Annotated in this window: 55 protein-coding genes and 1 rRNA gene (1 of these 56 running past the window's edge); 30 read left to right on the top strand and 26 right to left on the bottom strand. The window is 44.5% G+C overall.

The window, feature by feature from the left end:
* The 3 genes from CLV31_RS11995 to CLV31_RS11985 all read right to left on the bottom strand — a co-directional run.
* Positions 1-98 carry the start of a lytic transglycosylase domain-containing protein gene (locus CLV31_RS11995; RefSeq protein ID WP_111393136.1) on the bottom strand. The gene continues 1495 nt to the left of window position 1, outside the view, so the window shows 98 of its 1593 coding nt (coding positions 1-98); its start codon is at positions 96-98; the stop codon falls past the left edge of the window.
* Positions 99-159: 61 nt separating this feature from the next.
* Positions 160-804, bottom strand: a complete 645-nt coding sequence (locus CLV31_RS11990; RefSeq protein WP_111393135.1) for an O-methyltransferase — start codon at positions 802-804, stop codon at positions 160-162.
* A 1-nt stretch (position 805) separates the two neighbouring features.
* Complete coding sequence (locus tag CLV31_RS11985; protein WP_111393134.1) at positions 806-2035, bottom strand: M16 family metallopeptidase; 1230 nt, start codon at positions 2033-2035, stop codon at positions 806-808.
* A gap of 111 nt (positions 2036-2146) precedes the next feature.
* On the opposite strand from CLV31_RS11985, the gene CLV31_RS11980 reads away from it, so the two are divergent.
* Positions 2147-3436 carry an aminopeptidase P family protein gene (locus CLV31_RS11980; protein WP_111393282.1) on the top strand — a complete coding sequence of 430 codons (1290 nt, stop codon included), beginning with the start codon at positions 2147-2149 and terminating at the stop codon, positions 3434-3436.
* Between the two features lie 150 nt (positions 3437-3586).
* On the opposite strand, the gene tsf is transcribed toward CLV31_RS11980, so the two are convergent.
* The 5 genes from tsf to CLV31_RS11955 all read right to left on the bottom strand — a co-directional run bounded on the left by tsf (position 3587) and on the right by CLV31_RS11955 (position 7142).
* Positions 3587-4417, bottom strand: a complete 831-nt coding sequence (gene tsf / locus CLV31_RS11975; protein ID WP_111393133.1) for a translation elongation factor Ts — start codon at positions 4415-4417, stop codon at positions 3587-3589.
* 197 nt (positions 4418-4614) lie between these two features.
* Positions 4615-5376, bottom strand: coding sequence for a 30S ribosomal protein S2 (gene rpsB / locus CLV31_RS11970; RefSeq protein WP_111393132.1), 762 nt, complete (start codon positions 5374-5376; stop codon positions 4615-4617).
* 38 nt (positions 5377-5414) lie between these two features.
* Entirely contained in the window at positions 5415-5801 is a 387-nt protein-coding gene (gene rpsI, locus CLV31_RS11965; RefSeq protein ID WP_111393131.1) for a 30S ribosomal protein S9, read from the bottom strand.
* A gap of 10 nt (positions 5802-5811) precedes the next feature.
* Positions 5812-6255: a 50S ribosomal protein L13 gene (gene rplM, locus CLV31_RS11960; protein WP_111393130.1), complete on the bottom strand. Its 444-nt coding sequence runs from the start codon at positions 6253-6255 to the stop codon at positions 5812-5814.
* Between the two features lie 176 nt (positions 6256-6431).
* The gene (locus CLV31_RS11955) at positions 6432-7142 is read right to left on the bottom strand and encodes an RluA family pseudouridine synthase (RefSeq protein ID WP_111393129.1); all 711 of its coding nucleotides are present in this window, start codon (positions 7140-7142) and stop codon (positions 6432-6434) included.
* Between the two features lie 181 nt (positions 7143-7323).
* Here CLV31_RS11955 and CLV31_RS11950 point away from each other — a divergent pair, with 181 nt between their 5' ends.
* Complete coding sequence (locus CLV31_RS11950; RefSeq protein WP_111393128.1) at positions 7324-8109, top strand: HipA family kinase; 786 nt, start codon at positions 7324-7326, stop codon at positions 8107-8109.
* Positions 8087-8470: a DUF3037 domain-containing protein gene (locus CLV31_RS11945; protein WP_111393127.1), complete on the top strand. Its 384-nt coding sequence runs from the start codon at positions 8087-8089 to the stop codon at positions 8468-8470. Before CLV31_RS11950 ends, CLV31_RS11945 begins: the two co-directional genes overlap by 23 nt.
* 208 nt (positions 8471-8678) lie before the next feature.
* Here the strand turns inward: CLV31_RS11945 and CLV31_RS11940 are convergent, their stop codons facing one another.
* The 3 genes from CLV31_RS11940 to CLV31_RS11930 form a co-directional block, all read right to left on the bottom strand.
* Complete coding sequence (locus CLV31_RS11940; protein WP_111393126.1) at positions 8679-9758, bottom strand: sensor histidine kinase; 1080 nt, start codon at positions 9756-9758, stop codon at positions 8679-8681.
* Between the two features lie 2 nt (positions 9759-9760).
* The gene (locus tag CLV31_RS11935; RefSeq protein WP_111393125.1) at positions 9761-10450 is read right to left on the bottom strand and encodes a response regulator transcription factor; all 690 of its coding nucleotides are present in this window, start codon (positions 10448-10450) and stop codon (positions 9761-9763) included.
* A gap of 152 nt (positions 10451-10602) precedes the next feature.
* Positions 10603-11391: a DUF3108 domain-containing protein gene (locus CLV31_RS11930; RefSeq protein WP_245943391.1), complete on the bottom strand. Its 789-nt coding sequence runs from the start codon at positions 11389-11391 to the stop codon at positions 10603-10605.
* Between the two features lie 179 nt (positions 11392-11570).
* Here CLV31_RS11930 and recA point away from each other — a divergent pair, with 179 nt between their 5' ends.
* Positions 11571-12599, top strand: coding sequence for a recombinase RecA (gene recA / locus CLV31_RS11925; protein ID WP_111393123.1), 1029 nt, complete (start codon positions 11571-11573; stop codon positions 12597-12599).
* Between the two features lie 65 nt (positions 12600-12664).
* On the opposite strand, the gene CLV31_RS11920 is transcribed toward recA, so the two are convergent.
* Positions 12665-13912 carry an ABC transporter permease gene (locus CLV31_RS11920; RefSeq protein WP_111393122.1) on the bottom strand — a complete coding sequence of 416 codons (1248 nt, stop codon included), beginning with the start codon at positions 13910-13912 and terminating at the stop codon, positions 12665-12667.
* 131 nt (positions 13913-14043) lie between these two features.
* On the opposite strand from CLV31_RS11920, the gene queA reads away from it, so the two are divergent.
* The 5 genes from queA (at position 14044) to CLV31_RS11895 (ending at position 18652) form a co-directional block, all read left to right on the top strand.
* Positions 14044-15093 carry a tRNA preQ1(34) S-adenosylmethionine ribosyltransferase-isomerase QueA gene (queA, locus tag CLV31_RS11915; RefSeq protein WP_111393121.1) on the top strand — a complete coding sequence of 350 codons (1050 nt, stop codon included), beginning with the start codon at positions 14044-14046 and terminating at the stop codon, positions 15091-15093.
* Positions 15094-15196: 103 nt separating this feature from the next.
* A complete protein-coding gene (locus tag CLV31_RS11910; protein ID WP_111393120.1) occupies positions 15197-15880 on the top strand; it encodes a 2-C-methyl-D-erythritol 4-phosphate cytidylyltransferase in 684 nt (227 codons plus the stop codon).
* A 127-nt stretch (positions 15881-16007) separates the two neighbouring features.
* Positions 16008-16847, top strand: a complete 840-nt coding sequence (locus CLV31_RS11905; RefSeq protein WP_111393119.1) for a LiaF transmembrane domain-containing protein — start codon at positions 16008-16010, stop codon at positions 16845-16847.
* Positions 16848-16880: 33 nt separating this feature from the next.
* Positions 16881-17921 (top strand): sensor histidine kinase, encoded by a 1041-nt coding sequence (locus tag CLV31_RS11900; RefSeq protein ID WP_245943390.1) that lies wholly within the window; start codon positions 16881-16883, stop codon positions 17919-17921.
* Positions 17918-18652, top strand: a complete 735-nt coding sequence (locus tag CLV31_RS11895; protein ID WP_111393118.1) for a LytR/AlgR family response regulator transcription factor — start codon at positions 17918-17920, stop codon at positions 18650-18652. The genes CLV31_RS11900 and CLV31_RS11895 overlap by 4 nt, the downstream gene beginning before the upstream one ends.
* Positions 18653-18719: 67 nt before the next feature.
* On the opposite strand, the gene CLV31_RS11890 is transcribed toward CLV31_RS11895, so the two are convergent.
* Together CLV31_RS11890 and CLV31_RS11885 are read right to left on the bottom strand one after the other, a co-directional pair.
* A complete protein-coding gene (locus CLV31_RS11890; protein WP_026952747.1) occupies positions 18720-18941 on the bottom strand; it encodes a DUF2795 domain-containing protein in 222 nt (73 codons plus the stop codon).
* Between the two features lie 75 nt (positions 18942-19016).
* Positions 19017-20267 carry a DUF349 domain-containing protein gene (locus tag CLV31_RS11885; RefSeq protein ID WP_111393117.1) on the bottom strand — a complete coding sequence of 417 codons (1251 nt, stop codon included), beginning with the start codon at positions 20265-20267 and terminating at the stop codon, positions 19017-19019.
* Between the two features lie 131 nt (positions 20268-20398).
* Here CLV31_RS11885 and ettA point away from each other — a divergent pair, with 131 nt between their 5' ends.
* Positions 20399-22078: an energy-dependent translational throttle protein EttA gene (ettA, locus tag CLV31_RS11880; RefSeq protein WP_111393116.1), complete on the top strand. Its 1680-nt coding sequence runs from the start codon at positions 20399-20401 to the stop codon at positions 22076-22078.
* 531 nt (positions 22079-22609) lie between these two features.
* Here the strand turns inward: ettA and CLV31_RS11870 are convergent.
* Positions 22610-23656, bottom strand: coding sequence for a metallophosphoesterase (locus CLV31_RS11870; RefSeq protein ID WP_245943389.1), 1047 nt, complete (start codon positions 23654-23656; stop codon positions 22610-22612).
* 392 nt (positions 23657-24048) lie between these two features.
* On the opposite strand from CLV31_RS11870, the gene CLV31_RS11865 reads away from it, so the two are divergent.
* Positions 24049-25353: a pyridoxal phosphate-dependent aminotransferase gene (locus CLV31_RS11865; protein WP_111393114.1), complete on the top strand. Its 1305-nt coding sequence runs from the start codon at positions 24049-24051 to the stop codon at positions 25351-25353.
* Between the two features lie 3 nt (positions 25354-25356).
* Here CLV31_RS11865 and CLV31_RS11860 read toward each other — a convergent pair whose 3' ends face one another.
* The gene (locus tag CLV31_RS11860) at positions 25357-26304 is read right to left on the bottom strand and encodes a zinc dependent phospholipase C family protein (protein ID WP_245943388.1); all 948 of its coding nucleotides are present in this window, start codon (positions 26302-26304) and stop codon (positions 25357-25359) included.
* A gap of 205 nt (positions 26305-26509) precedes the next feature.
* Here CLV31_RS11860 and rpsT point away from each other — a divergent pair, with 205 nt between their 5' ends.
* The 9 genes from rpsT to CLV31_RS11815 all read left to right on the top strand — a co-directional run bounded on the left by rpsT (position 26510) and on the right by CLV31_RS11815 (position 34822).
* Positions 26510-26764: a 30S ribosomal protein S20 gene (gene rpsT / locus CLV31_RS11855; RefSeq protein ID WP_111393113.1), complete on the top strand. Its 255-nt coding sequence runs from the start codon at positions 26510-26512 to the stop codon at positions 26762-26764.
* A gap of 96 nt (positions 26765-26860) precedes the next feature.
* Complete coding sequence (gene radC, locus CLV31_RS11850) at positions 26861-27556, top strand: RadC family protein (protein ID WP_111393112.1); 696 nt, start codon at positions 26861-26863, stop codon at positions 27554-27556.
* Positions 27557-27636: 80 nt separating this feature from the next.
* Positions 27637-28254, top strand: coding sequence for a DUF1684 domain-containing protein (locus CLV31_RS11845; protein ID WP_111393111.1), 618 nt, complete (start codon positions 27637-27639; stop codon positions 28252-28254).
* A 100-nt stretch (positions 28255-28354) separates the two neighbouring features.
* On the top strand, positions 28355-30769 hold the full coding sequence (pheT, locus tag CLV31_RS11840; RefSeq protein WP_111393110.1) for a phenylalanine--tRNA ligase subunit beta: 2415 nt from the start codon (positions 28355-28357) through the stop codon (positions 30767-30769).
* Positions 30770-30772: 3 nt separating this feature from the next.
* Entirely contained in the window at positions 30773-31057 is a 285-nt protein-coding gene (locus CLV31_RS11835) for a hypothetical protein (protein WP_111393109.1), read from the top strand.
* A gap of 1 nt (position 31058) precedes the next feature.
* The gene (locus CLV31_RS11830) at positions 31059-31343 is read left to right on the top strand and encodes a cell division protein ZapA (protein WP_111393108.1); all 285 of its coding nucleotides are present in this window, start codon (positions 31059-31061) and stop codon (positions 31341-31343) included.
* Positions 31344-31407: 64 nt separating this feature from the next.
* Positions 31408-32973 carry a ribonuclease Y gene (gene rny, locus CLV31_RS11825; RefSeq protein WP_111393107.1) on the top strand — a complete coding sequence of 522 codons (1566 nt, stop codon included), beginning with the start codon at positions 31408-31410 and terminating at the stop codon, positions 32971-32973.
* A 23-nt stretch (positions 32974-32996) separates the two neighbouring features.
* The gene (locus CLV31_RS11820) at positions 32997-33782 is read left to right on the top strand and encodes a zinc-dependent peptidase (RefSeq protein WP_317048782.1); all 786 of its coding nucleotides are present in this window, start codon (positions 32997-32999) and stop codon (positions 33780-33782) included.
* Positions 33783-33784: 2 nt separating this feature from the next.
* Positions 33785-34822, top strand: coding sequence for a Gfo/Idh/MocA family protein (locus CLV31_RS11815; protein ID WP_111393105.1), 1038 nt, complete (start codon positions 33785-33787; stop codon positions 34820-34822).
* Positions 34823-34938: 116 nt separating this feature from the next.
* Here CLV31_RS11815 and CLV31_RS11810 read toward each other — a convergent pair whose 3' ends face one another.
* Positions 34939-36573, bottom strand: coding sequence for an ABC-F family ATP-binding cassette domain-containing protein (locus CLV31_RS11810; RefSeq protein WP_111393104.1), 1635 nt, complete (start codon positions 36571-36573; stop codon positions 34939-34941).
* Between the two features lie 99 nt (positions 36574-36672).
* Here CLV31_RS11810 and gndA point away from each other — a divergent pair, with 99 nt between their 5' ends.
* From gndA to CLV31_RS11795, 3 genes are all read left to right on the top strand, one after another.
* Positions 36673-38571 carry an NADP-dependent phosphogluconate dehydrogenase gene (gene gndA / locus CLV31_RS11805; RefSeq protein WP_111393103.1) on the top strand — a complete coding sequence of 633 codons (1899 nt, stop codon included), beginning with the start codon at positions 36673-36675 and terminating at the stop codon, positions 38569-38571.
* Positions 38572-38792: 221 nt separating this feature from the next.
* The gene (locus CLV31_RS11800; RefSeq protein WP_111393278.1) at positions 38793-40160 is read left to right on the top strand and encodes an amidohydrolase family protein; all 1368 of its coding nucleotides are present in this window, start codon (positions 38793-38795) and stop codon (positions 40158-40160) included.
* Between the two features lie 149 nt (positions 40161-40309).
* Entirely contained in the window at positions 40310-41446 is a 1137-nt protein-coding gene (locus CLV31_RS11795) for an aldose epimerase family protein (RefSeq protein WP_245943387.1), read from the top strand.
* 27 nt (positions 41447-41473) lie between these two features.
* On the opposite strand, the gene CLV31_RS11790 is transcribed toward CLV31_RS11795, so the two are convergent.
* The 9 genes from CLV31_RS11790 to CLV31_RS11750 all read right to left on the bottom strand — a co-directional run bounded on the left by CLV31_RS11790 (position 41474) and on the right by CLV31_RS11750 (position 50547).
* Positions 41474-42973, bottom strand: a complete 1500-nt coding sequence (locus CLV31_RS11790) for a glycoside hydrolase family 3 protein (RefSeq protein WP_111393102.1) — start codon at positions 42971-42973, stop codon at positions 41474-41476.
* Between the two features lie 228 nt (positions 42974-43201).
* Complete coding sequence (locus CLV31_RS11785) at positions 43202-44467, bottom strand: MFS transporter (protein WP_111393101.1); 1266 nt, start codon at positions 44465-44467, stop codon at positions 43202-43204.
* Positions 44464-44943, bottom strand: coding sequence for a GNAT family N-acetyltransferase (locus CLV31_RS11780; protein ID WP_111393100.1), 480 nt, complete (start codon positions 44941-44943; stop codon positions 44464-44466). The genes CLV31_RS11785 and CLV31_RS11780 overlap by 4 nt, the downstream gene beginning before the upstream one ends.
* The gene (locus CLV31_RS11775) at positions 44940-46580 is read right to left on the bottom strand and encodes a glycoside hydrolase family 10 protein (RefSeq protein ID WP_181452621.1); all 1641 of its coding nucleotides are present in this window, start codon (positions 46578-46580) and stop codon (positions 44940-44942) included. Before CLV31_RS11775 ends, CLV31_RS11780 begins: the two co-directional genes overlap by 4 nt.
* A 98-nt stretch (positions 46581-46678) precedes the next feature.
* A complete protein-coding gene (locus CLV31_RS11770) occupies positions 46679-47347 on the bottom strand; it encodes an N-acetylmuramoyl-L-alanine amidase (protein ID WP_111393099.1) in 669 nt (222 codons plus the stop codon).
* 76 nt (positions 47348-47423) lie between these two features.
* A complete protein-coding gene (locus CLV31_RS11765; RefSeq protein WP_111393098.1) occupies positions 47424-47882 on the bottom strand; it encodes a nucleotidyltransferase in 459 nt (152 codons plus the stop codon).
* The gene (locus CLV31_RS11760) at positions 47882-48097 is read right to left on the bottom strand and encodes a hypothetical protein (protein WP_111393097.1); all 216 of its coding nucleotides are present in this window, start codon (positions 48095-48097) and stop codon (positions 47882-47884) included. Before CLV31_RS11760 ends, CLV31_RS11765 begins: the two co-directional genes overlap by 1 nt.
* A gap of 60 nt (positions 48098-48157) precedes the next feature.
* Entirely contained in the window at positions 48158-49231 is a 1074-nt protein-coding gene (locus CLV31_RS11755) for an Ldh family oxidoreductase (protein WP_111393096.1), read from the bottom strand.
* Positions 49232-49605: 374 nt separating this feature from the next.
* Positions 49606-50547 (bottom strand): Ppx/GppA phosphatase family protein, encoded by a 942-nt coding sequence (locus tag CLV31_RS11750; protein ID WP_111393275.1) that lies wholly within the window; start codon positions 50545-50547, stop codon positions 49606-49608.
* Positions 50548-50742: 195 nt separating this feature from the next.
* Here CLV31_RS11750 and CLV31_RS11745 point away from each other — a divergent pair, with 195 nt between their 5' ends.
* From CLV31_RS11745 to CLV31_RS11715, 7 genes are all read left to right on the top strand, one after another.
* A complete protein-coding gene (locus CLV31_RS11745) occupies positions 50743-52326 on the top strand; it encodes an acyl-CoA carboxylase subunit beta (RefSeq protein ID WP_111393095.1) in 1584 nt (527 codons plus the stop codon).
* 38 nt (positions 52327-52364) lie between these two features.
* Positions 52365-53429 carry a M42 family metallopeptidase gene (locus CLV31_RS11740; RefSeq protein ID WP_111393274.1) on the top strand — a complete coding sequence of 355 codons (1065 nt, stop codon included), beginning with the start codon at positions 52365-52367 and terminating at the stop codon, positions 53427-53429.
* Between the two features lie 79 nt (positions 53430-53508).
* Positions 53509-54267: an ABC transporter substrate-binding protein gene (locus tag CLV31_RS11735; RefSeq protein WP_111393094.1), complete on the top strand. Its 759-nt coding sequence runs from the start codon at positions 53509-53511 to the stop codon at positions 54265-54267.
* A 114-nt stretch (positions 54268-54381) separates the two neighbouring features.
* Positions 54382-55734 carry a Gfo/Idh/MocA family protein gene (locus CLV31_RS11730; RefSeq protein WP_111393093.1) on the top strand — a complete coding sequence of 451 codons (1353 nt, stop codon included), beginning with the start codon at positions 54382-54384 and terminating at the stop codon, positions 55732-55734.
* 5 nt (positions 55735-55739) lie between these two features.
* Complete coding sequence (locus tag CLV31_RS11725; RefSeq protein ID WP_111393092.1) at positions 55740-56504, top strand: 3-keto-disaccharide hydrolase; 765 nt, start codon at positions 55740-55742, stop codon at positions 56502-56504.
* Positions 56501-57097 (top strand): 3-keto-disaccharide hydrolase, encoded by a 597-nt coding sequence (locus CLV31_RS11720; RefSeq protein WP_111393091.1) that lies wholly within the window; start codon positions 56501-56503, stop codon positions 57095-57097. The genes CLV31_RS11725 and CLV31_RS11720 overlap by 4 nt, the downstream gene beginning before the upstream one ends.
* A 502-nt stretch (positions 57098-57599) precedes the next feature.
* Positions 57600-57671: ribosomal RNA gene (locus tag CLV31_RS11715) — 16S ribosomal RNA — on the top strand; the annotation flags it as partial.

Here is a 57671-nt window from a genome sequence, read left to right as displayed (position 1 = left end):
TCTATCTGGCTGGGGACTTGTGGGATTTGGGCTTGAACCCACTGTTGGGCAAAGACAAAAAGGGGAATAAACAGAAGGGTAATCAGTCGGGATTTCATCGAAAATTGCTTTCGTTTTGCTCTGGCCACGAAAAGCAAAAATGATTCCCTTTTTCTTAAATCAGAGTTTTCTGGCCATTAAAACTCCATCTCTGATGGGAAGCAGGATATTTTCCACTCTTGGATCCTGATGAACCAGTTTGTTGAAGTCCAAAATTTTCTGGGTGTCTTTGTCAATTTTTTGACCTTCCTCGACAAGGATTTTGCCCGACCAAAGCACATTGTCGGCCAGGATGATTCCTCCCGGTCTAACTTTGTCGATGACTAATTCAAAATAATCCCCATAGTAAAACTTATCCGCGTCGATAAACACCAGGTCAAACGGCCCATCCAAAGTTGGGATGATGTCTCTTGCATTCCCCAACCGGTAATCGATTTGATTAGCCAGTCCGCTTTCTTCGAAAAATCCCCTGACCATGGCTTCCAGTTCATCGTTGATGTCCAGGGTAGTCAGTTTACCTCCGTGTTTCAGTCCTCTGGCCAGGCAGATTCCCGAGTATCCCGTGTAGGTTCCGATTTCCAAAATCGATTCGGCATTCATCATTTTTGTGAAAAGCTCCAGCATTTTTCCCTGCAGGTGCCCGGAAATCATTCTTGGCATCAGGACTTTGGCTTGGGTCTCGCGCGTGATTTTTTTGAGAAGAGCATCTTCGGGACTGGTATGCGCTTCGCAATAGGCCAATAAAGCCGGGTCGATAAATTCCATTTCAATTAGGGGTGTAAATCAGGTAACTCAGCTGATCGGGATGAAAGATGTCTTGCGCAATTTCCAAAAGCTGCTCTGAGGTGGTGGCTCGGATTTGCTCGAAAATACGGTCCAAGGAGTCGATTTTGTTGTGATCGATGAGGCTTTTACCATAGACCAACATCAAGGCAGCATAGTTTTCTTCTGCCATAGCCATCTGTCCAATGGCTTGCTCTTTGGCAGAATGCAGCTGATTGCTGCCCAATTTTTTGCTTCTGAGTTTTTCCATCTCTCGCTGCACGATGGCCTGAGATTTTTTCAGGGTCTTTTCTTCTGTGCCAAAATAGATCCCAAAAAACCCCGTATCCGAAAACGGTTGATAGCTTGACTCGATGCTGTACACATAGCCGTAATTTTCCCGCAGGGAAAGATTCAGTCGGCTGTTCATGCTGGGGCCGCCTAAAATATTATTCAGTAGGTATAGTTTGAAACGATTGGGATCGTGGAGTGAATAAGCAGGCCTACCGATGGCACAAAGGGATTGGGTAACATCCCGCTGGACCGTTTTGAATTTGGGTTGGTAGTCATGAAAACCACTTCTGACATACAGCGTCCTTTTGTTTGGGATTTCTCTGAGTGGACCTTCGATGATTTTTAAGGCTTTTTCAAAGGAAATATTACCCACCACCGAAAACACGAGTTGGGAAGTGTCCAATCGAGTAGAGATAAAATCAAAGAAATCCTCCTGCTGGAATCTACCCACCGTTTCCTCTGTGCCTAAAATATTTCTTCCCAATGCATGATGCTCAAAAACCAAAGCATCCAAATCGTCCTGAATGGAATCATCCGGAGAATCCCGATACATGGCCATTTCTTCCAAGATGACCTGACGTTCTTTCTCAATTTGCTTTTCAGGGAAAGTGGAATTGAAGGTAATGTCATACAGGAGTTCGGCTGCTTTGGGGTAGTGATCTCGTAGCACCGAAGCGTAAAAGCAGACTTTTTCTTTGGTGGTATACGCATTGAGTTCTCCACCCAGGGATTCCAGTCTGTTGATGATGTGAAATGTTTTTCGCTTATGGGTTCCTTTGAAAGCCATGTGCTCCCAAAAATGGGCCAATCCTTCCTGCTCCTTGTCCTCATCCCGGCTACCGATATTCAGAATAAATCCGCAGTGTACGAGGCGGGTATAGGTTACTTCCTGATGTACAATTCGGATTCCGTTGGGTAGCTCTTTTATATTCAAATGCATACTGCGCTGTTCCTTTTTGGAAAGTACAAATTTAAGTTGAAACCCACTATCTCGGAATTTGATTCACTGGATTGGCATGATTTATTAACTTGCTCTGGTAATTATCTAGCTATGAAATATTCTCCCTTACCCAAAGAACTATACATCCGTAACCGAGCAAAGCTTGCCTCAAAGCTGGCTAAGAATTCTGTGGCGATTTTTAATGCCAATGACATCCTGCCGACGAATGCAGACGGGACGATGAAGTTTCGCCAAAACAATGATTTGTTTTATCTCAGCGGGATTGATCAGGAGGAGACCATTTTGCTGATCGCGCCGGATTGTCCCAATCTAGCCTGGAGAGAAGTACTTTTCATGAGAGAGACCAACGAGCATATCGCCGTGTGGGAAGGCCACAAATACACCAAAGAAGAAGCAAAGGCAGCTTCAGGGATTGAAAATATCCAGTGGCTTTCGGCTTTCGAGAATATTTTCAACTGGGTGGCCAATCTCTCAGAAAAGATCTACCTGAATACTAATGAGCACTTAAGAGCTGGTGTGGTAGTCGAAACTCGCGATGCCCGTTTTATCAAAAGCTGCAAGGAACGGTATCCGCTTCATCATCTCGAGCGCGTAGCTCCGATCATGCATGAGTTGCGCGGGGTGAAAGAACAGGAAGAAATCGATCAGCTGCAAATTGCCTGCGACATTACCGAGAAGGGCTTCCGAAGAATCCTTTCTTTCGTGAAACCCGGAGTGACTGAGTACGAAATCGAAGCGGAGTTTATTCATGAATTTATTCGCAATCGAAGTAAAGGTTTCGCCTACGAACCCATCATTGCCTCCGGTTCATCAGCTTGTGTGCTTCACTACATTGAAAATAACAAAGCCTGTAAGGACGGGGAATTACTTCTGCTTGACGTGGGAGCAGAATACGGCAATTACAATGCAGACATGACCCGGACCATTCCGGTAAATGGAAAATTCACGACTAGACAGCGCGCGGTTTATGATGCTGTTTTGAGAGTGCATCGGGAAGCGGCTGCTATCCTAAGACCTGGAGTGAACATTCAGGATTACCACAAAGAAGTGGGGTTGATTATGCAATCGGAGCTTGTAGGTCTCGGATTGATCGATCAAACCGATATCAAAAATCAGGATCCGAATTGGCCTGCTTATAAAAAGTACTTCATGCACGGCACCTCTCACCATTTGGGATTGGATGTGCATGATGTGGGTACCATGCACTATCCGATTACCACGGGAATGGTTTTTACCGTTGAGCCGGGCATTTATATCCCTGCAGAAGGGTTTGGTGTTCGTTTGGAAAACAATATTGTAATTCGGGAAAACGGCTACTTCGATCTGATGAGGAATATTCCGATCGAGGCCGAGGAGATTGAGAGTTTGATGAATTCCTAAATGGAAAAAAGGTCTGTGGTGAACAGGTCTTGGGGCAAGTGGGATAACTTTTCCAAAGTTTGGAACTTTGGAAAAGTACCTGACCTATAAAAACGAAAAACCCTCTCAGATCGCTCCGAGAGGGTTTTTTATTATTAAGGGATCGGGAAATTATCCGATAGAAATTCTCTTGAACGCGTTTACAGTCAAGCCTTTGCTAACGTTGTTCAGGTATTGTGCGATAGACAAAGAGTTGTCTTTCACAAACTGCTGGCTCAACAAGGTGCTCTCTTTGTAGAACTTCTGAAGCTTACCCATTGCGATTTTTTCAAGCATTTCTTCCGGCTTACCTTCAGCTCTGGCTTGCTCTTTACCGATTTCGATTTCACGCTCGATCATAGAAGCATCTACACCGTCTTTGTCCACAGCTACAGGATTCATTGCTGCAATTTGCATCGCTACGTCTTTTCCTGCCTCTTCTACGTCAGCACCGGAAGTATTCACCATACCTACCAATACACCCAATTTACCATTGGAGTGGATATAGGTTACTACCTTCTCAGCGTTGATGACTTCGTAATGAGAGATCTCGATTTTCTCACCGATTTTACCGGTCATTTCGATGATTTTCTCAGCTACGGTGATGCTGTCGAAAGGCAAAGCAAGGATTTGCTCGGTAGCAGTACATCCGTTGTTCACAGCCAAATCGATCAAGGTATTTGCGAACGCACCAAACTCTTCGTTTTTAGCCACGAAGTCAGTCTCGCAAGTCAAGGAAAGAAGGATACCTTTTGCTCCGCCATCCGCTACGCGGGTTACTACTACGCCCTCTTTGGTTTCGCGGTCAGCTCTGGAAGCAGATACTTTTTGACCTTTTTTTCTGAGGATGTCCACTGCTTTTTCAAAGTCGCCTTCCGCTTCTGTCAAAGCTTTTTTGCAGTCCATCATACCGGCACCGGTCATTTGTCTCAGTTTGTTTACGTCTTGTGCAGTAATTGCCATTGTGTGATCAGTTTATTTATCAACAGATTATAGAATTCATTTGGGAGTGTCGGAGGCCAAAATTAGATGTAAAAAAGTCCTCGCAACGTGATGTTTTTGTTAACTGAAGCCTTTGGCCTCAAGTCAGGCAAAAACAAAAAATTGAACATCGACCTAAGCCAGATGTTCAATTTTTGAGTATTCAAATCGATTGTGGATTATTCTTGTGTTTCAGCGTCCACAGCTCTTTTAGCCTCTTCCTCTTCAGAAAGTTTAGCATCGTCCTTGTCTCTCTTACGCTCAGAAAGACCTTCTTCGATAGCTGCGCCAAATGCTTTTACCAAAAGAGACACTGACTTGAATGCGTCGTCGTTTGCTGGGATTGGGAAATCCACCTCATTTGGGTTAGAGTTGGTATCTACCAAAGCAAACACTGGAATGCCCAATTTTTGAGCTTCTGCAATCGCGATGTGTTCTCTTTTAATGTCCACTACGAAAAGAGCCGCTGGAAGTCTGCTCAAGTCGGCGATACCGCCAAGCACGCTTTCCATTTTTTCTTTCTGACGGCTTACCATCAGACGCTCTTTCTTAGCCAAGTTTTTGTAAGCGTCCTCTTTCATCAGTTTTTCAAGACCTGACATTTTCTTGAGGGACTTACGGATCGTAGCGAAGTTGGTCAACATACCACCCAACCATCTTTCGGTCACGTAAGGCATATTCAGACGCTGAGCCTCTGCTGCTACTAGGTCCTTGGCTTGTTTTTTCGTGGCGACAAACATTACTTTTTTGCCGGAACGTACGATTTGCTTGATTGCGTTGGATGCTTCTTCGAGGCAAGCAAGCGTTTTGTTGAGGTCGATAATGTGGATACCGTTCTTCTCCATAAAGATATATGGAGCCATTCTTGGATCCCACTTTCTCGTCAAGTGTCCGAAGTGAACACCAGCATCCAGTAAGTCTTTGTATTCGATTTTTGACATGAATGAAATTGTTTTCTATTGAATGAAGATCGTTCCGATTAACGCTTAGAGAACTGGAATCTTCTTCTTGCTTTTCTACGTCCTGGCTTCTTACGCTCGACCATTCTAGGATCACGGGTAAGGAACCCTTCTTTCTTCAAAGGACCTCTGTGCTCAGCATCAAATTCGCATAGCGCTCTGGAGATTGCCATACGAGCCGCTTCTGCCTGTCCTTTGATACCACCACCGTCTACATTGATGTTGACGTCAAAGTTACCTTCTACACCCACGAGGGCAAGAGGCTGCTTTACGACAATCTGATGTAGGTCAAATGGGAAGTACACTTCAATTGCCTTGTTGTTTACGGTGATTTTTCCATTTCCCGGAGTCATGTAGATACGGGCTACGGAGGTCTTTCTTCTACCGATTGTGTTGATCATTTCCATGATTTAGCGATTAAAGGGTGATGGCTTTTGGCTGCTGTGCGGCATGCGGATGCTCGGATCCTTCATACACGTACAGGTTGCCGTACAACTTGCTTCCCAATCTGTTTTTAGGCAACATGCCTCTTACAGCCTTCTCAATCAAAATAGTTGAAGACTTCTGCTTCAACAATTTAGGAGTTGAGATTCGCTGTCCACCTGGGTAACCGGTGTGGCGCACATATACTTTTGCGTCCCACTTATCACCTGTCAGTCTTACCTTGTCAGCGTTGATTACGATCACATTGTCGCCGCAATCTACGTTAGGAGTGAAGCTAGGCTTCGTCTTTCCTCTCAGGATTTTCGCAACCTCACTCGCCAAGCGTCCAAGAATAGCAGACTGGGCATCCACAATCACCCATTGCTTTTCTACGGTGGAGCTGTTGGCTGAGATGGTCTTATAGCTCAGAGTATCCACTTTGTAACTGTTTAATTTTTAGCTTATTAATTAATTATCGACCCCAAAAAGGGACACAAAGATAGAAGCATTTATTTTTCTATGCAAACTATTTACAATCCTAAGCGCTAATTTTCATGGGCTTAGGTGTTTGCCTCCAATGAAGATTTGGTTTTGCTAGGCTGAAATCGGCTTGATCAGGCGTTTTTTTCTAATTGCTGGACCAAAACCTGGAAATCTTTTGGATAGGGTGCATGGACTGAAATTTCTTTGCCATCCAAACCTGCAAACCGAATCGAATACGCATGCAGGGAAACCCGCTGCATGATTGGGAGCTCTTCGGTGTCTTTTTTGAGATTGAAGCGGCGCTTGAGTGAAGAAAGGTACAAGGGATTGCCTCCATATAAGGTATCTCCGCAGATGGGAGACTTGAGGTAGGCTAAGTGAACCCGTATCTGATGCAGGCGACCGGTGATGGGCTTGCACTCAACTAAGGTATGCGCATAATAGGTCTTCAAGGTGTTGAAGACGGTCTGTGCGGGCTTTCCTTCTTTACTTACTTTGGCAATTCCTTTGTTGTTGGCCAAGAGATTACGGTCTACCAGCTCATCGCTGAATTCCTTAATCCCTTCGACTACGGCGTGGTAGACTTTCTCCACCTCCCTGTTTTCAAACTGAATGGCCAAGTGCCTGTAGGCCTCTGGATGCTTGGCAATCACCAGACATCCCGAGGTTTCCTTGTCCAGTCGGTGACATAGCTGGGCATCTGCTGTGTGCGCCTTGGCAAGGTCAAGGATGTTCTGCGCCTCGTGCCTGTCGTCTAAGCTCGAAAGGTAAGGCGGCTTGTTGATCACCAGGTAATCCTCGTTTTCAAACAGTATAAGGTTCTGAAAATCTATTTTCTTCATGGATCTCCTGCCTCTTCAAAGAGGGTGCAAAAGTAGCTAATCCTCAAGGGCAATAAAAAATATTCTCAAAATTAAGTTTGTATCAAGTTCAGCTGATTAAATGACTATGACTTGATACTTATTTATAATGTGATAGTAACTTGCCGTTAAGTTTTAAACTAAGAGAAGGTTAATTGACCAAATGCACCAATTGAGAACGGTAAATGTTACCCGCTACCTGATGCCCCTCCGAGAGGGAGGGTCTCTGCCGGCATTGGCTGAGGCAGATGATGGCTTTAATTATGTGCTCAAATTCCGTGGCGCAGGTCAGCGGGAAAAAGCCCTTATCGCAGAATTGATCGGAGGAGAATTGGCACGCCGGCTCGGACTCAAAGTGCCTGAGATCGTTTTCGCCCAACTTGATGCCGCTTTTGGCAACTCGGAGGGAGATGAGGAGATTCAAGATTTGCTCAAAGGTTCTCAGGGGCTAAATCTCGCGCTGCATTTTTTGTCCAAAGCCATGACCTTTGATCCGGGAGCAAGTCAGGTAGATGAAGAATTGGCATCGAAGATTGTCTGGTTTGACAGCTGGATTACCAATGTGGACAGGACGTTCCGAAATACGAATTTGCTGATTTGGAATCGTGAGCTGTGGCTAATCGACCATGGAGCTTCTTTTCTGTTTCACCATACTTGGGAAAATTGGGAAGGTCAGGCACTCAGTCCCTTTGCCATGATCAAGGATCACGTACTATTGCCTAAGGCAAGCCTATTGGCGAAAGTGGATCAGGAAATGAAGTCATTGATCACGATGTCCATGATTCAGGAAGTTGTCTCAGAGGTTCCCGATGAGTGGCTGTTGGCATCAAGAGATGTGGAGACCGCCGAGGAAGCGCGGTCAGTGTATGTAGCCTTTTTGACCAAGAGGCTTGAAAATTCTCAGGTATTCTTAAATCAGGCCGAAGATGCAAGGAAAGCACTTGTTTGAGTATGCGGTGATTCGGCTAGTTCCTCGGGTAGAGCGGGAGGAATTTGTCAATGTGGGTGTGGTGATTTGCTGCAAGCGTCAAAACTTCATTGCCTGCAAAATCCATCTTCCAAAGGAGAAATTATTGGCCTTGGATCCACTGTCAGATTTTTCTGTTTTTGAATGCTATCTTGAATCGTTTGAAAAAATCTGCCAAGGCGATCCCAACGGCAATCCCATAGGCAAGCAGGATGCGGCTTCCAGATTTCGATGGCTGACTGCAATGAGGAGCTCGATGCTTCAGACCTCCCGTCCGCACTCGGGATTTACGGAGCATTTACAGGAGACTTTGGAAAAGCTTTTTGAGGAATATGTTGCTTGAGGGGCTCATTACTGAGAGGTTAGTATGCTGCTTTTCCTAAAGCAGCACTAAGCATGTCTCGCAAAGCCGCGGAAGACGCCAAGGTTTTGGTTTCCAGTTAGCTGTTATCCTTCTTTTCCGAAAGCAGGATTTTCCCTCAAATCCATTAATTCTTAAGATAATTATGTCCATCTTCTGGTGAAGCAGGGAAGCTATGTCTTGTCAAAAATCAGGCTTTGGCCTCTGTAGGTTCTTTTTCCTGCACCTTCTTTTCCTTTTCGAGAGGCAGTTGGAAGCTGAAAATGGATCCTTTTCCTACTGTAGAGCTGACTGAGATTTTGCTTTTGTGGCCTTCCAGAATATGCTTGACAATCGCGAGGCCAAGTCCGGTTCCTCCTTTTTCTTTGGATCGGCTTTTTTCCACTCGATAGAACCGTTCAAAAATCCGTTTCAGATCCTCCGGAGGGATTCCTTGACCATCATCTTTGACATCTACTTGAATCTGATTTTTACTTGATTTGATGCCGACAATGACTTCCCCTCCGTTATGATTGTATTTGACAGCATTGAATATCAGATTTTGGCAGACTCTGTAGATTTTTTGGCGATCAGCCAGGGTGGTATAATTTTTCCCGGGTTCCGCTTCGAGTTTGATGGTCACTTCTCTTTTGGATGCCTTGTGCTCCAGCTCTTCGATGACTTCCTGAATAAGATCTTTCAAGTCAAATTCGGTAAATGAGAACTTGATCACTCCGCTTTCCATCTGGTTGAGCGTCAGGAGGTCCTGTACCAGGTGATCAAGGGAATCCAGACTTTTTGCAGCCTTTTTCAGGAATTTCATCCTGACCTGCTTGTCGTCAATAGCTCCATCGAGCAGGGTGTGGATATATCCTTGGGTGGCAAAAATCGGCGTTTTCAGTTCATGTGAAATATCAGCAATAAACTCTCTTCTGAATTCTGCATTTTTTTGCAGCGTTTCGATTTCTCGCTGACGGGCTAGTGCATAGGAGTTGATGACAGTATTGATTTTTCTAAGAGGGGAAAGGGAAGAGCGCAAGGATTTGTCCTGGATTTCGGAAAGGTCCTTTTTTTGGATTTTTTCCAAAAGATTATAAATGTTGCCAATCTCCCGATAGACCAAAAACTCCAGAGTAATGCTGATCAACAAATAAGAAATAGAGAAAGACAAGATCAAGGTCCCCCAAAGGGCAGCTGAGGTAGAGCTGGGAATCAAAGACAAAAATGCCATTACCAAAACGGCAATGGCAATCGCTAATATCAAAGATATCCCTCTGGAACCTGTCAGCATTGCTATCCTAAGTCGAACTTGTATCCTACTCCCTTGACAGTAGTGATGTAATCTTCTCCGATTTTTTCCCGGACTTTTCGAATGTGTACGTCCACCGTGCGGGCGAGTACAAATACGTCTGATCCCCAAATATTGTGGAGCAGTTCATCCCGACTGAAAACCATATTAGGGTTTTTGGCAAGGAAATACAACAGTTCGAATTCTTTTTTGGGTAGGGTGATGGTCTTGCCGGATTTGTCGATGGTGTAGCTGCCTCTGTCAATGATCAGATCCCTGATTTTGATCTGTGCTTGTTCTTGTTCTTTTTTGGACTCCCTTCGGAAAAGTGCGGCGATTCTACTCATCAATGCCCGAGGCTTGATTGGTTTGGTGATGTAATCATCTGCTCCCACATCAAATGCCGCCACTTCCGAATATTCCTCCATTCGGGCGGTGAGGAAAATGATAAAAGCATGCTTCAACTCGGGAATCTGACGGATCTGTAGGCATGTCTCGACACCATCTTGATTGGGCATCATGATATCGAGCAAAATCACATCAGGCTGAAACTTGGTCGCTGTCTTCACTGCTTTGATGCCGTCTTCTGCAGTGGCGACATCATAGCCTTCTTTCTGGAGATTGTACTTGAGGATTTCGACGATGTCCGGTTCGTCGTCGACTACCAAAACCTTGATTTTTTGTTTTTCTGCCATGAAAGGATTTCTTAATAATCAGGATAAAATTAAGGAATATTACAGGATAAGAACCAAACAATCGTTGGTCATAGGCAGAAAGTGGAGGGGTAAATCTCGAAAGTCTTTGGATTTCTTTCGGCATTGTTAACTCTGAGTTAATAAATTATTACTCAATTGTTTCTCAGTCCATTGGCAGATGCAATGTCCAAATTCAAGGAGCCGATGAATAAATTTGCTTTAATCTTAACCGGGATTTTATTCTGGTCTTTAGTGACCCAGACTTTTACAGGAAACTCACCTCGGAAAAGCTTGTTTTTCGGCATTTGAGGTGAAAAAACGTAGGTTTCTTTGGTCCCAAGATTAGTTTGAATCTTTTCAGTTCCCTCGTATATTAATTTTAGGTTATATATTTCTTTATCAAAAAAACCGGTGATCAATATCTCCTGGCCTTTTTTGAGATTGTTCAGGTCCATAGTTCGAAGCAAATAGAATCCGCTTACCAAATCCTGTACTTGGCCGGGGAGTTTATATTCTTTTTTTTCTTTCAGGTTTTTGTTTTCCCGGTCATATAGTTCTACGGTTGCTTTTTTATTTGCTTGGTCAAAATAGACTTTTTCGTTTTTCCGATACCTGCCTTCTTCGATGTACCGATAGGAAAGACTGGGAAGCAGCGTGCCCGTATCCAAGTGAGTTCCCCAATTGTCGTTTACTTTTCCGAAAAGTGTTGCCGCACCTTTGGTATTACCGTAGGCATCAATTTTATAATGAGGGCGAGAGCCTTCGGTGATCACCGAATTTCCCACCTTTAATTTCGCCTCGGCAAGGTTTAGCCACCCGTAAGAGACCTCGAAGTTCAACTCTTCGCCAAAAGTGAACGCATTATTTTTTGAGGTGACTTGTGCATCCGCAAAATTGATGGTAAGGCACATCACGATCACTATTCTCAAAAGGTAATTCATTGGATATCTGACAATACGTGACAAAACATGATTGTTTTGTGGATAAATACGCAAAAAGGGAGTGGAAGGATGATTAAAAATACGAATTTGGTCCTCGCAAACAATAGCCTTGTAACTCTTGGTTATGCTTTGGTCTTTACCTAAATTGGACAATTTAAATTTCATTTTATAATCTTCTCATGAGTAATAACGCAGAAAAACTCAAAGCTTTGCAGCTGACCATCGACAAGCTGGAAAAAACTTACGGTAAAGGTACCGTAATGAAGCTTAGTGACAATAAAGTCCAGGATGTACCGGCCATTTCTACAGGGTCGTTGGGATTGGATATGGCCTTGGGTGTTGGTGGAATTCCAAGAGGTAGAGTCATCGAAATTTATGGACCAGAATCCTCCGGTAAAACCACTCTGACGATGCATTGCATTGCAGAGGCTCAAAAGGCTGGAGGATTGGCTGCATTTATTGATGCCGAACATGCCTTCGATAAAAACTATGCTGAAAAACTGGGGATCGATACTGAAAATCTGTTGATATCTCAGCCTGACAATGGGGAGCAAGCCTTGGAAATTGCCGAGCACTTGATCCGTTCTGGAGCCATTGATATTATTGTGATTGACTCCGTTGCTGCTTTGGTTCCGAAAGGGGAATTGGAAGGTGAAATGGGTGAAAGCAAAATGGGGCTTCAGGCGAGATTGATGTCTCAAGCCTTGAGAAAACTCACCGGTGCCATCAACAAGACCGGATGTGCCTGTATTTTTATCAATCAGCTTCGAGAGAAAATCGGTGTGATGTTTGGAAATCCGGAGACTACGACCGGTGGTAATGCATTGAAATTTTATGCATCCGTGAGATTGGATATCCGCAGAGTAGGTCAAATCAAAGAGGGCGCAGACAATATCTTGGGCAATAGAACCCGCGTCAAAGTAGTAAAGAACAAAGTGGCACCACCATTTAAAGTGGTTGAATTTGATATCATGTACGGGCAGGGAATTTCTAAAGTCGGAGAAATAATTGACCTGGGTGTAGAGCTGGAAATTATTAAAAAGGCAGGTTCGTGGTTTTCTTACAATGGTGAAAAATTAGGCCAGGGTAGAGATGCAGTGAAAAATTTGCTTTTGGATAATCCAGAATTGATGGAGGAGTTGGAAGGGAAAATCAAATCCGCTTCAGGCTTGCTTCCTACCGAACCGACCGTGGGTTTGGAAGAGTAATTTACCCTTGGGTGATAAAAAAAGGAGGTTATGCCTCCTTTTTTTATCACTGAAATATTTTGCTTTTAGGCTGTTCGAATAGCTTCGACGGGATCCATTCGGGCAGCTAAAGTCGCAGGTACAATTCCGGCTACCACACCAATGATGGAGGAGACTCCAAGTCCAAGAATGATGTTTTCGAATGAAAGGATCAGATCCAAACTGCCAAGCTGAACAAAGCTGAGCATGAATACAAGTAAAATGCCTGTCCCTCCCCCGATCAAACTCAGGCAAACCGCCTCAAAAAGAAATTGAAAGAGGATAAAATAATTTTTAGCACCAAGTGATTTTTGGATCCCGATAATATTGGTTCGCTCCCTCACTGACACAAACATGATATTGGCAATCCCAAACCCTCCTACCAGAATAGAAAATCCACCGATCACCCATCCTGCCACTGAGATCACGTCGAAGATAGAGCCGATTGCATTTTGGATAAATTCGGTCTTGTTGAGAGAGAAGTTGTTTTCCTGCGTAGGCTTCAACCCTCTTTTGGCTCTCATCAACCCGGTCATTTCATTTTCCAAAGCAACAAGTCCCACATCCGTGTCTTTTCCTTTGGCGGCAATCGTAGGTTCGAGGCCGTTTCTTCCGGTATAGTACATCTTGTTGAAAGCTCCAAACGGAATCAGACATGCTTCATCTTTGGAAGGCAATTCCAAGAAGCCTTCACCTTCTTCTTCAAAAATCCCGATTACCGTAAATTTCATTCCCTTGATCTTAACCTCTTTGCCAATGGCCGGCTGATTGGGGAAAAGTGTCGTGGCTATCTTTTTACCGATGATGATCAGATTTCTGGATGCATTGATCTCTGATTCTGAAAAATATCTCCCTTCTTCCAGGGCTACTTCATAGACATCCTGATAGGTGTAAGCTATACCTGTAAGAGCTGTCCCTTGGAAGGAATTGCTTCCGGCTTGGATGGTGGCGGTTGCAGAGGCAGAAATAGTCACTCCTTCTGCGTTTTTCAGACGCTGTTCCAGGAATTTATATTCGGCAAAAGTCCCGGGGGGGCGCTGAAAATATTTCCACCAAGGATAGTCTTGAGGACCGGAAGCGAAAGGAAAACGATCTACGCGCATCACATTGGTGCCAAGAAATGCAAAGGAAGATTTTATTTTTTCCTCCAGTGAATCGACCAAAGTAAATACAGCAATGATGGCGAAAATCCCCACTGTAACTCCCAAAAGGGATAGGATGGTGCGGGTAAGATTGGATTTTAGGGCTGTGATAGCAAACCTGAAACTTTCCCAAGTGAGTTGGAAAAACAGCATACGATCAATAGTTGGTTAAAACAATTTGTCAAGTTAGCTGAATTTGGGCATTATTGTTATTAACTTTGCATTTTTTAAAGCAAAACAAATCACTGAGTTAGAATATCGAATCAGACTCCTAAAGTTTATCTATGAAATTATCAGATTTCAAATTTGACGTCCCCAAAAAACTTATCGCCCTCTACCCAACAGATAATCGAGATGAGTCCCGATTGATGGTGGTACATCGCAAAACCGGAGAAATCGAACACCGAACCTTCAAGGATATCCTGGATTATTTTGGAGAAGGGGATGTGTTTGTCACTAACGATACCAAAGTATTTCCGGCAAGACTGTATGGGAATAAGGAAAAAACCGGAGCGAAAATCGAGGTTTTTCTTTTGAGAGAACTCAACCCTGAATTAAGACTTTGGGATGTGCTGGTAGATCCTGCCCGAAAAATCAGAGTGGGTAACAAGCTTTACTTTGGAGACAGTGATTTGGTTGCAGAAGTCATTGACAATACTACCTCACGAGGAAGAACCATCCGTTTTCTATTTGATGGAAATGAGGAGGAGTTTCAAAAGACGATTGATACCTTGGGCGAAACTCCTTTGCTCAAAGAAATCATTGAAAGAAAGATCGAGCCTGAGGATAGAGAAAGATATCAGACCGTATTTGCAAAAAATGTAGGAGCAGTAGCTGCTCCCACGGCCGGACTGCACTTTACGCCACAATTGCTCAAAAGACTGGAATTGAAAGGTGTGGAAGTCACCCCCATCACCCTACATGTTGGATTGGGCACGTTCCGTCAGGTAGATGTGGAGGATCTTACCAAGCACAAGATGGATTCTGAGAATTACTTCATCCCAGAGAAGACTGTGGCATTGGTAAATGAAGCTTTGGATAATAAAAAACGGGTAGTGGCTGTTGGTACCACTTCCTTGAAAACCGTGGAATCTTCCGTGACTGCTGGTGGTAGATTGAAGGCAAGCAGTGGATGGACAGACAAATTCATCATTCCTCCTTATGACTTCAAAATCGCCAATGCGCTCATTACAAACTTCCATTTGCCGGAGTCTACCTTGTTGATGACTGCATCGGCTTTTGGAGGGTATGATTTGATCATGAAAGCTTACAAAGAGGCCGTCAAAGAGAAATATCGATTCTTCTCTTATGGTGACGCGATGCTTATCTTATAAACAATGAAGCCCCGAATGTTCGGGGTTTTTTTTTGTCCTATTCAAAAAAGTAAAAAATTGTCCTTTTCAGGCCACGAATTACTTTTGCAACAAATCAAACGAAATGCAGAAAGCAGCAATTTTGGTCGCAGGGGGCAAAGGAACCCGAATGGGAACTCAGATATCCAAGCAATATATTCCCATCGGAGGAACGCCGGTTTTGATGAGGACTTTGGAGACTTTTCACCAGGCCGATTCAGAGATACAGCTCGTCTTGGTTTTGCCAAAAGATGATTTTGAATACTGGGAAAGTCTTTGTTCGAAATATGATTTTACGCTTCAGCATCAGCTGGTAGCAGGGGGAGAGACCCGGTTTCAATCGGTAAGAAATGGCCTACATGCTATTGCATTCGAAGAAGGATTGGTGGCGATTCATGATGGGGTTCGCCCATTTGTCAAAACTGAAGTCATTCGGGAAAGTTTTGCTCAGGCTGAGCTTACCGGAAGTGCAATTGCTGTGGTTCCTTTGAAGGACTCTTTACGGGAAGTGACGGAGGAGGGAAACAGTAATTTTAGAGAAAGACACCGCTATCGACTGGTGCAAACCCCCCAGACTTTTCAACTTGAAAAAATCAAAAAGGCATTTTTAACAGCTGAGCGGCCGGAGTTTACCGATGATGCAACCGTCTATGAATATCAGGGATGGCAGGTTACCTTGATTGAAGGGAATCCTGAAAACATCAAGTTGACCGCTCCCGAAGATTTGGACTTTGCCGAATACCTGCTTTCAAAACGAAGCCATCGGTAAAAAATCTACCTGCAATTTCACCGACTTTTTTGACAGGTTCACCGACTTTTCCAAGGTTCTGGCCTAATGTTGATTTCTACAAATAAGTCTGCTAAATACTTTTGGTCAACAATTAAATTTTAAAACCATGAACAACTACACTAAACCACGAAACGACGGAAATATCGCCTTTGGATTTATCATTCTGGGCATTGGGGTGATTCTTCTTTTAAGAAAAATAGGCTTGTTTATCCCGGATTGGGTTCTTTCCTGGCCAATGATTTTGATCGCTATCGGTACGTTTTCGATTATCAAGCATGAGTTCAAAAGTTTCTTTGGATTCATCATGCTGTTTATTGGAACCTATTTTCTCTTGAAAAGGGAGTTTGATTTCGATTTCGGAATTGGTCAATACATTTGGCCTATCGGACTGATCATTTTGGGAATTTATTTGATCACCCAGAAAAACCGTGAAAATAAAGTCCTGGAGGATATTCGAAAAAACTGGGAGTCTCAACGTAAAACTACTTCTTCTTTCTCTTCAGGATCAAAATTGGAAGATGCCAAAATCGTAGAGGAAGGTGAGACCAAGAGCAGTTTCCATTCTTCGGACAGTGCAGGGTTTACCCGTACCACAGGGACTTCTTTTGCAGATCGACTCAATATTGATGCAATTTTCAGTGGGGTCAATCGGAAAATGATGTCCAAAAATTTTCAGGGTGGTAAAATCACCGCCGCATTTGGCGGAGCTGACTTGGACCTGACTCAAGTGGATTTTGAAGGAGTAGTTACGATCCAAGTGGACATTATATTCGGAGGAGTCAAAATGATCGTACCCCCACATTGGGATATCCGAACAGAAGTGACCAACATAGCCGCAGGTTTGGAAGATAAGCGATTCTTTCGCGATGGGGGAGTTGACCCGAGCAAAGTGGTAGTTTTGAAAGGTACCATTTTGTTTGGAGGCTTGGAAATCAAATCCTTTTAACGAGATTAAACCAACTATTTTACTACTAACACCTTGTTTTTAAACGTATTTTCAAATCCAAGACTTGGAAAATGGATCATCCCAGGAGCCGGAATTATCTGGTTCTTGGGGTGTTTTCTTTTATTGCGATATGAGGGCTTGGAGTTGGAGGAAGCTTTTACGGATGCTTTTTTTTTAGCAGTTGGCTTTATTGGTGGGGTGGGTATTTTGGATCAGGTTTTCAGTCTATACTCTCCGCAAGGACGGAATCTTTGGCTGGTTTTTCTTTTGCCGGTTTTGCTGAGTTTGTTATTGGTAATATCTCATCGATACCTATTGACTTGGTGGTTTTCGGAAGAAGATTTCTACTTAGAGCATTTGAACAATTCCTTTTATCTGCGTTGGGCTGTATTGGCCATGGCAGAGCAGTTTGTTGCATTATTGGCATTGGTAGTATCCAAACTGGAACGGCAGGAGGAGCTCAGCCGCAGAGAGGCTCAAATGCTTGAACTATCCAAAGAAGCTGAACTGGCCCAACTGCGACAACAACTTCAGCCACATTTTCTGTTCAACAGCCTGAATTCCATCAATGCGCTTGTCGTTGCTCAGCCCCATAAAGCGCGAGAAATGGTCTTGCTATTGTCTGATTTTCTCAGAGGAACGATCCGAAAAGACATACAGAAATGGGAAGTATTGGCGCAGGAATTAAGCTATTTGAAGATGTATCTCGATATTGAGCGAGTACGTTTTGGCCATCGGCTTTCTGTGGAGTTTTTCATAGGGGATGAGGCAGATACAGCCAAAATTCCACCATTGCTCATCCAGCCCTTAGTGGAAAATGCCATTAAACATGGTCTTTATGGAGTCACCGGTGAGGTGAAAATTGAAATAGATTGTCGAAAAGAAGGGGGATATTTGATCATCTTGGTGAAAAACCCCTTTGATCCCACCTATGTTGGACTAGAAGGGACAGGGTTTGGGCTGAGTTCTGTGGAGCGAAGATTATACCTTCTTTTTGGCCGAAAGGATCTGATACAAACCACGAATAGCAATGGGTTTTTTGAAGTTCAGATTAAAATCCCGCAATACTTATGATCAAAACCATCATTATTGACGACGAGCCACTTGCTGCCGGAATTGTAAAAGAATACCTTGATTCTTTTCCTCAATTCCAAGTTTTGGAAGTTTGCTATGATGGCTTTCAAGGGCTCAAGGCAATTCAGATCCACCAGCCTGATTTGATTTTTTTGGATGTGCAAATGCCCAAGATCACAGGCTTTGAGCTCTTGGAACTGTTGGAAAATCCTCCTTCTGTCATCTTTACCACGGCATTTGATCACTATGCATTGAAAGCATTTGATGCCAAGGCGTTGGATTATTTGCTCAAGCCTTTTTCACAGACAAGATTTCAGCAAGCCATTGACCGGTTTTTGGTCCAATTCAATCAAGGTAATCCCGGGGAGTCCAAAGAAGATGAGATTCAATTTCTGGCAGAAAAAAGCAACAGGTTGGTTGTCCGGGTGAAAAATGAAATCAAAATTATTCCAGTTCAGGAAGTGAATTATTTTGAGGCAGAGGATGATTATATCTCTATTCATACCCATGAGGGTAAATTTTTGAAAAAGATGACCATGAAGCACCTGGAAGAAAGTCTGGATCCGGTGAAATTTGCCAGAATCCATCGCTCATTCATTATTAGCCTATCGGGTATTTCGGGAATTGAACCCTATGAGAGAGATACCTACTTGGTTAAGCTAAAAAATGGTCAAAAATTACCGGTAAGTAAAACCGGTTATGCCAGATTGAGGCAAGTGCTGGGGTTGTAAGGGACGGAAAATGTTTCTAAAGGTGGACTCAAAAAAACGAAAGCCCTGACTAAGCAGGGCTTTTGTTTTAATATTCATCCTCGTTGAAGAAGAAATCATCTTTGGTCGGGTAATCCGGCCAGATTTCTTCGATGGTTTCGTAGGGTTCCCCGTCGTCTTCGAGTTCTTGGAGGTTTTCTACTACTTCCAGTGGAGCGCCGGAGCGGATGGCATAGTCAATGAGCTCATCCTTGGTCGCTGGCCAGGGAGCGTCCTCTAGATAGGATGCTAGTTCAAGTGTCCAGTACATAATGTTTATTTTAAGAGGTGTTCCGGATTTTTTAAGGTTGCAAGAATAGTGATTTTTTCAATAAGTAGTTTCTACTCAATATCGAGGAGAAAGTTGCTTCAAAATATAGTTTTTTACGTCTACTTTGCGCTTCAGCCCCGATAACTTTTTTTTCATCATCATCTCAAAGTCCGGTGTCTCTACACGGAAGTTGTCCGAATTGTTTTGCATCGTTTCCAATTCACTCTGGTCCCGGTGTAGTAAGTCCTTGAGAATCGAGGATTTGATCTGATTTTGTTCTTGTGGATTCTTGGTGTCAAAATCCTCATACTTGTTATGGGCGAGCTTTTCGAGAAATGCTTTCTCAAAAATGATGTCCATGAAAAACTGATAAGATCTTGCAGGAAGATTTGCCTCTTTGGGCTTTCTCATGGGAAGTTTTTTCCATTCTTCCTGAATAGCCTTGGCTCTGGAGGTGATTGCATAGCTGGTGGGCTGATGAGCCATTTTCTTCAATTCCTCCACCATGGTCTCAATTTTCCTCAAGACTTCCCTTGGATGCATTTGTGGTCCAGGATTGAGACCGCGCTTGTAGCGTGAGAAAATCCGGTTGTTGAGTTTTGAAAATTCATCCCAAAGTGGTTGGCGCTTCTCAGCAGGGACTTTTCCGGCTTCTTTCCATTCTTTTTGGATGCGCTTGCTGATTTCGAACGCCATTTTGGCATCCGGGAGATCATGGGCTTCTCTGGCTTGAACGACCAGCGCTTCATAGACCTTTATATTTTCTTCTGCCTGGAGTGCTAATCCTTCGTAAAAGTGTCTTCGGTTTTCAAAAAAAGTCTGGATCGCATCATTGAACTCCTGTTCAATTTCATCATTGATTTCTTTTTCTACAGGACCGGTTTTAATCCAGCGTAATTTTAATTCTTTCAGTTTTTCTGCTGTTTCCTTCCAGTCTGTATCGTTTTTAAGAGCCTCTGCTTCGAGAATTAGCGCCTTTTTGACTTCCAGATTTTTTGCCCGGTTGGCTAGAATGATTTCATTGAGAAAAGCTTCCTGCTGGTTAAGTTCTTCGATAAGAGGAATAAAATCGCCCAAGGCATCACTTTCGAACAGAGAGTCGCGTAGATGTATCAGCTTCATGAGGAAAGAACCTTTATTTTGGTTTTCCTGAATGTCATTTTTGAGCTTATCGACTTTTTCTTTGATCTGCTCAAAACGGGCTTCAAAATAGCTCAGTGTGGAGGCCTCATCTTCTTTAACTTCACCGATTTCTCGATCAGATTTACCCAAAAATCCTTTTAAAAAGACTTTTCCGTCTTTAATATATCCATAGGGATGCTCCATCTCACTACAATAGGTTATAGGTGGTTGTTTTCAATTTTGCGCAAAATAATCAATTACAGTGCACTTATCCTAAGAAAGGGATATTTTTGCCATCTTTGCCGATTCAGTCAAAACAAGCATAAAATCGTAGCATGAGCGCAGAAAAAATCATCTTTTCCATGGCCGGGGTTTCCAAGATTTACCCCCCTCAGAAAAAGGTCCTAAAGGATATCTATCTTTCATTTTTCTATGGTGCCAAGATCGGGGTGCTCGGACTCAACGGTTCAGGTAAGTCTTCTTTGCTCAGAATCATCGCCGGATTGGACAAGGAATTTCTAGGCGAAGTGGTGTGGTCACCAGGCTACACCGTGGGCATGCTGGAGCAGGAACCCAAACTTGATCCCACCAAGACAGTCAAAGAGGTAGTCGAAGAGGCTGTAGCAGGTACAGTAGCCCTTCTCAAAGAATTTGAAGAAATCAACGAGAAATTCATGGATCCTGCGCTGATGGAAGATCCTGATGCGATGGATAAACTCATTACCCGTCAGGGGGAAGTTCAGGAAAAACTCGATGCAGCCAACGCTTGGGAATTGGACGTCATGCTGGATAAGGCAATGGACGCCCTTCGTCTTCCACCTGCGGATGCCAATGTGGCGAATCTTTCAGGTGGCGAGAAAAGGCGTGTCGCCCTTTGCCGGTTGCTTCTTCAGGAGCCGGATGTGCTTTTACTTGACGAACCTACCAACCACCTTGATGCAGAATCAGTCCATTGGTTGGAGCAGCACTTGCAGAACTACAAAGGAACCGTCATTGCCGTCACTCACGACCGTTACTTTTTGGATAATGTGGCCGGTTGGATTCTTGAACTTGATCGTGGAGAAGGCATTCCATGGAAAGGAAATTATTCCTCTTGGCTGGATCAAAAGCAGCAGAGACTCAAGCAGGAAGAAAAAACCGAATCCAAGCGTCAGAAAACCCTTGAGCGGGAATTGGAATGGATTCGTATGTCTCCCAAGGCCCGACAGTCCAAAGGCAAGGCCCGACTCAATGCGTACGATAAGCTCGTGGGTGAGGAAGCCAAAGAAAAAGAAGCCAAGTTGGAGCTGTTCATTCCTCCTGGGCCAAGATTGGGTGCCAAGGTTATCGAAGTAAATAACGTGTCTAAGGCCTATGGGGACAAGCTGCTTTTTGAAAACCTCAGCTTCTCTTTGCCTCAAGGTGGAATCGTCGGAATTATCGGACCGAATGGAGCGGGTAAAACCACGCTTTTCAAACTGATCACAGGACAGGAAAAGCCTGATTCAGGTAATTTCGAGGTAGGCGAAACTGTCAAGCTGGCCTATGTAGACCAAGAGCATGATCAGCTTGATCCTAACAAGACGGTTTACCAGTTGATCTCCGGTGGCAATGAACTGATGAAGTTGGGCAATAAGGAAGTCAACGCACGGGCTTATGTGTCCAAATTCAACTTTGCCGGTTCTGACCAAGAGAAAAAAGTTGGCGTGCTCTCAGGTGGTGAGCGTAACCGAGTTCATTTGGCAATCACGCTAAAAGAAGGCGGAAACTTGCTCCTTCTTGACGAACCTACCAACGATCTCGACGTGAATACGCTTCGGGCTTTAGAAGAAGCCTTGGAAAACTTCGGTGGCTGTGCGGTGATTATCTCTCACGACCGTTGGTTCTTGGATCGTATCTGTACCCACATTTTGGCTTTCGAAGGTGACTCTCAGGTTTATTGGTTCGAAGGTAACTTCTCCGACTATGAGGAAAATAAAAAGAAGCGATTGGGTGATGTGACGCCGAAAAGGATTCGGTATAAGAATTTGAAATAAGTCAGAAAGCTTAAGTAAGAAGTCTGAAACTGAACCCTCGAAGATTTTTCTTCGAGGGTTTTTGTTTTTAAGGGGAAAGTTTGAGTTTTTACTTTAGGTTTAGTTTTTAAAAAAACTGATTATACGCTATTCTGCCAGTTGACGAATATTCCCCTGATTTTGGGCTGGAAGACCGATGACCGAAGACCGAAGATTCCCAAAAATATGGCGTTAACTTGGTCTTCTGACCTTTAGAAATGCTACTGGCAAGATTCCGTATATTCATTTTAAAAAATGAGCAAACGTAAAAAGTATTTTCACCTGTTTTTGATTTTAGCAGCCTTTGTCATTGGCTGCCTTTCTTTGTGGCACAGCGGTTTTTGGATTGAGGGTAGAAATAGGGTACCAAACTTCACTGTTATAGCGATGGTGCTCTTGGTGATATCCCAAGTAGGAATGTTGTTTTCTAAGTTAAAGAAAGATGAGTATTAGTCTCTGTTTTATTAAAGTGGATTGGTAAGCTAAATTGGGTTTTGATAGTTGAATTTTGATTTAAGCATTCTTCCTTTTTAACTCCAACACCGTTATCTCCGGCCAAATCCCAACTCTTCCCGGAAATGCCAAAAACCCGAAGCCTCGATTTACATGCAGATACCTGCCCATTTCCTCGTAGAGTCCGGCCCATTTGGGATAGCGAAGGGAAGAAGGACTCCATTTGATCCAGCCAGGAATCTCGATGCCAAACTGCATCCCATGGGTATGTCCGCTCAGAGTAAGGTGGATATGTTGCGCAAACTGCTTTACCTCCTCGTCAAAGTGGGAAGGGTCGTGGCTCATCAGAATTTTAAAACTTTCTGCCGAAAGGTTGCTCGCTGCTTTGGCCAAGTCCCCGTATTGAGCGAAACCTTTTCCCCAGTTTTCTACACCTATCAGATCGATGCTTGCCCCATCTTTTCTGATTTTGACGTTTTCATTTCGTAAAAGCTTAAATCCAAGTTCTTTCTGAACTTCAAACAGACGCTTTAGATTTTCAGCCTTAGCCTCTTGGCTTGGCCAGTACATGTAGTCTCCGTAGTCGTGGTTCCCCAAAATCGAATATTTGCCCATCGGAGCGTGAAGTTTTTTAAACGTCTCCACCCAGGGTTCCATTTCTCCGGCATGATTGTTTACCAAATCTCCGGTGAATAAAATGACATCTGACTTTTGCTGGTTGATCAAGTCAATACCGTATTCAAGCTTCTTTTTGTCATCAAAACTTCCCGAATGGATATCCGAAATCTGGGTAATCCTAAACCCCTCAAACTCTTCCGGCAAGTCATCAAATTCCAATGTGTGCTTCATCACCCGATAGCGGTATTTTCCGATCAAAACACCATGAAGTATTCCCACAAATGGTATGGCAGAAAGGACAAGAGCGGTTTGGCTGATGAATTTTCTCCGATCGGGTAAAAAGTCTCCCTGTCGGCTGCCTGAAAAAGACTGAAAGCTTCCTGTAAAAAAACGTAAAACATCCTCACCAACGAGGAATGTCAGGATTATCAGTTTGGGAACCAGTGACAAAATCATCAGTGAAACCATCGTTCCAAAATTCGGATTCATGGCTTCACTACTGAAGGTGAGAATACCATAAACGATGTATGCATACACCAAAATTGAGAACAGCCAGTAGCCAATCTTTACCCATGTCTGACTTGGGAAAATTGTTTTAAACGCTTGATAGGTATACCAATCAATCAAAGAAAGGAAGATAAGGAAGAGTAGAATTCGAATAAGAACCACTTGAAGAGCTTTTTGAAATGGAAGTTTATGGAGCTTTTGTTGGTAATCTAATTGGGTATTAAGCTTACCAAAAACGATAAGGGCTAGCGAAAGTTTAAGAAGAATCGCATTTTAGGATCAGGATATGTTTTGGTTTTTAGTCTATTCCTGAAATTTCAACTTGGTTTTCTCTTACTTTGTGGCGGAATTTTTCCAAACCAGCCTATTGACCTATGAGACAGCTACTCCTCAGACCCGGAGCAGAAGAATTGAATTACGAGATCCGGGGCATTGTAAAAAAAGCCCGGCAAATTGAAGCTTTGGGTTATCCCATGACCTGGGAAAACATCGGAGACCCCATCCAAAAGCATAACCACGTGCCCGATTGGATGAAAGCCATCATCGCAGACCTGCTCAAGGAGGATAAAACCTACGGCTATGCTGACTCCAAAGGGGTATTGGAAACCCGTAAGTTTTTGGCCAATATCAACAATGAAAAAGGTGGGACTCAAATTACCGCCGAGGACATTTTATTCTTCAACGGATTGGGTGATGCGATTGCAAAGCTGTATCAGTTCTTGATTCCAACAGCCAGAATAATCGGTCCTTCTCCTGCGTACTCAACACATAGCTCGGCAGAAGCAGCTCATGCCAATACCGCTCCGATCACCTACAAGCTTGATCCGGACAATCAATGGTTGCCTGATATGGAGGACCTTTACATGAAGGTCAAATACAATCCTTCTATTGTCGGTATCTTGATCATCAATCCGGATAATCCCACCGGAATGGTGTATCCCAAAGAAGTTTTGGAAGGATTTGTGAAAATCGCGGATGAATTCAGTTTACTCTTGATCGCTGACGAGATCTACCAGAATATCACCTATAACGGGATCAAAGCGGTGGCTTTGGCGGAAGTGATTGGGAGCCGTCCGGCAATTTCGTTGAAGGGGATTTCCAAAGAATTCCCTTGGCCGGGAGCACGCTGCGGATGGATGGAGTTTTATAATCGGGAGTCTTCAAAGGAGTTTGCCAAACTTTGCCAAACCCTTGAAAACGCCAAAATGATCGAGGTTTGTTCGACGATTTTGCCGCAGTTGGCGATTCCGAGGATCATGAGTCATCCGGAATACCAGGCCTATCGAGAGCAAGCCAATGCTCAAATCGGTAAGCGAAGCGATTGGATGCGGGAGATTTTGGGTGGAATTGAGGGAATTAAGTTTAACCCTACTCAAGGAGCTTTTTACAACACAATCGTCTTTGATGAGAAGTTACTAACGCCTAATCAAACGCTTCCGATTGAGGATGAGCGATTGCAACAGTTGCTGGATTCCTGGCTAAGTGATCCAGAAATGCCGTTGGACAAGCGCTTTGTATATTATTTACTTGCTTCCGAGCGAATTTGTGTGGTGCCTATTTCTTCCTTTTGCTCAGATCTTAGGGGTTTTAGAGTGACGTTACTGGAGGAAAATGAGGCGGTTTTCAAGGACACTTTTGAAAGATTAGGCGTGGCTATAGGAACCTATTTAGCATCTTAAAATTCATTCGTTATCATGGCTCCTGACTTTGATTTTTGGGTCAGGAGCTATTTTTTCATCTTCATCTTTTCCTGAACCAGATAAGTTTCTAAGATCAGGCTGTCCGGCATTAATCCATGCCGTGTACCAAAAATCAGCGATCATTTTGATGGATTTGCGCATCTGTCGCTCCACTTGATGGTCGAGCGCTATGGCATAAGCGGTGGTGAAATCTCTTGAATAGACTCGGACTGTCAACCCATTTCGCTCTTCATAGCTGTATTTCTGATCATCCGGAAATTGAGCTGTGAGTTCGCGCTCGACTCTCAGTACGCTATCCACCATGGAGTGAGCCCGGACTACCGCATCCCAAATTGCCAACTGAGGCTTTTCGACATATTCGGCTTTTCCTACCCAAAAGGAATAATCTTTGGCCAAAAGCTCTGGGACTCTGCTTTCCCAAAATCCATGGATACCTTCCTGCCCGGTAAGTTGACCGTTATAGTTTTTGGTTGTATGCAGCGGCACATTCAAATCTCCCAAGTAATGCCCCAAATCCGCCGAAAGTCGTAGAATGGCCGCTTTGTTCTTTTGATCAAATGCTCTGGTAAGGCCCAAAAAAGTTTGATAAGCGGACCAAGGTCCGATTCCGTGCGCTCTTAATGTATCTTCAGGGAATTTTTGAATTGCCTCAGGCCAATATTTTGGAAGAATATGAATTGCACTGTCTCCGTAATGGTCCAGATCAATGTAATGCTTTTCGGCTTCACCGACCACTGCATAGCGCCTTCGGTCAGGATTGACGGCTTTCTCAGTAATGAATTCAATTTCAGATTTATAGAGAGGCATCATCTCGGGAGGGAGCGAAAAAACAGCCTGCCGATTGATCAGGGAATGGGCATAGAATCCCCAAAACAAAGGGGGTTCTGGAAATAAAAGAAAAAGCGTTATTAAAATTAAAAAAATCTTCATTTCTGAAATTAATCAATTCTTTTCTTTGGTGAAGGCGAAAAGCCTTATATTTGAGCCTGTTTTGGACTTTTTTCCTTTATTTCGATTTGGTAAAAGTGCATGCAGAAAGGAATGTTACAAATTCCTTTGGCAGAATTAATTATTTACAATAACTTTGCACTCCGATTCAGAATAGGGGAACGAACAGCATTTATTAAAAAACAATATGGCAAATCACAAATCAGCTCTGAAAAGAATTCGTGCCAACGAAGCGAAGCGTTTGAGAAACAGATATCAGGCCAAGACCACTAGGACTTTCATCAAAAGGCTGAAGGCTGCTACCGATAAAATCGAGGCTACTGAGCTTTTCCAGAAGGTTTCTTCCATGTTGGACAAACTGGCGAAGAAAAATGTGATCCACAAAAACAACGCTAGCAATAAGAAATCAAAATTGGCTAAGTTCGTTAACGCGCTGGCTTAATTAAGAAAGACTTTCTTACTCTAAACCCTGCCAAAAGCAGGGTTTTTTTGTTATTTTTTACGACAAGTTCTTGTCAGTCATATTTTTAATACGCTTATGGACTCTACTTTTTCTACCAAAATCTCTGAATTGGCCGAGGAGGATCGGCCACGAGAAAAACTACTTCTCAGAGGAAAATCATCCCTCACGGATGCCGAATTGATTGCTATTTTGATCGGTTCGGGTACACCTTCGATGAGTGCGGTGGATCTTTCCAGAATGATTCTGCGGCATATCAATCATGACCTTTCTGCTTTAGCTAGACTTTCGGTCAAAGACCTAATGAAGTTTAAGGGGATTGGAGAGGCTAAGGCGATTTCCATTGTCAGCGCTTTGGAATTGGGTCGGCGAAGGAAAGAGCAAGACGTGCCAATAAGACAAAAAATCACCTCTTCCCGCGATGCCTATGAACTGATGCGCCCTGAACTTTTTGATGAGGTGATTGAACATTTTTACCTCATTCTCCTCAGTAGATCCAATTATGTGATCAAAAAGCAACTCATCAGTCAAGGTGGTACGTCGGGAACAGTAGTTGATCCCAAATTGGTATTTAAAACCGCCTTGGAGCATATGGCTCACTCCCTTATTTTGGTACATAATCACCCGAGTGGATCGGCAAGTCCTTCCGAGCAGGATAAAAAACTTACCCAACGACTGGTCAGAATCGGAAGGGACATGGATTTGAGCATTTTGGATCACATGATTTTCACCGATCGTGGCTATTTTAGCTTCGCGGATGAAGGAATTCTATAATCCGGTAGTTCGAAAATTAACTTCAACCCCAAAACTCCTCGGTCAGCCTAGGAGTTTTAGAATGTAAAAACCGATTATCTGTGAAATCAAGTCATATTTTGATAGGAGTAGTGTCGCTGGTCATTTTGGTAGCAATTGGATACATGTTTACCGCAGCCGAAAGTCCTGAGGCCTATTTGGAGAAAATTGAAAAGGAACGCGAGCGTCAGTTTAAGTTTATTCGGTTCAATATCGAGTCGCCTTTGACAGAGGAGCAAAAAAAGGATTTCAAATCCCTGACATTTTATGAAATCAACCCTTCCTATCGGGTCAAAGCCCGATTGGTGCCCATTGAAAGCAAAAAAGTACGGGAGGTGCCATTGACAGATGGATCCAGAGAAAAATACATTGAGCATTCTTTTGCTGAGTTTGAACTTGGGGGCAAGACCAACAAGCTGCTTTTATTGCAATCCATAAAGGAGACAGACATGCGCAATTTCTTTTTGGCTTTTGCCGATGAGACAAGTGGAAGAGAAACTTACGGCGGAGGTCGTTTCCTCAATGTGCGTCAAGACGGAAAGAACAGTATTACGATCGATTTTAATTTGGCCTACAATCCATATTGCGCCTACAATCCCGATTATGCCTGTCCGCTTCCGCCCAAGGAAAATCTGATGACTATCGCGATAGAGGCTGGGGAGAAAAATTATGACAAATAATCCCGCCCTCCCGCAATTCTTTTAAATTTGTCCACTATTTCAAAAGGTGCCTCTGCACCTTTTTTATTAAACAGCGGAAGTAATCCGAATTCAAATTCTTATGAAAATCTCGATCAATCGACTCAAGCAATACATTTCACTTACCGAAAGTCCTGAAGAAATCGCCGCACTCCTCACCCGTTCCGGATTGGAAGTGGAAGGAGTGGAGGAGTTTGTTTCCGTTTCGGGAGGCCTGGAGGGGATTGTAATTGGGGAAGTATTGACTTGTGAAAAGCATCCTGATGCGGATAAGTTGAGTATCACCACGGTGGATATAGGATTAGAAACTCCTTCCCAAATTGTCTGTGGCGCTTCAAATGTAGCTGCAGGACAAAAAGTGGTGGTGGCCACCGTCGGAGCAAAGCTTTTCCCAACCAACGGCGAGCCTTTTGAAATCAAAAAGGCCAAAATCCGTGGTCAGGCCTCCGAAGGTATGATCTGTGCGGAGGATGAAATCGGCATTGGTACATCCCACGCAGGGATCATGGTTTTGGATACCGTTTTGCCAAATGGGACTCCGGCTAAGGAATACTTTGAAGTCAGCGAAGACCATGTTTTGGAGATTGGATTGACACCCAACCGAGCAGATGCGGCTTCACATTTAGGCGTAGCCCGAGATCTGAAAGCTTTGCTTCGGCGTTCGATTTGCCTTCCTGCCGAAAAAGACTTGACCAAAGAAGTTACTGGACCTTCGATTTCAGTGGAAGTTCAAGATGCCAAAGATTGTCCACGCTATGCAGGAGTAGTAGTGACAGACCTGAAAGTGGCTTCCTCTCCTCAATGGCTTCAGAATTTCCTTCGCTCAATCGGACTTGAGCCGATCAATAACGTGGTCGATATCACCAATTTTATCCTTCATGATCTCGGCCAACCTTTGCATGCTTTTGATTTGGAAAAGATCTCCGATGGGAAAATCATTGTCGGAAAACTTCCAAAGGACACTCCCTTCGTGACTTTGGATGAAAAGGAGCGAAAGCTTTCAGGCGAGGAACTGATGATATGTGATCCCAATGGAGGGATGTGTATTGCCGGTATTTTTGGAGGGAAAGGATCAGGAGTCAGTGATCAGACGACCTCTATTTTCTTGGAATCTGCTTACTTCTCTCCAGATGTAATCCGAAAAGGATCACAATTTCATGGACTGAAAACCGATGCGTCATTCCGTTTTGAGCGGGGCACGGATCCAAATATGCCGGTTTATGCCCTAAAGCGGGCTGTCGCTTTGCTTCAGGAAATCGCAGGAGGAAAGGTGGCGTCAGAGCTCATTGATGTGTATCCAAATCCTGTTCAGGAATTTGTGGTGGAAGTGGAATATGCTCATGTCAACCGACTGATCGGAAAGAAAATCGAACCAAGCGAAGTGAAATCAATCTTGGAAAGTTTGGATATCAGGGTTGAAAATGAAACTCAAACCGGATTTACAGCGATCGTGAAGCCTTATCGGGTGGATGTTATCCGTGAAGCGGATATCATTGAAGAAATTTTGCGGATTCATGGCTTCCATCAGGTGGAGCTTTCTGAGAAACTGAGCACGGATTTCTTGGCCGATCATCCGGTGAAAGATTTGAATAAATTGCAATATCGATTGACAGAAATGTTGGCAGGTTTGGGGTATTATGAACTCATCACCAATAGTTTGACCAAACCGGTTTATGCCGAAAAATCAGGCTTCCTGGATGTCGCTCAAAATGTCGAGATTTTCAACAAGCTAAGCGAAGACTTGGGTGTGATGCGTCAATCCTTGCTTTTCTCGGGCTTGGAAGTAATGTCACACAACATCAATAGGAAGCAGACAGACTTACGTGCCTTTGAATTTGGGACAGTTTACCACAAAGTAGCGTCGGGATACAAAGAAGGCAGGCGTTTGGCGATTTTCCATTCAGGAAATAGAAGTGCAGAAAGCTGGATAGAACCGGCAAAGCCTTTCGCTTTTGCGGACTTATTTTCAACTGTGGAGAGAGTACTAGAGCGATTAAACATCGAAGTAGGCTCCATGGAGGTAGTAGAATCCGCACCTTTTGCTTACGGATTGATTCTCAAACTCGGGGAAAAAGAAATCGGCCGTCTGGGGCTTGTAGATGATAAAATGCTGAAGCTAGCAGAGGTTCGTCAGGATGTTTGGTTTGCAGAATTGGATTGGGATCTGCTGGCCAAAAAGGCATCGGGATTGAAAAAGTATCAGGAGATTTCCAGGTTTCCGGAGGTTCGTCGCGATCTGTCTCTAGTAATAGACAAAACCGTAACGTATGATCAAGTAAAAGTTGTCGCCGAAAAAGCCGGAGGAAAATTATTGAGAAAAATCGGCGTTTTCGATGTATATCAAGGTGATAAAATTGAAGCCGGTAAAAAAGCTTATGCCTTAAGCTTTATCCTACAGGATCAGGAAAATACCTTGACTGATAAGGTAATTGATAAAACTATGAGTAAATTGATCGAGGCCTTTCAGCAACAAGTAGGGGCTGTCATCAGAAGTTAAAAAATGATTCACGAGGAACTGCAAAAACTGGAAAGACTTGCCGTACAGGTGAGTAAAAAAGCAGAGGCTTTGACCGCTGAAAATGAGCAATTAAGAGCTAGGTTGTCGGCTCTTGAGTATCAAATTCAGGAAAAAGAGCAGGAAATCCATCATTTTAAAAATAAGATTAAAATTAGTAACATTGTGGACAACCGGCCGGTGAATTCTGAAGATTCCGCCGAAATGAGTGACTTAATCAATAATTATATACAAGAGATCGATCATTTGATCACCTACCTTTCCGAATGATATGGAGACGTTAGCCATTAAAGTGAAAATCGGAGATAGGGAATACCCCATGCGTGTGAAGCCTGAAGATGAAGGTAAAATTCGTCACGCAGGGAAACTGATAAATGAAAAGTTGAGAAAGTATAAGGCTGAATTTGGTCTTGATGATACTACCGATCTGCTGGCTATGGTAGCCTTCGATTGTATGGTGGAATCACTGGAGACCCATGAAGGCAATGCTGAGGACAGCGAGCACATTCAACGCAGTCTTTCACATATTTCAGCACTGCTAAGCAAAGCAGTCTGAATCTTGATTTCCACCCATTTCGTTGATTTTCGGAGCTGGTAGGTAACCTTCTATATACATACCTATGTCAGACGTACTATTTATCGTCCTCGCAGCCCTGGCGGGGCTTGGCGGGGGAGCCGCACTAGCAGGCTTTTTTATTAAAAATAAACATGCACAGCAAGAGGAAGAGACCAAAGAACGGATCAAATCCATGCTGAGAGAGGCGGAGATTACCGCCGAAACCATCAAAAAAGACCGAATTCTTGAAGCCAAAGAAAAGTACCTCAAGATGAAGGCGGAGTTTGATGAGGAGATGAACAATAAGAAAAACATCATCATCACCAACGAAAACAAGGTAAAGCAGCTTCAAAGCCAAGTTTCCAAAGACCAAGAAGCTCTCAAGCGAAAAGAAGCCGAACTGGACTCAAAAAAGGAAAATCTTCAGGCACAGCTTCATTCAGTTCAGGTAAAAAAAGAAGAACTGGATCGTGTGACCAATCAACGTATCGCGGACCTCGAAAAAATCGCAGGACTCACACGTGAAGAGGCACGGGAGCAACTGATCTCTATGTTGACCGAGGAGGCACAATCAAAAGCTTCTTCTCAGATCAAAGACATCCTCGATGAGGCAAAATTGACTGCTACCAAGCAAGCCAAAAAGATTGTTCTCGATACCATTCAGCGTACAGCTACTGAGCATGCGGTTGAAAATTGTGTTTCCGTATTCAATATCGAAAGCGACGACATCAAAGGAAAAATCATCGGTCGTGAAGGGCGAAATATCCGGGCTCTGGAAGCAGCTACCGGCGTAGAAATCGTCGTGGATGATACTCCTGAAGCAATCATCATCTCCGGTTTTGATCCTGTAAGAAGGGAGATTGCCAGATTGTCTCTGCATCGTCTGGTTCAGGACGGTCGTATCCACCCTGCCCGTATTGAGGAAGTGGTGGCCAAAACCGAGAAAAACATCGAAGAAGAAATCGTCGAGATCGGTGAAAGAACCTGTATCGATTTGGGTATCCACGGACTTCATCCTGAATTGATCAAGATGGTGGGTCGAATGAGATTCCGTTCTTCTTACGGACAAAATCTACTTCAGCACTCCAGAGAAGTAGCCAAACTTGCTGCTACCATGGCTGCTGAAATGGGACTCAATGCCAAGCTGGCTAAGCGTGCCGGACTTCTGCATGATATCGGAAAGGTGTGGCCTGAGGAGCAGGAATTGCCTCACGCCATCCTCGGTATGGAACTGGCCAAGCGCTACAAAGAGCATCCTGAAATCTGCAATGCCATCGGTGCTCACCATGACGAAATCGAAATGACCTCCATGATCTCCCCGATTGTGCAGGCATCCGATGCGATTTCCGGTTCCAGACCTGGGGCACGTCGCGAAATCATGGACAGCTACGTGAAGCGTCTAAAAGAACTGGAAGAGTTAGCCTTGAATTTTGATGGAGTAAATAAGTGCTTTGCGATGCAGGCTGGACGTGAACTCCGAATCTTGGTCGATGCAGATAATGTAGACGACCAAAAAGCAGGTAAGCTTTCTTTTGACATCTCCCAAAAGATCGAAAAGGAAATGCAGTATCCTGGCCAGATCAAGGTAACTGTGATCCGTGAAATGAGAGCGGTTAATTACGCGAGATAAACTGGAAATTGATTTTCTGACAAATGGCAACTACTTTAGGTGGTTGCCATTTTTGTTTTCTGATGTTTACAACTTATTTGTTTATCCAATTTATTAATGAAGCTCGATGGAGGCTTTTTCCAAGGAAGGTTACCCCTGAAGAAATCCGGTTTCTCGATGCCCACTTTCCGTATTTTACCCGGCTTAAACCAATACATAAAAATGAATTTATAAGGAAACTGGAGACCATACTTTCCACAAAAAGATTTATTCCAAGAGGTGGGTTAGAGGAGGTTACCTCCGAAATGGAAGTCATGATTGGCGCCACTATCACCATGGTGATTTTTGGTTGGAAAAGGCTACGATTGGCGCACTTTCACACTATTTTGGTTTACCCAAATGCCTATTACAGTACCGTTAATAAGGTTTACCACCGTGGAGAAGTCAACCCAAAACATGGGCTCATTGTGGTGTCATGGAAGTGTTTTGTAGAAGGAATGGCCGATCCTGCCGATGGTGTGAATGTCGGTATTCATGAAATTGCCCATGCATTGAAGCTTGCCAATCTGATCGAAACCGACGGGGAACATGAGTTTAATCCCAAAGCTTGGACTGAGTATACCCAATGGGTTCCGGCTGAAATGGATAGACTCCGAAAAGGTTTACCGAGTCTGTTTCGTGAAAGTGCTGCCTTAAATGAGCACGAGTTTTTTGCAGTGGCCTTAGAAAGCTTTTTTGAGCGAAGTCAGGATTTGAAAAACTATCATCCCAACATGTATAAAGCCTTGGTCCACTTACTGAGACAGGATCCCTTGGTATTAATGAAGTAGGCATGGAAAAGCTATACAAAATCGGAATCATTGGAACAGGTGCAATTGCCCTCAAGCACGCGCAAGCCATTGCTAGTTTGGCCAATGCTGAGTTGGTCGGACTTTTTAATCCAAATCCTTCCAGTGCGGCAAAAGCCCAGGAGAAATTTTCAGTCCCTGTTCTCAGCGATTGGGAAGATTTTATCGCAATACCTGATCTTGAGGTGGTGTGTATTTGTACACCTAGCGGAATGCATTTGGAGCCCGCGCTAAAAGCGATTCAAGCAGGAAAACATGTGTTTGTCGAAAAGCCGATTGAGGTCACTTTGGATCGGACGGATCAATTGATTCAAGCAGCCGAGGCCAAAAATGTCAAGCTCGGGGTAGTGTTTCAAAACCGGTTTTCAACCGATTTTATTCAGTTGAAGGAAGCCGTATTGGACGGTGTTTTTGGTAGAATCCTAATGGGTAATGCTGCAATCAACTGGTTTCGTGATTCCAATTATTATTCCTCCAGCCAGTGGAAAGGAACTTTAACCTATGACGGTGGAGGAGCCTTGATCAATCAGGCCATTCATACTTTGGATCTTCTTTTAGAAGTGATGGGAGAAGTGGATTCCGTTTTTGGAAAAGTGAGGACCACGCTCTATCCTATCGAAGGGGAGGATTTGGGAGCGGCTTTGGTCAATTTCAAATCAGGTGCGATGGGAACGATAACAGCCGGAACTTCACTTTATCCCGGATATTCAGAGCGCCTAGAGATTTATGGAACAGAAGGAAGTGCGATTTTGGAAGCAGGCAAGTTGACAGCATGGAATGTCCGAGGAATGGAACCTCCAATTGCAAAAACTGAACATAAAGCAGCATCAGGTTCCTCCGATCCCAATGCAATTGGATTCGAGCTTCATGCCAAACAATGGATGGATTTTCTCCAAGCGATCGAAACCGGGAATCAACCCGAAGTCGATGGACCCAAATCCCGAAAATCCTTGGAACTCATCCGCGGGATTTATCAATCAAGCAAGGAGGAACAGCTGATCCGATTTCCGTTCTCGGAATAAGGTTTTGCCACAGATGCACACATTTCATTTTTTCTGTGGATCTGCGGCAATAAAAAACCCGAAGCTTTCACTCCGGATTTTTTCAGATTTCTTACGTTATACTTCTGATTTTCTGATCACTTTCGCTCCACTTCCCTCAGATTCTCCATTTTCTTATTTCTCAAGAAGCCGTTGATATCTTCGAAGTGCTCACGAACTCGTTTATTGCCAAATTCAAACACTTTGGTCACCAAGCCGTCCAAGAAATCCCGGTCGTGAGAAACGACAATCAAGGTACCGTCAAAGGCCTTCAGAGCATCTTTGATGATGTCCTTGGTCTTCATGTCCAAATGGTTGGTTGGTTCGTCAAGGATAAGCAAATTGACCGGCTCTAGGAGCAACTTGATCATCGCCAATCGGGTTTTTTCTCCGCCGGAAAGCACTTTGACTTTTTTATTAATATCATCGCCCTTAAACATGAAGGCTCCGAGAATATCCTTGATTTTGGTTCGGATCTCTCCCACTGCAATGTTATCAATCGTTTCAAAAATCGTGATCGTCTCATCCAAAAGTGAGGCCTGATTCTGCGCAAAGTACCCGATCATCGCATTGTGACCGAGTTCACATTTTCCCTGGAAGTCGATCTCGCCCATGATCGCCTTGATCATGGTGGATTTACCTTCCCCGTTTTTCCCGACAAAAGCTACTTTCTGTCCCTGCTCGATGGTCATGGAGGCATTTTTGAAGACCACATGATCTCCATAGCTTTTGCTCATCTCTTCCACGATCACCGGATATTTACCCGAACGTGGAGAAGGTGGAAACCGGAGTTTCAAGGCAGAAGTATCCACTTCATCCACTTCTACCAGCTCCAGTTTTTCGAGCATTTTCACGCGGGACTGCACCTGAAGTGTTTTGGAATAGGTGCCCTTGAAGCGTTCGATGAATTGGGTCGTTTCGGCGATAAACTTCTGCTGCTCTTCGTAGTGCTTTTGCTGCTGCTCGCGACGCTCTTTGCGAAGTTCCAGGTAATGGCTGTATTTCGCTTTGTAATCGTAGATACGGCCCATCGTCACCTCAATGGTTCGGGTGGTGATGTTGTCGACAAACGCCCGGTCGTGGGAAATCACCACCACGGCTTTGGCTTTGGTCATGAGAAACTCCTCCAGCCATTGGATGGATTCGATGTCCAGGTGGTTGGTCGGTTCGTCGAGTAGGATCAGGTCAGGCTTTTGCAAAAGGATTTTTGCCAGCTCGATCCGCATTCTCCACCCTCCGGAAAATTCAGATGTGGATCGCTGAAAATCTTCGCGAACGAAACCTAAACCCAACAACACTTTTTCTACTTCTGCCTCGTAGTTGATCTCTTCGATGGCGTAGAATTTCTCACTGAGTTCGGAGACTTTTTCGATCAGTTTGTAATAATCTTCCGATTCATAGTCTGTTCGCACAGTCAGTTCCTCGTTGATTCGGTCGATTTCCTCCTTCATGCCGAGGTAAGAGGCAAAGGCTTTGGCCGTCTCCTCCATCACACTGCAATCATCCGCAGTGAGCAAATGCTGAGGCAAATAAGCTACGACATAGCCTTTTGGGGCAGAAACTGTACCGGAGGTTGGCTTGCTTTGTCCGGCAATGATCTTGAGGAGGGTAGATTTTCCCGCCCCGTTTTTACCCATGAGGGCGATCTTGTCGCTCTCGTTGATGTTGAAGGTGATATTGCTGAAAAGCGGGGTGCCGCCGTGCATGACGGTCACGTTATCGACTGAAATCATGAATCTTGGAATTGAAGGGGCAAAGGTAAGGATTGAAAAATTGAAAAATTGGAAGATTTAAAAATTAGCGGATAGACCATAAAAACTTAACTTCGCCCCATGCTTGTAATCGTCACCGGTGTATCGGGAACGGGGAAAACTACCCTTGGAACGCTCTTGGCCGAAAGGCTCCGTCTTCCTTTTTTCGATGCAGATCATTTTCATCCTGCGGAAAATATCGCCAAAATGAGCGCGGGGCATCCGCTGAATGATGAAGACAGGCAGCCTTGGCTTCAGGCATTGGCAGATCAGCTCTTGACTTCTGAGCAAAAAGGCGGTGCGGTTTTGGCCTGTTCAGCCTTGAAAAATTGGTATCGGGAAAAGTTGTCAGTTTCCGATAATCTCCGCTGGATTCATCTCACCGGAAGTCGGGATTTGATTTGGGAACGAATGCTTGCCCGAAAAAACCATTACATGAAAGCCGGAATGCTGGATTCTCAAATTGCCGTTTGGGAAAAGCCACAAAGCGGATTCTTACTTGATATCACGGGGACTCCTGAGCAATTGCTGGAAGCTTCCCTTCATTATTTAACTTCTCAACCTATGAACATGAAAATGGGAGTCATCGGGATGGGCGTCATGGGCAAAAGCCTGGCGCTTAATCTGGCCGAAAAGGGCGTTCCCGTCTCACTTTACAATCGATTTGTCGCCGGAAAAGAAGAAGGCATCGCCAAAAAAGTGCTCGATGAAAATCCGGAATTTTCCAATATGCTGGCGTTCGAGGACTTACAGCAGTTCGTGGATTCTTTGGAAAAGCCACGTCGGATTTTGATGATGATTCCTGCCGGAGCCGCAATTGATGCCCAATTGGACGCCTTGATTCCGATTTTGGAAAAGGACGATCTGGTCATCGATGGTGGCAATTCATTCTATCTTGATTCGGACCGAAGAGTCAATCGACTTAAGGAAGTTAGGATGCATTTTTTACCTATGGGTGTGTCCGGCGGAGAAGAAGGGGCGAGAAAAGGTCCTTCCATCATGCCCGGCGGAAATGCCGAAGGCTATGCGATGGTGGAGGATTTCCTGGGAAGAATTTCTGCCAAAGACAAAGACGGAAAGCCCTGCGTAACCTATGTAGGTCCGGGAGGCTCGGGCCACTTTATCAAAATGGTGCACAACTCCATCGAGTATGGTGAGATGCAGGTTTTGGCGGAGTTGGTTCACTTGCTGCGATTTGGGTTTGGTTGCTCTTCTGAGCAGGTATCTGCGATTTTTTCGGATTGGGGAAAAGGTGAATTGAAGTCCTTCTTATTGGAAATCACTGCGGATTTGTTGCTTTTCAAGGAAAACGGAGAATTGCTCTTAGATAAAATCCTCGATCAGGCTGGACAAAAAGGCACCGGAGCCTGGTCTTTGACAACGGCTTTGGAGTATGGAATTCCTTACAGTCCATTGGCCGAGGCCGTGAATGCCCGGGGAGTTTCGGGAGAAAAAGCGATGCGCGTGGCGTTTTCTAAGACCTTCCAACATGAATTCCAACAAGTCGAAGGTTCACTCGAAGCGTGGCTTCCCAAAATCAAAGAAGCCTATGCTTTGGCCCGAATCATCAATCATGAGGTAGGTTTCCGCTTGATGAAAACTGTCTCAGATACCAAAGGATGGAACCTTAATTTCAACGAAATCGCTCGAATCTGGACCAATGGCTGTATCATTCGTTCCGGTTTGATGGAGACGATTTCAGCTAATTATTCCGATCAGGTATCCTTCTTTGAAATGGCTGGTGTGAAAGACCAAGTGATTTCTGGAAGAAAAGCCTTGGCGGAAATGGTTGGTTTGGGTTTGACGCATGGTTTTGCCTTGCCGGTGATGAGTGCGGGGATCAATTATTTGCTGGGAAGAATCACAGCAGAGTCTTCCGCTTCAGTCATTCAGGCTCAAAGAGATTATTTCGGAGCGCATACCTATCAGCGCAAAGACGATCCAAGCGGGAAGTTTTACCACACGCAGTGGAATTCTTAAGTCTGAAATACGAAATTGGAAATACGAGGGGCTGAAGCGATTCAGCCCCACTTTTTTGGCCACAGATGCACAGATAATGTTTTTTCACTCTTTTTACTTTTCTCTATTAAACATCCTTTTGCGCCTTTCTGTCTTTGTGGCAAAAACAAAAAATCCACCACCGGATTGGTTTACAAAAGGGAAAGGCCGAACTTAAGTTTCCCAACTTAACCCATCAGGCTATGAGACCAATTAAAATCCTGTTTTCACTCCTTTTTCTGAGCTGTTCTTTTGTTTCGGTTTTTGCACAGGAACTTGTGATCAATCACTTGAATGTGATCACCATGCTGGATGACAAGGTCTTGGAAGACCATTCGATCTATGTCAAGGACGGAGTGATCATGGAGATTGCACCTGAGAATGAAATTTCAGCAGTGGGCGTACGAACTTTGGATGGTCGGGGAATGTATATTTTCCCTGGTTTGGCCGAATTTCATGGACACCTGCCCAATCCCGAGCAGTACGGCCCAGAGTTTCAGGAAGAAGTGATGATGCTTTACTTGGCCAATGGTGTATTGAGGATTCGAAGCATGCTCGGCCATGAATCCCATTTGGCACTTCGGGATCGGGTGATGAAAGGGGAATTGTTGGGGCCTCGAACTTTTGTCTCTGGACCCTCTTTCAATGGCAACACAGTCGCTGATCCGGAAGCGGGGCGGGCGATGGTAAGAGCACAAAAAGCCGCAGGATACGATCACCTTAAATTGCATCCTGGATTGGATACGCCAAAGTTCTTGGCAATCGCAGATGAAGCCAAAAAGCAAGGAATTTTCTATGGAGGACACGTTTCCCTGGATGTGGGCTTGGTGACTTCAGTGACTCGTGGCTATCGCTCGGTGGAGCATATAGACGGATTTTTGGAAGCTATGCTTCCTGACGGGACGGTGATTGATCCGACAGTTTCGGGTCCTTTTAACATGAACCTGGTCGGGCAAGTAGATAAAAGTAGACTCGCGGGATTGATTCAGCTTTGCTTGGAAAACAAAACCTGGATGGCACCGACCATGACTTTGTTTGAGCGTTATTTCGGCTATCAACCCGCTTACGAATTGCGTCAGCAACCCGAGATGCTCTACTTACCAGGATTATTGGTGACCCAGTGGTTTAATACCAAATCCAAAATGGAAGCTGACGGCGTGTTGGCGGAGGCTAAAGTGAAACCGTATTTGGAATTCCGTCAGTGGCTTTTCCTCGAACTTCACAAAGCCGGAGTGTCGATGATCATGAGTTCGGATTCTCCTCAGGTTTTTAATGTTCCCGGTTTTTCTATCCATCGAGAAATCGAATCCATGTCTAAAGCCGGTATGTCCAATTATGAAATTCTTAAAACCGGTACTGTCAATCCTGCCAAATACATGGGGCAGGAAGGGCAGTGGGGCGTTTTGAAACCTGGAGCTGCGGCTGAATTTGTATTGGTACAAAAAAATCCATTGGAAGACTTGACCACCATGCAAAAGCCTCAAGCGATCATGATTCAGGGGAAATTTATCCAGCGGGATGAGTTGCAGCTGGAGTTGAATCTGATTCGGCAGAAGTATCTGAGGCAATAAATTTAGAAAAAGGAATAAGACCTTCGGTATTCAAAATTCGGTGTTCAGTATTCGATATTAATGATGAATGCCGAACATTGAATGATGAATGTCGAATCCCGGTTCATCAAAAAAACTTCTCACATTCAAATTTTGCAATCCCAAAATACATGAAATACACCTCAATCCTAGGCACAGCAGCTATCCTTTCGATGGCTTTTGCCTGCAACCAAAAACCAACCCAAGAACCTATTAAAGAAGAAATCAACCTTATGATCAAAGCAGAACAAGTGGCCGAACACAAGGGCCGGCCGGTGTTCCATTATGTCCTCGACAACGGCACCATGCAAGTCGAACTCTCCAACTATGGTGGCTTGGTGCATAAAATCATTGCTCCGGACAAAAACGGCAACAAAGAGAATATCACCCTCACCTTTGATACTGTGGAGGAATACCTAACCAAACCTAATCCTTTTTTCGGGGCTACAGCCGGTCGTGTGGCCAACAGAATTGCCAATGCCGAATTCTCGTTGGATGGAACAAAATATACCTTGGCCAAAACCAATGGAGACAACCACCTGCATGGTGGGGTAGAAGGCTTCAACAAAAAAGTCTGGACTCCTGAAACCTATTCCAATGATTCGGTAGTCGGGGTGAAAATGACTTACCTCAGCGTGGATGGGGAAGAAGGCTATCCTGGAAATCTGGAAACAACTCTTTGGATGGAATTGACTGCCGACAATACGCTTCGAATCCGATTTGAATCTACCACAGACAAGAAAACTATCCTCAACCTGACCAATCATACTTACTTCAACCTAGGAGGAATGAAGCGGGATGCCCAGGATCATGAGTTTCAGTTTTGGGCGGATGCCTACACGCCGGTGGATGAGGAATTGATCCCAACAGGTGAGGTAAAAGACGTGACTGGAACTCCATTTGACTTCCGTACACCAAAGATCCTCGGCGATCAGATCACTGCCAATGGCGCTGGGTTTGATCATAACATGGTGATGAAGCGGGAAAAATCAGCGGATATGAAGCACTTCGTCCGCGTTCGCCATGCCGAAAGCGGCCGGGTGATGGACATGTATTCGGACAACATGGGGGTGCAGTTTTACACTGGAAACTTCCTATCCAATTTTGCCGGGGCCGATGGCAAAACCTACGAAAAGCATTGGGGCTTTTGTTTGGAATCCCAAAACTGGCCCGATGCCATCAATCATGACAATTTCCCCAGCCCGATCCTAAATCCGGGAGAAAAGTACACCCACAACATCGAGTATCGATTCTCGGTGGAGAAGTAAAAAAAGAACAGAAACCCTCCAAGGGACTTAAAGCCCTTGGAGGGTTTGGGCTACCACCCTCTGCACCTCCTCAAATTCCTGATACCCACAAATCACCGCTTCAAAATCTTCCAGCTTTCCCAGAAGCTTTAGCGCCAAAGGATTTCCAAAATGGATCAGTATGCACCGCTTATTTTTTGCTAGTTCTTGGAGTTCACTCAGTATGGCTTGATCCATTCCAAACTGATTCAAGGGCTTGTGGCTTGGGACAAACACGGCCAAAATCACTTTTTCTGCCTGTTCGATTGGGGCAACAGGTAAATCTAGCTGCTGGGAAAAAAGACTTGGACTTTGGGTGAAAAATTCCTGGTAACCCAGCTTTCCGGCTTTTGCCATAGCCTGGAGTTCTTCAGGATTGATCTCTCCAGAGATCACCGAAACGTAGTTTTCTGCCAAGTCTTTCTGGAGTTGGGAATGGCTTTCCCAATTGAAGGCAGGAACTTCAATAGACTTGCTTTCCATCACACCCAAGCGCTTTTTCAGGTTCATTACTTTTCCAAAAACCGCATTCACTTCCTCATCTGAAGCGTTTTTGGCGATTTTTTCAATTCCTTCTTTCACATGATCCGAAAAGCACAGGATGTCATTTCCGGCATGGAAAGCCTGCCATTCGAGTTCGCCTGGTTCGGGATAGAGGTTTGCCACTGCTTTCATATTTAGGGCATCGGAGATCACGAGTCCTTTGAAACCCATTTCGCCCTTAAGCAAATCAGTAATCAGTTCCCGGCTGATGCTTGCCGGAATGTCTTTTCCTCCGGTCAGGGCAGGCACAGCCAAGTGCCCGACCATGATGAGTTCCACCCCCCGGTCGATGCCGAATTGAAAGGGGAAGAGTTCCTCGGCTTCAAGTTCTGCCTTGGTTTTATACAGAATCGGCAAGCCTAAATGCGAGTCTGTCGCCGTGTTCCCATGCCCGGGGAAATGCTTCAGGCAGGCGTCGATTCCAGCTTTTTTCATTCCTGAATAGGCAGCAAAAGCCAATTTGGCGACTTTTCCAGCCTGATCTCCGAAGGAGCGATAACCGATTACCGGGTTGTTGGGATTTGTATTGACATCGGCGCAAGGGGCAAGATTAAGGTGGATGCCGGAGCGCTTCATGTCCAAGCCCATGCGATAGCAGACCTCTTCCACCCATTTTTCCGCATCGTTTTTTAGAGCACCAAGGGTAATGGCAAAAGGGTATTGGGGAGTTTTCTCAACACGCATCGCTAAGCCGTATTCTCCGTCGATGCTGATCAGCAAAGGGATTTTGGAAATGGCTTGATAGCGATTGATGAGTCCAATGAGCTTTTCAAAAGTGCCCGAAACGTCCAAGACTTCCGCCCGCTTTTCAAAGTTCGCAGCAGCAGAATGGCGGCTGTGGAAAAAAGTCAGCCCACCGATTTCCTGCTCTCTGATTAGTTTTTCAATGGCTTGGTAATTTTCCTCCGTATCGTGAATAAACGCCGCAGGAGAGAAGCATTGGGCGATTTTTTGGGATTTTAGCATTTGAAGATTGAAAGATTAGAAAATTGGGTTTAGTGTCAGACCGAGCGGAGTCGAGGTCTTGTTTGTGAATGTTGTAATGGGCTGGAGTTAAAGTGGTGAATAGTCCTCATCTTATTTTATCCTTTCATAAATCACAAAATGTAATCGTACTTTGAAAAGGCTTCGACTCCGCTCAGCCTGACAAACATTGTTACCTCGTAAATCTTAATTCGTAGATCGTAAATAACTTTAGCTTTCTGCCTTTTTCCCAAACTCCCTAGGATACTTCACCGAATACGCCATCACAAATCCCGGAATCGTGGCGATCACCACCCACAAAAAGAATCCCGGATAGCCCAGCCACTGCTGCATGTATCCGCTCAGCATCCCGGGAAGCATCATACCCATAGCCATAAATCCTGTTGCCAAGGCATAATGGGCGGTTTTGAAAATTCCTTCGGCCAAGAAAATCAGGAAAACCATAAAGGCAGCAAAGCCAAATCCATAGCCCAACTGCTCGATAAATACGACCGTAGTGGCGAAAACGACGCTTTCTGGCTGGAGCCAAGAAAGGAAAATGTATCCGATATTCGGCGCATTGATGGCAAAAGCCATGGGCATCATCCACTTACCCAAACCGTCACGCGAGATCAAAATCCCTCCCAAAATTCCTCCTGCCAATAAGGCAATGACACCCAAGGTGCCATAAATAAAACCCACCTCTGTAGTACTCAAGCCCAATCCTCCTGCCTCTCTGGAATCCAGGAAAAACGGAGAAGCCATCTTGACCAATTGGGATTCGCCCAATCGATAAAGCAGGACAAAGCCTAAGGAAAGTCCGATATTTTTTTTGGTGAAAAAGGAAGAAAATACCTTTCCAAAGCTCGGTTGGTCTTCTTTGGCCACGCGTGCCTCGATGACTTTTGGTGTGGAAAGGTAATTCACGCCTGTCAAGGTCAGCATCAAGGCTCCCACACCGATCATGGTCCAAGACCAAGCTTGGGCTGGATCGCTGAACTTTTGCTCCAAATTTCCGGCAATGACCACGATCAAACCCTGCCCCGTAATCATCCCTACACGGTAAAATGTGCTTCGCATTCCTACAAAAAAGCTCTGCTGATCGGGCTTCAGAGCGATCAAATACAAACCGTCCGAAGCGATGTCATTGGTGGCTGAGGCAAAGGCCCCCATCCAGAAGAAAGCCAAGGTAATCGTAAAAAACTGATCCGCTCCCGTCGTCAATCCCACGCCCAAAAAGACCAGGGAAAGAATCAGCTGCATGCTGAGAAACCACTGTTTCTTATTTCCAAAAAGCTCCAAAATCGGGCTCCAGATCGGTTTGATGACCCAAGGTAGATACAAGAAGGACGTATACAACCCGATATCTGCATTGGAGATGCCGAGGTTTTTGTACATGATCACCGATACCGTGATGATGACCACATAAGGGAGTGACTCAGTGAGGTAAAGCGTAGGCACCCAAATCCATGGGTTTTTGGAAGGGTTTTGGGTCATGATTTTCGGAGTAAATGCTGGTAAATACTGACTTCGGAGCCTTCTATGATTTTCGCACCCACCGCTTTTTCATAAAATTCTGCCGGGCCTACTCCTCCGATGATGGCGTAAGCGTAGCCCATTTCCCGAAGGGATTCGAGGGATTTGATCAAGAGAACTTTGCCAATTCCTTTTCCCCGTTCGGATTCTTTGGTGCCAGTGGGGCCGAAAAAATTGCGAGCCGTGCATTCGTAGCAGGCAAAGCCCAAGAGCTCATTTCCTCTTTGGGCGATCCAACAGGAAACCGGCTGTCTCGAAAAAGCTACCTCAACTTCTGATTTCCAATAGGCACCAAACTGCTCCATCACCCATTCACTGACGAGGTGTTTTTCAGGAGCGATAGCCCTTCGAAACACGATTTTCTCCTTTTCCAACAGTCTCTTTTCCAATTCGGAGGCGTCGGGGAGTTCCATCAGGCGAACGAGCATGTCTTTCATGGGCGGGTGGATTTTGGGGTTTGGAAGACCTGAGTTTGTACGATTCGACCATAATGATCAATCCAGCGGATCGCCAAATACTCGGTATTCAAACTCGGTACTTCTAAATATCGGACTCTCGATCCACCTACCCAAGCCGTATGAATAATCGCCTCGTGAAGGGTGTTCAGGTCATTTCCTCCCTGTACCATGGCATACCGAATGGCGGGATCTAGCGGCTTTTCGAGGTTGATCTGCGTTTTTTCGGTGGTGGTTTTTACATCAAATACCACCGGAATATCGATAATCGTTGGCGTCTTTGGTTCAAAGGAAGGAGGAAGAGTGGGTCTGTCATACACCTCGTTTTTCAACCGCTGGGCGATGTCCTGATTTTTGATGTAAATGGATTTGGCAGAGAAAAAAGCATTGCCTTGGATTTGTGGCAAAGTCCTGGCATAGTTGACTTGGGTGTTGAGCTCGGCTGGATTTTTCCAAGCCTCATCGGAGTCTTCCCGGATTTTATAAGGCCCGTTTCCGATGTAAATGTTGGTTCCGTAGCTGTTATTCGACCACCAGTCTGCCAGTTTGCGGTGGGAAGCCAGTCGATGCTCCATGCTCCAATACAATTGTGGAATCAGGTAGTCGATCCATTTATTTTTCATCCAAAGCAAGACATCCGCGTAGAGGTCATCGTAATTGGTCTGACCGGCCTGAGTGGGTGATCCCTTGGGGTCTTTGCTTTGATTTCTCCAAACTCCAAACGGTGAGATTCCAAACTGCACCCAAGGCTTTTGCGCCTTGATGGTCTGGCTTAGTGCCAAAATCAAATCGTTCACATTCTGCCTTCTCCAGTCGTCCCGAGACTGTCCTGGTTTTTTGTATTTGTCATAGGAAGCTTTATCGGGAAAATCCAGCTTAGGCTCTTTGTAAGGATAGAAATAGTCGTCAAAGTGAATTGCATCGATGTCATAATTGGTGACTACTTCTTTGATGATGGCCAATAAGTGATTTTTTACCTCAGGCAATCCCGGGTCATAGTACCACTTGGTGCCATATTTTAGCATCCAGTTTCGATGTTTGAAAAAGTCGTGTTCAGGACTTAAATCGCTCGTTTCGAGGTTCATGGTAGCTCGATAGGGATTAAGCCAAGCGTGAAATTCCAGTCCTCGGTCGTGCGCTTCTTTGATCATCCAGGTCAGGGGATTTTCTTGAGTGGCAGGAGCTTTTCCTTGCTTTCCTGTCAGGTATTTGGACCAAGGCGCGTAGTTGCTGGGGTAAAAGGCATCGCCCGCGGTGCGGATTTGCACGATGACGGCGTTGAAGTTGAGGTTTTTGTAGTAATCCAGCAGCTTGATGTATTCTCGCTTCTGAACTTCCCATGGGGAATCTGGGGATACTGGCCAGTCGATATTGGCGACGGTGGCAATCCACACTCCGCGGAATTCCCGAGGTATATCTGGCATTCGATAGGCCAAAGGTTTTAGAGCGACTGCGGGTAGCGGTTTGGCAGGAAGGGTTTCGCTGGTTTTAGGAGGAATTGTTGAGGTGGGAGTGCTGGGTCTTGTAGGAGGGGTTGCAACTGGCTTTTTGGACTTACAAGACGCAACCAAAAGAATGCTGATCAGGAAAAGGTAAAAGAGTCTTTGGGAGGAGTGCATGGGGTAATTTTTATCATGAAATTAGGTGATAAGGCTTTGATTTAGTGGTCTGTGTGGGCACAGCCCACGGCGAGGAAGACCCAGATCACAGCGATGAGTTAGAGTTTGGGCACTGGTTTAAGATTAAGGTCAGTCAATTTTTTTCTGAGTTGGTTCATGAATTTGTCTCCGGGATCGGTTTTGACGGTTCGGTAGTTGGGGTCGGTTTCTTTCCAAAGGTCGGTGGTTTGGAAATTTTGATATTCATGATGTCCGATTACATAGTCTATGGGATACTTTTTTTTAAGATGCCGGATTAATAGTTCATTAGCTTCAAGTTGTGCTTTGGTCAGGGGCATTTCATCGCTACCGATATTTTCAATTCCGATAGCTAGGTAATTCAAGCCAATAACGTGCCGCGCAAATGTGGTATCAGGCAAAAGCCTGAAAATTGTCCCATCCCGATCGATCAAAAATTGGCTGGATACATTCAGATTGCTTGCTCCAGTCAAATCTGCCCGTCCACCAAGGGTCGGAGGATTAAATACATCAAAAGTCACTTCGATGTTATCGATAGCTGTCCAGTGAACGACCACCATTTTGGGTTCGATGGTAGCGATGGCTTTTTCCAGACCGTGTCGGTCTTTCAGGTATTGGATGGAGAGTTTTTCCCGTTCTGCATTCCAGGTAATGGGCTTGTCGATGATGCGAAAGGTAGCTTTTGGGCTGCAGGAAAACAGGCTAGCTCCCAATAAAAGGGCTAGGATACTCAGAGAACTTCTACTCATTTTCTTCCAGTTTGGGCTTTGGGCAAATTCAAGACTAAACTAGGCAGAAAAAGGGAAAATGAGGCTTTAATACGGGTTAGTAATTCTCTAAGTTTTCTAAATCATCAAGATCCTTTGACCTCTTAGAAGCAAGTTTTGCATCAATTAAGTCGTTTTTGTGTAGGGTTCTTACCTTTAGTCCCCCATCATCATAGATTTTGGATTGGTTAAAAGCTTGGTCAAAATCCAACCCTTTCACCTCAGTCATGATGTCAATTGCTACAGGGGATTTTCCATAAGAAAAAACATTCCACTCAGGATGATGTAAAAAATTCCACTCGGTCATATCGAAAACGGGCATTCCAAATTGATAGAAAGCCTTTTCTAGCCTGCTGTAGTTTTCCTTTGTTTTTCTTACCCAGATATCCATGTCTCCTGTAGTCCGGGAGTACCCATGAATTATGACAGAAAATCCGCCAACCAAAATGTAATCTACGCCCTGCTCGTTAAGGGCATTTAGAAAATCCCTGAAATCATCTTGAAAGATATTCCCCACTACTTTCTGGTTTTTATCTGAAAAAATGTCTTGTCCATTCGAGGCGGATTATCCAAATCGTATCCATAGGCAATGCTATTCAAATATTGATGAATCCGAAGTCGCTCTTGCCAAGTTGTGTTTTGATAGACTTTCCCATAATTAACCTGTTCTGAGGCATTTCTGGCTTCGAAAGCAGTTCGGTCAAGTCGGAATTTTTTCGGGGAATCGCTCATGTTTTGAAGTTAGAAAATTCGTGCTAAAGAAATCCAAATTCTGAAATCCGAAATCTGAAATCAAAACTTCACTCCAAACCGTTCACCCAATTGAGTCAAGTCCTTCACCACAGGATCAAGCAAAGGAATTCCATCTATTCTTCTTATAGCTTCCAATTCCCGCTCAGGATCTCCGGGAATTAAAACTTTTTCGTTTCCGGGGGTAGGTTCTGCCGAGCAGAATCGACGAATCCAATTATCCATGTGGGATTTGAATTCATCGGCTGGTCGGAAAGCATCTACACGCATGGCTCCGAAAAAGTGGCCGATTCCTTCTCCCACTAGGTTGGGAAGAGGATCAAGGAATGCCACAAACGGAGGTACCCAAGGTCCGTAATTTGCTCCGGAAAGTACCGCTGAGAAAATGTCCACGATTGCCCCTAATGCATAGCCTTTGTGCGAACCGTGCTCCCTGTCTCCACCAAGAGGTAGCAAAGCACCGCCGTCTTTTACCCCGTTTGCTGAAGTGGTAGGATTTCCATCTCGATCCTGAACCCAGCCTGTTGGGGTATCCAAACCTTTGCGCTGGAGAATTTCCAGTTTCCCGTTTGCCGCAGTCGTCGTAGCCATGTCCGCGACAAAAGCAGGCTCTTCTTTGGCGGGAATCGCAACAGAAATCGGATTCGTACCTAGCAATCGCTCCTTAGAGAAAGTAGGAGAGACCAAAGGACTTGCATTGGTCAAGGAAATTCCGATCATATCATGCTCCAAGGCCATCATGGCATGGTAGCCTGCAATGCCGTAGTGGTTGGAGTTTTTCACCGAAACCCAGCCTGTTCCCACATTTTTTGCTTTTTCAATGGCCACTTTCATCGCAAATGGTGCCACGACCAGACCTAAGCCACTGTCTCCGTCGACCACAGCCGTGGAGGGTGTTTCGTAGGTTACCCGGACGTTAGGTGTTGCGTTGATTCTTCCTTTTTCCCACAATCTCACATAGCCGCTCAGCCTAGCTACCCCGTGACTGTCCACTCCGCGCAGATCTGCTGAGAGCAGGACTTCCGTCGCGATTTTGGCATCGGACTCCGTACAGCCAATTTTGGTCAGCATCTCGAAAGTGAAACGGTACAGGTGATCGTAGGAGAAATTTTGCATTTGAGGGTATTTTTAGTGGCCCAAAGATAAGGTGTGAAGCCACAGATGCACAGATGATTTTTAAATGGAGGGTTAAAAATCTCCTATAGGATTTTCGATTCTTTAAGTATGTTGACTTTTTAAGAATCCAATTCTGTCTAAGTGATTGACGACGCTGATGTTTTAGTAAAAAATTGAATTATCAATTGTTTTATGTGATAAAACTTTGGAGCGACCAGCAGCCTTAGAAGAAAACTACTTTGGATTCTTTTTTTAAAACCACAGTAGAAACATAGAAAACATAGAAGGATATACATAGCCTAAAGCCTAAAAATCAACATCGGTACAATTACAACTTTTTAGTGACTTGCCGCCTTTGTGGCTAAATTAAAAAATCAAACCGCCACTTTGCCGGCGAGCAATCGGGAAACGGCTCCTTCTTTCAGAGAATAGTGCGAGCAAACGATGGCCTCTACGGGTACGTAACGCAGGATGAATTCGATCAGGCAGCTAGCCACGACGATCATGTCCACCCGCATGGCGATCATACCGGGGATTTTCAGGCGTTCTTCCCGGTTTTTGGTTTTGAGCATCTGAAAAATCCGCTCAAATTCAGAAGTCGGCAATTCAAAAACATGCTGACCGGTGAGTTTGCACTGCAGCATGGATTCGTAGTAGATATCGGTCAAGGTATCAAAGGTACCTGATGCCCCAACTAATCCACTTGGCTTGTATTTTTCAATTGCCTCCAATAAAGGCTGAAGCTTGCTGAAGCAATGCGATTCCAGTTTTTCCACCTCTTCCGGTAAAATCGGATCATGGTAATGAAAGGCATCCAACAGCCGCTGCCCACCGATTTCAAAGCTTTGTTTCCAAAAAACTTCCTGTGAGGTTCCGATGATAAATTCTACCGAACCCCCACCGATATCCATCATTAGGTTAATGTGACCGTTGAGTGAGCCCGAGAGATTGATGCCTTCATAGATCAATTGGGCTTCCTCTTCGCCTGAGATCACATGGATTTCAATGCCGATGTCTTCCTTTACCTTTTGAACAAATTCAGCTCCATTGTCCGCATTTCGGACAGCGGAGGTCGCAAAAGCAAAAACCTGATCGATGCCTTCGCCATCTATCAGGTTTTTGAAATGTTTGAGTGTATGAAAAGCCCTTTTCTGGGCATCTTGGGCAAGTTGATTTTGGCTGATACCTCCCTGACCGAGTTTGACCGGGATCTTTTCTTTGTAAAGTGTTCTAAAACCGACACCGTTCAATTCCACCAATAACAAATGGAATGTATTGGTCCCCATGTCGATCACCGCGGCCTTTCTGGTACTCATAATTCTGCCAAAATTTTTGGATGGGCGAATATAGAAAGTTTTTGAAAAGTACAAGGTTGAAAGGAGTAATCGCGTGAAAAAGAATAAGATTACAGGTAAATCGAATTTTTGCGCTTCAATTTCCATTCTTCTAATTTTTCAATCTTCCAATCCACTCAAGGGACTATATTTGGTGGCAGAACGAAAATCCCGAATATGACTGACCCAAAAAATCCACTTTATACCCTTCCCAGCAATGCGGAGAAAATCGAACTTTTGGCCAAGAAAAATGCTGAAGCTGAACTTGGAGGAGGGAAATCCCGAATAGAAGCCCAACATAAAAAAGGAAAACTAACCGCCCGCGAGCGAATCGATTTGCTTCTTGACGAAGGTACATTTGAGGAAATCGACAAGTTTGTGATGCATCGCGCCAAGGATTTTGGTTTGGATAAGGAGCATTACCTCGGCGATGGCGTAATCACAGGTTATGGTGAAATCAACGGTCGATTGACCTATGTTTTTTCGCAGGATTTCACTGTTTTTGGAGGTTCGCTTTCTGAAACTCACGCGGAAAAAATCTGTAAAATCATGGATTTGGCCATGAAAAATGGGGCTCCGGTGATCGGTTTGAATGACTCAGGCGGTGCTCGAATCCAAGAAGGCGTCAATTCACTAGGAGGCTATGCGGATATTTTTTACAGAAATACCTTGGCTTCCGGCGTCATTCCTCAGATATCCGCCATCATGGGACCTTGTGCGGGTGGCGCTGTGTATTCACCTGCGATTACGGATTTTATTCTGATGGTGGAAAATACCTCCTACATGTTTGTGACCGGTCCGAATGTGGTGAAAACAGTGACTCAGGAAACAGTCACCGCCGAAGAACTCGGAGGTGCCTCGACCCACAGCACTAAGTCAGGGGTGACGCATTTTGCCTGCGCCAATGAAGTGGAGGCGATACGCCACATCAAGAGATTGCTGAGTTACATTCCTCAAAACTGCGAGGATCAGGCTCCGGTTTATCCGTATGAGTTAAAAAAAGATGAATCCAGAAAATCCTTGGACTCGATCATTCCAGAAAACCCAAATCACCCTTATGATATGCGGGATGTGGTGCGTGGTATAGTTGATGAGGAGTCTTTTCTGGAAGTTCATGAAAACTATGCGGATAATATTGTGGTGGGTTTTGCCCGTATTGCAGGGCGCAGCATAGGCATTGTAGGCAATCAACCTCAATCTATGGCAGGTGTATTGGATAATCATGCTTCGGTGAAGGCTGCCCGATTTGTCCGTTTTTGCGATAGCTTCAATGTGCCTTTGCTTGTCTTGGTAGATGTGCCGGGCTTTCTGCCCGGAACAGACCAAGAGTGGAATGGCATCATCACCAATGGAGCGAAATTGCTCTATGCATTTTCTGAGGCTACCGTTCCAAGAATTACCGTGATCACCCGAAAAGCGTATGGCGGTGCCTACGATGTAATGAACTCCAAGCACATTGGGGCGGATATGAATTATGCCTGGCCGACTGCTGAGATTGCGGTGATGGGAGCAAAAGGCGCTGCGGAGATCATTTTCAAAAAAGAAATTGCCGAAGCCGAAAATCCGGAAGCCAAACTTCAGGAGAAGGTGGATGAATACACCGCCAAGTTTGCCAACCCCTATCGAGCGGCCCATCGCGGCTTCATTGATGAAGTCATTGTCCCTTCTGACACCCGAATCAAACTGATCAAAGCCTTCAAAATGCTGGAAAACAAGGTGGACAAACTGCCGAGAAAAAAGCACGGGAATATTCCGCTTTGAAAAATTCTCAATTTCCAATCACCAAAATTCAATTTTCAATGGAGTCTAATTCCTTTTTACACAAGTATCTCAACAATGCCTCCCCAACCGGCTTTGAGGCTTCAGGGCAGCAGATATGGCTGGATTACATCAAGCCTTTTGTGGACACCTATTTTACTGACAATTATGGAACAGCCGTTGGGGTGATCAATCCCGGGGCAGAATACAAAGTGGTCATCGAAGCACATGCGGACGAGATCAGTTGGTTTGTCAATTACATCAAAGATGACGGCTATATCTATGTTCGAAGAAATGGTGGTTCGGATCACATGATCGCACCTTCTATGCGGGTGAACATTCACACAGACAAAGGCATTATCCCCGGTGTTTTTGGCTGGCCGGCCATCCATGTGCGGAAGGAAGGAAAAGAAGATGCACCGACTTTGGATAATATCTTCATTGATGTCGGGGCTCGGTCCAAAGCCGAAGTGGAGGAAATGGGAATCCATGTGGGTTGCGTGATCACCTTCCAAGATGAACTGATCGAACTGAACGGTAAATTCTGGTCAGGCAGAGCCCTGGACAACCGTATCGGTGGCTATATGATCGCTCAAGTGGCGAGAAAGATCAAAGAATCAGGTAAACAATTGCCTTTTGGCCTCTATATCGTCAATGCCGTTCAGGAAGAAATCGGCCTTCGCGGTGCGGAGATGATTGCCCATCGCATCAAACCCAATGTGGCCATCATCACTGATGTGTGTCATGACACCACTGCACCTCTATATAATAAGGTGACGAGCGGAGACCAGACGGCCGGAAAAGGGCCGGTGTTAACCTATGGTGCTTCGGTGCATAAGAAGTTGTTGGATTTGATCATAGCCGCTGCGCGGAAAAATGAGATTCCTTTCCAGCGGGCAGCAGCTTCCAGAAGTACCGGTACAGATACCGATGCATTTGCCTATTCTAATGAGGGAGTGCCTTCAGCTTTGATTTCACTTCCGTTGAAATACATGCACACGACCGTGGAGACGGCAAGCAAAGCAGATATCGAGCAGGTGATCGATCTGATGTATGCCTTCTTGGTGGACTTCGATCCAAGCTTTGATTTTAGATATATCAGTTAATCCTGTTTTGGTTATCAGTTATTGGTTAAAGCATAGTTTAGCTTTTCCCAATAACTGATACCAATTAACTTTTTCAATCATGTACTTCACCGATCAACTCCACAGAAACCTATTTCTTTCCAAACCACCCGAGCGGATTATTTCCTTGGTGCCCTCGCAGACTGAGCTTTTGGTGGATTTGGGTTTGGAGGAAAGGATTGTCGGTGTGACCAAATTTTGCATCCATCCAAAACATCTTAGAGAAAGTAAAACGATTGTCGGAGGCACAAAGAATTACCGATTTGAGGTGATTGATTCGCTAAAACCTGACTTGATCATCGGTAATAAAGAGGAAAATGATCGGGAGGGGATCGAACAGTTGGCTGAAAAGTATCCCTTCTGGATGAGTGATATTTTTTCATTGGAGGATAATTATGAGATGATTCGGCAAGTTGGAATGCTTACTCAAAGAGAAAATCAGTCTCAGGAAATCATTCATAAGATTAAATCTTCCTTTGAGCAACCAATTCCCAAAAAGGGAAGCTGTGTCTATCTGATTTGGAATGAACCCATTATGGTTGCGGGTGAGAACACGTTTATTAATGTGATGTTGGAAAAAGCAGGATTTGAAAACATGATCGATAAGCCAAGATATCCGGTATTGGAAAAGGAAGATTTGAAAAGACTCAATCCGGACTTTTTGCTTTTGAGTTCAGAACCATTTCCGTTTAAAGAAAAGCACCTGGATTTTTTTCGCGCCCTTTTGCCCAATTCTCAGATCAAATTGGTGGATGGAGAGCTTTTTTCATGGTATGGAAGTCGTTTGGTCCATTCTGCGGACTATTTCCGAAGATTATAGACAAAGAGGGAAAAGGGAATCGATTTCCATTTGTAAAAATTACAGTTACCTCTCGGGACTTTTTTAAAAAATTCAATTAACTTTTCGCCTCTAACATTAAACCTGTTTGCTAACATGAAGAATAACCGAAGAGGCTTCCTCAAAAAGTTGGGGTTAACTACGGGAGCGGCTGCTTTGGCACCTGCTCTGATGGCCGAGGCAAAAACCGGTCAAGTAGAATACCTCAACCGACTTGTAGAGGACGCTGCCGACAAACCTATAAGGCTTGCACTTATCGGAGCGGGAATCATGGGTACCGAAGATACCAATACTGCTTTGCAGCACGCCAATGTCTCTCTTGTAGCCGTTTGTGATCTCTATGATGGCCGGCTTGAATCAGCCAAAAAGAAGTGGGGTGATCACCTGTTCCTCACCAAAGACCACAAAGAAATTCTCAAAAGAGCCGATGTGGATGCGGTAATTATCGGGACGCCGGATTCTTGGCACAAGCAGATCTCCATCGATGCACTCAATGCCGGAAAGCATGTGTATTGCGAAAAACCGATGGTTCATTCTGTAAAGGAAGGTCAGGAAGTGATCGATGCCTGGAAAAAATCAGGAAAAGTCATGGTGGTCGGCTCGCAGGGTATTTCTTCATTGGGAAATGAGAAGGCCAAAGAATTATTGGCAGCCGGAGTAATCGGCGATATTGTTTACGCCGAAGGTTTTTGGGCTAGAATGTCGCCAGAAGGTGCTTGGCAATACAACGTGCCTGCTGACGGAAATGAAAAAACAGTGGACTGGAAGCGATACATTTCCAATACCACTCAGCGGAATTGGGATCCACTGCGGTTTTTCCGCTGGAGAAATTACCTGGACTATGGTACCGGTATGTCAGGAGATTTGTTCGTTCATCTTTTCACCAGTTTGCATTTTATCACCAATTCCAAAGGCCCAAGCAAAATTGCTTCTTTGGGCGGATTGAGATATTGGAAAGACGGTCGGGAAGTTCCTGATGTGCTTTTGGGAAGTTTTGATTATCCTGATACGCCCGAGCATCCGGGTTTCAATCTTTCTCTCAGATGCAATTTTGTGGATGGAACTTCCGGAACAACTTACCTTAGAATCGTCGGAACCAAAGGCTCCATGGACGTGAAATGGGAAGAAGTGGTGGTCAAATTGAACAGCAACGCAGAAAGTGATGATCCTTTTATGCAAGAACAAGCTAAATTAAGGGCGGCATCCGGAGAAGAAGAGCGGGCTAAAATCCTTCCACCCCGTGAAATGTCTTATAAAGCAGAGCGTTCTTGGAAGGGAGCACATTATGACCATTTTGGAAATTGGTTTAGAGCCATTCGCACCGGTGGTACTGTAGCGGAGGATCCTGTTTTTGGATTCCGTGCAGCCGCACCTGCTTTGCTTTGCAACGACAGCTACTTCCAGGATAAGTTTATCAAGTGGGATCCTGTAAACATGAAATTAATATAAATACTATGAAGGAAAAGTATCTCGTATGGATTGCGCTATTGGGAATAGGTTTTTCCTGTGGGCCCAAAGCGACCGAAGAAACTGCCGAGGCAGTGGTAGAAGAAGTGGTTGTTCCCGATAATTCCTTGACAGAGGAAGAAAAAGCTGAAGGATGGATGCTCTTGTTTGACGGAACATCGATGGATGGCTGGAGAGCTTTCAACGGGGATTCTACTCCTTCCAATTGGATCATTGAAGATGGTGCCATGAAAGGATTAGGAGCTACAGGTGGAGAGGACTTTGGTGGGGATATCGTCTTTGGTCCGATGGAGTTTGAAGAGTTTGAAATGGAATTTACCTGGAAAATCTCTCCTGGCGGGAATTCAGGAGTTTTCTATCATGTAGTGGAAGGTCCAAAATACAAGGCTCCTTACTACACAGGTCCGGAATATCAGGTAATCGATCAATTGGGCTTTGCTCAGCCATTGGAAAAATGGCAATCACTCGCAGGCGATTATGCGATGTATGAACCGGATTATGAAGGAGTGGTCAAGCCAGCAGGAGAATGGAACACCTCCAAAATTATCTTTTCCCTTGAAGGAGCGAGCTATTGGCTCAATGGAAAAAAGACGGTAGAGTTTGTTCCCTATTCAGAAGATTGGACAGCGAGAAGAAACTCAGGAAAGTGGAATGACTTCCCGGATTATAAAATTGCCAAAAAAGGCCTCATTGCATTACAAGACCATGGCGATCCTGTTTGGTTCAAAAACATTAAAATTAGACCCTTATGAAAAAAATCATCCTCCTTGCATTGATGCTTGTCGTAGCACAAGTGTCGTTTGCTCAAAAGAAAGTAAAGTTGTTTAATGGAAAAGACCTTACGGGCTGGAAGATCTACGGCACCGAAAAGTGGTATGTCCAGGATGGTCTTTTAGTATCTGAAAGCGGTCCTGATAAAGGGTATGGCTATTTGGGCACTGAAGAAAACTTTGATGATTTCGAAATCACGCTTGAATTTAAGCAAGAAGCCAATGGAAACAGTGGCGTTTTCATTCGTTCTACTGTAGATGGAACCAAAGTTTCAGGTTGGCAGGTGGAGGTAGCGCCTCCGGGCAGTGATACAGGTGGTATTTATGAGTCTTATGGACGAGGTTGGTTGATCAAGCCGGATCCAGAAAAGGACAAAACATTAAAGTTTGGAGAGTGGAACAAAATGAAAATCGTTGTAAAGGGGGATAATGTCACTTCCTATGTCAACGGAGTAGAGATGGTTAATTTTTCAGATGAAAAAATAGGCCAAGGAAAAGGTGGAGTACTCCTTCAGATTCATGATGGTGGAGGGATCAAGGTTTATTGGCGAAATATTGTTTTGAAAAAGTTGTAAAATCCAAAATTTAGAAGCTTTAGAGCCCTGCTAATTTCTTTGGCAGGGCTTTTTTATTTGGCGAAAAATTTCCTTTTCAATTTCAGCCACTTAGGAAAAAGTTGAGGAAATTCTCGAATAAGGTATTGCCAGCTGATAAAATCCTCAGATATTTGCACTCCCAAACGATGCGAACGGCACGTGGGTAAGATTGAAAATGTGGAGTAGAAGAGAATTAGGAAAGGATTAGAATCTGATTCTGGAATTCTTGGAGGGAAAAAGAAAAAAATATTTTCAGATTTCTCTTGCGGGGTGAAAAGATCTTCTTACTTTTGCAACCCTGTTCGGAAGGAACGGGAAATAAAAACAGGAAAACGGATAGGAAGTTATCCAAATCCACCAGCTCCAAAAATGTTTGGAGACAAGTTCTTTGAAGTGATGTAAGGCGAAAAAGAAATAACCTGAGTAGAGGGGTTTTACCGGTATACTTTACCGGTAGGACGACTTATAAAATAGAAACTTTACAATGGAGAGTTTGATCCTGGCTCAGGATGAACGCTAGCGGCAGGCCTAATACATGCAAGTCGAGCGGCAA

The organism is Algoriphagus aquaeductus (assembly GCF_003253485.1).
Lineage (GTDB): Bacteria > Bacteroidota > Bacteroidia > Cytophagales > Cyclobacteriaceae > Algoriphagus > Algoriphagus aquaeductus.
The sequence above is the reverse complement of the archived record's forward strand: the minus strand, read 5'-3'. Positions and strand labels throughout refer to the sequence as shown.

Bases quoted from the DNA above. Each gene is read 5' to 3' on its own strand.
- CLV31_RS11860 (WP_245943388.1), bottom strand. From the start codon at position 26,304: ATGAAGATTTTTTTAATTTTAATAACGCTTTTTCTTTTATTTCCAGAA.
- CLV31_RS11890 (WP_026952747.1), bottom strand. From the start codon at position 18,941: ATGTACTGGACACTTGAACTAGCATCCTATCTAGAGGACGCTCCCTGG.
- recA (WP_111393123.1), top strand. From the start codon at position 11,571: ATGAGTAATAACGCAGAAAAACTCAAAGCTTTGCAGCTGACCATCGAC.
- CLV31_RS11830 (WP_111393108.1), top strand. From the start codon at position 31,059: ATGGAGACGTTAGCCATTAAAGTGAAAATCGGAGATAGGGAATACCCC.
- CLV31_RS11950 (WP_111393128.1), top strand. From the start codon at position 7,324: ATGCACCAATTGAGAACGGTAAATGTTACCCGCTACCTGATGCCCCTC.
- CLV31_RS11910 (WP_111393120.1), top strand. From the start codon at position 15,197: ATGCAGAAAGCAGCAATTTTGGTCGCAGGGGGCAAAGGAACCCGAATG.
- CLV31_RS11800 (WP_111393278.1), top strand. From the start codon at position 38,793: ATGAGACCAATTAAAATCCTGTTTTCACTCCTTTTTCTGAGCTGTTCT.
- pheT (WP_111393110.1), top strand. From the start codon at position 28,355: ATGAAAATCTCGATCAATCGACTCAAGCAATACATTTCACTTACCGAA.
- CLV31_RS11905 (WP_111393119.1), top strand. From the start codon at position 16,008: ATGAACAACTACACTAAACCACGAAACGACGGAAATATCGCCTTTGGA.
- CLV31_RS11725 (WP_111393092.1), top strand. From the start codon at position 55,740: ATGAAGGAAAAGTATCTCGTATGGATTGCGCTATTGGGAATAGGTTTT.
- CLV31_RS11740 (WP_111393274.1), top strand. From the start codon at position 52,365: ATGGAGTCTAATTCCTTTTTACACAAGTATCTCAACAATGCCTCCCCA.
- CLV31_RS11745 (WP_111393095.1), top strand. From the start codon at position 50,743: ATGACTGACCCAAAAAATCCACTTTATACCCTTCCCAGCAATGCGGAG.
- CLV31_RS11865 (WP_111393114.1), top strand. From the start codon at position 24,049: ATGAGACAGCTACTCCTCAGACCCGGAGCAGAAGAATTGAATTACGAG.
- CLV31_RS11935 (WP_111393125.1), bottom strand. From the start codon at position 10,450: ATGGCAGAAAAACAAAAAATCAAGGTTTTGGTAGTCGACGACGAACCG.
- CLV31_RS11815 (WP_111393105.1), top strand. From the start codon at position 33,785: ATGGAAAAGCTATACAAAATCGGAATCATTGGAACAGGTGCAATTGCC.
- CLV31_RS11785 (WP_111393101.1), bottom strand. From the start codon at position 44,467: ATGACCCAAAACCCTTCCAAAAACCCATGGATTTGGGTGCCTACGCTT.
- CLV31_RS11945 (WP_111393127.1), top strand. From the start codon at position 8,087: ATGCAAGGAAAGCACTTGTTTGAGTATGCGGTGATTCGGCTAGTTCCT.
- CLV31_RS11980 (WP_111393282.1), top strand. From the start codon at position 2,147: ATGAAATATTCTCCCTTACCCAAAGAACTATACATCCGTAACCGAGCA.
- CLV31_RS11940 (WP_111393126.1), bottom strand. From the start codon at position 9,758: ATGCTGACAGGTTCCAGAGGGATATCTTTGATATTAGCGATTGCCATT.
- CLV31_RS11835 (WP_111393109.1), top strand. From the start codon at position 30,773: ATGATTCACGAGGAACTGCAAAAACTGGAAAGACTTGCCGTACAGGTG.
- gndA (WP_111393103.1), top strand. From the start codon at position 36,673: ATGCTTGTAATCGTCACCGGTGTATCGGGAACGGGGAAAACTACCCTT.
- CLV31_RS11775 (WP_181452621.1), bottom strand. From the start codon at position 46,580: ATGCACTCCTCCCAAAGACTCTTTTACCTTTTCCTGATCAGCATTCTT.
- CLV31_RS11990 (WP_111393135.1), bottom strand. From the start codon at position 804: ATGGAATTTATCGACCCGGCTTTATTGGCCTATTGCGAAGCGCATACC.
- CLV31_RS11720 (WP_111393091.1), top strand. From the start codon at position 56,501: ATGAAAAAAATCATCCTCCTTGCATTGATGCTTGTCGTAGCACAAGTG.
- radC (WP_111393112.1), top strand. From the start codon at position 26,861: ATGGACTCTACTTTTTCTACCAAAATCTCTGAATTGGCCGAGGAGGAT.
- CLV31_RS11920 (WP_111393122.1), bottom strand. From the start codon at position 13,912: ATGCTGTTTTTCCAACTCACTTGGGAAAGTTTCAGGTTTGCTATCACA.
- CLV31_RS11820 (WP_317048782.1), top strand. From the start codon at position 32,997: ATGGCAACTACTTTAGGTGGTTGCCATTTTTGTTTTCTGATGTTTACA.
- CLV31_RS11985 (WP_111393134.1), bottom strand. From the start codon at position 2,035: ATGCATTTGAATATAAAAGAGCTACCCAACGGAATCCGAATTGTACAT.
- CLV31_RS11760 (WP_111393097.1), bottom strand. From the start codon at position 48,097: ATGAGCGATTCCCCGAAAAAATTCCGACTTGACCGAACTGCTTTCGAA.
- CLV31_RS11790 (WP_111393102.1), bottom strand. From the start codon at position 42,973: ATGCTAAAATCCCAAAAAATCGCCCAATGCTTCTCTCCTGCGGCGTTT.
- CLV31_RS11930 (WP_245943391.1), bottom strand. From the start codon at position 11,391: ATGAATTACCTTTTGAGAATAGTGATCGTGATGTGCCTTACCATCAAT.
- CLV31_RS11770 (WP_111393099.1), bottom strand. From the start codon at position 47,347: ATGAGTAGAAGTTCTCTGAGTATCCTAGCCCTTTTATTGGGAGCTAGC.
- rpsT (WP_111393113.1), top strand. From the start codon at position 26,510: ATGGCAAATCACAAATCAGCTCTGAAAAGAATTCGTGCCAACGAAGCG.
- CLV31_RS11955 (WP_111393129.1), bottom strand. From the start codon at position 7,142: ATGAAGAAAATAGATTTTCAGAACCTTATACTGTTTGAAAACGAGGAT.
- CLV31_RS11885 (WP_111393117.1), bottom strand. From the start codon at position 20,267: ATGGAGCATCCCTATGGATATATTAAAGACGGAAAAGTCTTTTTAAAA.
- CLV31_RS11735 (WP_111393094.1), top strand. From the start codon at position 53,509: ATGTACTTCACCGATCAACTCCACAGAAACCTATTTCTTTCCAAACCA.
- CLV31_RS11870 (WP_245943389.1), bottom strand. From the start codon at position 23,656: ATGAATCCGAATTTTGGAACGATGGTTTCACTGATGATTTTGTCACTG.
- CLV31_RS11780 (WP_111393100.1), bottom strand. From the start codon at position 44,943: ATGAAAGACATGCTCGTTCGCCTGATGGAACTCCCCGACGCCTCCGAA.
- CLV31_RS11795 (WP_245943387.1), top strand. From the start codon at position 40,310: ATGAAATACACCTCAATCCTAGGCACAGCAGCTATCCTTTCGATGGCT.
- CLV31_RS11810 (WP_111393104.1), bottom strand. From the start codon at position 36,573: ATGATTTCAGTCGATAACGTGACCGTCATGCACGGCGGCACCCCGCTT.
- CLV31_RS11895 (WP_111393118.1), top strand. From the start codon at position 17,918: ATGATCAAAACCATCATTATTGACGACGAGCCACTTGCTGCCGGAATT.
- CLV31_RS11730 (WP_111393093.1), top strand. From the start codon at position 54,382: ATGAAGAATAACCGAAGAGGCTTCCTCAAAAAGTTGGGGTTAACTACG.
- rny (WP_111393107.1), top strand. From the start codon at position 31,408: ATGTCAGACGTACTATTTATCGTCCTCGCAGCCCTGGCGGGGCTTGGC.
- CLV31_RS11755 (WP_111393096.1), bottom strand. From the start codon at position 49,231: ATGCAAAATTTCTCCTACGATCACCTGTACCGTTTCACTTTCGAGATG.
- CLV31_RS11750 (WP_111393275.1), bottom strand. From the start codon at position 50,547: ATGAGTACCAGAAAGGCCGCGGTGATCGACATGGGGACCAATACATTC.
- rpsI (WP_111393131.1), bottom strand. From the start codon at position 5,801: ATGGAAATGATCAACACAATCGGTAGAAGAAAGACCTCCGTAGCCCGT.
- ettA (WP_111393116.1), top strand. From the start codon at position 20,399: ATGAGCGCAGAAAAAATCATCTTTTCCATGGCCGGGGTTTCCAAGATT.
- queA (WP_111393121.1), top strand. From the start codon at position 14,044: ATGAAATTATCAGATTTCAAATTTGACGTCCCCAAAAAACTTATCGCC.
- tsf (WP_111393133.1), bottom strand. From the start codon at position 4,417: ATGGCAATTACTGCACAAGACGTAAACAAACTGAGACAAATGACCGGT.
- rpsB (WP_111393132.1), bottom strand. From the start codon at position 5,376: ATGTCAAAAATCGAATACAAAGACTTACTGGATGCTGGTGTTCACTTC.